Annotated in this window: 62 protein-coding genes and 5 pseudogenes (2 of these 67 cut by a window edge); 59 read left to right on the top strand and 8 right to left on the bottom strand. The window is 42.1% G+C overall.

Translation table 11 applies throughout. The features are described from left to right. The 4 genes from pstA to phoU all read left to right on the top strand — a co-directional run. Positions 1-635 carry the 3' portion of a phosphate ABC transporter permease PstA gene (pstA, locus tag HNR53_RS07495; RefSeq protein WP_184524412.1) on the top strand. It extends 244 nt beyond the left edge of the window, so only the last 635 of its 879 coding nucleotides appear in the window; its start codon lies beyond the left edge, outside the window; the stop codon is at positions 633-635. A 56-nt stretch (positions 636-691) separates the two neighbouring features. After that, positions 692-895 (top strand): hypothetical protein, encoded by a 204-nt coding sequence (locus HNR53_RS07490; protein WP_184524410.1) that lies wholly within the window; start codon positions 692-694, stop codon positions 893-895. Between the two features lie 13 nt (positions 896-908). Further along, on the top strand, positions 909-1,727 hold the full coding sequence (gene pstB, locus HNR53_RS07485) for a phosphate ABC transporter ATP-binding protein PstB (protein ID WP_184524408.1): 819 nt from the start codon (positions 909-911) through the stop codon (positions 1,725-1,727). 69 nt (positions 1,728-1,796) lie between these two features. Then, entirely contained in the window at positions 1,797-2,456 is a 660-nt protein-coding gene (phoU, locus tag HNR53_RS07480) for a phosphate signaling complex protein PhoU (protein ID WP_184524492.1), read from the top strand. 63 nt (positions 2,457-2,519) lie between these two features. Here phoU and HNR53_RS07475 read toward each other — a convergent pair whose 3' ends face one another. Beyond that, entirely contained in the window at positions 2,520-2,900 is a 381-nt protein-coding gene (locus tag HNR53_RS07475) for a hypothetical protein (RefSeq protein ID WP_184524406.1), read from the bottom strand. Between the two features lie 239 nt (positions 2,901-3,139). Here HNR53_RS07475 and HNR53_RS07470 point away from each other — a divergent pair, with 239 nt between their 5' ends. From HNR53_RS07470 to HNR53_RS07420, 11 genes are all read left to right on the top strand, one after another. Continuing rightward, complete coding sequence (locus HNR53_RS07470) at positions 3,140-3,703, top strand: DUF4912 domain-containing protein (protein WP_184524404.1); 564 nt, start codon at positions 3,140-3,142, stop codon at positions 3,701-3,703. Between the two features lie 120 nt (positions 3,704-3,823). Further along, complete coding sequence (gene rpmG / locus HNR53_RS07465) at positions 3,824-3,973, top strand: 50S ribosomal protein L33 (RefSeq protein WP_057771568.1); 150 nt, start codon at positions 3,824-3,826, stop codon at positions 3,971-3,973. Positions 3,974-4,083: 110 nt separating this feature from the next. Continuing rightward, the gene (locus HNR53_RS07460; RefSeq protein ID WP_184524401.1) at positions 4,084-4,647 is read left to right on the top strand and encodes a 5-formyltetrahydrofolate cyclo-ligase; all 564 of its coding nucleotides are present in this window, start codon (positions 4,084-4,086) and stop codon (positions 4,645-4,647) included. Next, positions 4,644-5,420, top strand: coding sequence for a DUF92 domain-containing protein (locus HNR53_RS07455; RefSeq protein WP_184524399.1), 777 nt, complete (start codon positions 4,644-4,646; stop codon positions 5,418-5,420). Before HNR53_RS07460 ends, HNR53_RS07455 begins: the two co-directional genes overlap by 4 nt. Positions 5,421-5,501: 81 nt before the next feature. Continuing rightward, a complete protein-coding gene (locus HNR53_RS07450; RefSeq protein ID WP_184524397.1) occupies positions 5,502-6,452 on the top strand; it encodes an L-lactate dehydrogenase in 951 nt (316 codons plus the stop codon). A gap of 95 nt (positions 6,453-6,547) precedes the next feature. Then, positions 6,548-6,745, top strand: a complete 198-nt coding sequence (locus HNR53_RS07445; protein ID WP_184524395.1) for a hypothetical protein — start codon at positions 6,548-6,550, stop codon at positions 6,743-6,745. A 190-nt stretch (positions 6,746-6,935) separates the two neighbouring features. Further along, a complete protein-coding gene (locus HNR53_RS07440; RefSeq protein WP_184524393.1) occupies positions 6,936-8,495 on the top strand; it encodes a rhomboid family protein in 1,560 nt (519 codons plus the stop codon). A 55-nt stretch (positions 8,496-8,550) separates the two neighbouring features. After that, entirely contained in the window at positions 8,551-8,757 is a 207-nt protein-coding gene (locus HNR53_RS07435) for a YqgQ family protein (protein WP_184524490.1), read from the top strand. Between the two features lie 13 nt (positions 8,758-8,770). Continuing rightward, entirely contained in the window at positions 8,771-9,739 is a 969-nt protein-coding gene (locus HNR53_RS07430) for an ROK family glucokinase (RefSeq protein ID WP_184524391.1), read from the top strand. Between the two features lie 90 nt (positions 9,740-9,829). Then, positions 9,830-11,017, top strand: a complete 1,188-nt coding sequence (locus HNR53_RS07425; RefSeq protein ID WP_184524389.1) for a M14 family metallopeptidase — start codon at positions 9,830-9,832, stop codon at positions 11,015-11,017. 298 nt (positions 11,018-11,315) lie between these two features. Then, positions 11,316-12,428: a YqgU-like beta propeller domain-containing protein gene (locus HNR53_RS07420; protein WP_184524387.1), complete on the top strand. Its 1,113-nt coding sequence runs from the start codon at positions 11,316-11,318 to the stop codon at positions 12,426-12,428. A gap of 65 nt (positions 12,429-12,493) precedes the next feature. On the opposite strand, the gene HNR53_RS07415 is transcribed toward HNR53_RS07420, so the two are convergent. Continuing rightward, positions 12,494-12,667, bottom strand: a complete 174-nt coding sequence (locus tag HNR53_RS07415; RefSeq protein ID WP_184524385.1) for a DUF2759 domain-containing protein — start codon at positions 12,665-12,667, stop codon at positions 12,494-12,496. A gap of 292 nt (positions 12,668-12,959) precedes the next feature. Between HNR53_RS07415 and HNR53_RS07410 the strand changes: the two genes are divergently transcribed. Continuing rightward, positions 12,960-13,592 (top strand): MBL fold metallo-hydrolase, encoded by a 633-nt coding sequence (locus tag HNR53_RS07410; RefSeq protein ID WP_184524382.1) that lies wholly within the window; start codon positions 12,960-12,962, stop codon positions 13,590-13,592. Positions 13,593-13,828: 236 nt separating this feature from the next. Continuing rightward, positions 13,829-14,887, top strand: a complete 1,059-nt coding sequence (locus HNR53_RS07405; RefSeq protein ID WP_184524380.1) for a class I SAM-dependent methyltransferase — start codon at positions 13,829-13,831, stop codon at positions 14,885-14,887. Between the two features lie 95 nt (positions 14,888-14,982). Here HNR53_RS07405 and HNR53_RS07400 read toward each other — a convergent pair whose 3' ends face one another. Continuing rightward, positions 14,983-15,228, bottom strand: coding sequence for a DUF2626 family protein (locus tag HNR53_RS07400; RefSeq protein WP_184524378.1), 246 nt, complete (start codon positions 15,226-15,228; stop codon positions 14,983-14,985). 191 nt (positions 15,229-15,419) lie between these two features. Further along, positions 15,420-16,121, bottom strand: coding sequence for a helix-turn-helix transcriptional regulator (locus HNR53_RS07395; RefSeq protein WP_184524376.1), 702 nt, complete (start codon positions 16,119-16,121; stop codon positions 15,420-15,422). 314 nt (positions 16,122-16,435) lie between these two features. Here HNR53_RS07395 and comGA point away from each other — a divergent pair, with 314 nt between their 5' ends. The 8 genes from comGA (at position 16,436) to HNR53_RS07355 (ending at position 20,700) form a co-directional block, all read left to right on the top strand. Next, the gene (comGA, locus tag HNR53_RS07390; protein ID WP_184524374.1) at positions 16,436-17,506 is read left to right on the top strand and encodes a competence type IV pilus ATPase ComGA; all 1,071 of its coding nucleotides are present in this window, start codon (positions 16,436-16,438) and stop codon (positions 17,504-17,506) included. Then, positions 17,493-18,524, top strand: coding sequence for a competence type IV pilus assembly protein ComGB (gene comGB / locus HNR53_RS07385; RefSeq protein ID WP_184524372.1), 1,032 nt, complete (start codon positions 17,493-17,495; stop codon positions 18,522-18,524). Before comGA ends, comGB begins: the two co-directional genes overlap by 14 nt. 16 nt (positions 18,525-18,540) lie before the next feature. After that, entirely contained in the window at positions 18,541-18,855 is a 315-nt protein-coding gene (comGC, locus tag HNR53_RS07380) for a competence type IV pilus major pilin ComGC (RefSeq protein WP_184524370.1), read from the top strand. 11 nt (positions 18,856-18,866) lie between these two features. Then, positions 18,867-19,304 (top strand): competence type IV pilus minor pilin ComGD, encoded by a 438-nt coding sequence (gene comGD / locus HNR53_RS07375; protein ID WP_184524368.1) that lies wholly within the window; start codon positions 18,867-18,869, stop codon positions 19,302-19,304. Further along, complete coding sequence (locus HNR53_RS07370; RefSeq protein ID WP_184524366.1) at positions 19,291-19,611, top strand: hypothetical protein; 321 nt, start codon at positions 19,291-19,293, stop codon at positions 19,609-19,611. Before comGD ends, HNR53_RS07370 begins: the two co-directional genes overlap by 14 nt. After that, on the top strand, positions 19,562-20,038 hold the full coding sequence (comGF, locus tag HNR53_RS07365) for a competence type IV pilus minor pilin ComGF (protein ID WP_184524364.1): 477 nt from the start codon (positions 19,562-19,564) through the stop codon (positions 20,036-20,038). The genes HNR53_RS07370 and comGF overlap by 50 nt, the downstream gene beginning before the upstream one ends. After that, on the top strand, positions 20,028-20,408 hold the full coding sequence (comGG, locus tag HNR53_RS07360; protein ID WP_184524362.1) for a competence type IV pilus minor pilin ComGG: 381 nt from the start codon (positions 20,028-20,030) through the stop codon (positions 20,406-20,408). Before comGF ends, comGG begins: the two co-directional genes overlap by 11 nt. A gap of 85 nt (positions 20,409-20,493) precedes the next feature. Next, positions 20,494-20,700, top strand: a complete 207-nt coding sequence (locus HNR53_RS07355; protein WP_184524360.1) for a YqzE family protein — start codon at positions 20,494-20,496, stop codon at positions 20,698-20,700. 68 nt (positions 20,701-20,768) lie between these two features. On the opposite strand, the gene HNR53_RS07350 is transcribed toward HNR53_RS07355, so the two are convergent. Next, on the bottom strand, positions 20,769-21,554 hold the full coding sequence (locus tag HNR53_RS07350; RefSeq protein ID WP_184524358.1) for a YqhG family protein: 786 nt from the start codon (positions 21,552-21,554) through the stop codon (positions 20,769-20,771). After that, positions 21,532-23,211 carry a DEAD/DEAH box helicase gene (locus HNR53_RS07345; RefSeq protein ID WP_184524356.1) on the bottom strand — a complete coding sequence of 560 codons (1,680 nt, stop codon included), beginning with the start codon at positions 23,209-23,211 and terminating at the stop codon, positions 21,532-21,534. Before HNR53_RS07345 ends, HNR53_RS07350 begins: the two co-directional genes overlap by 23 nt. Before the next feature lie 285 nt (positions 23,212-23,496). Between HNR53_RS07345 and gcvT the strand changes: the two genes are divergently transcribed. From gcvT to gcvPB, 3 genes are read left to right on the top strand one after another with little or no spacing between them, the layout of a single operon-like run. Next, on the top strand, positions 23,497-24,603 hold the full coding sequence (gene gcvT, locus HNR53_RS07340) for a glycine cleavage system aminomethyltransferase GcvT (protein WP_184524354.1): 1,107 nt from the start codon (positions 23,497-23,499) through the stop codon (positions 24,601-24,603). 18 nt (positions 24,604-24,621) lie between these two features. Then, on the top strand, positions 24,622-25,968 hold the full coding sequence (gcvPA, locus tag HNR53_RS07335) for an aminomethyl-transferring glycine dehydrogenase subunit GcvPA (RefSeq protein WP_184524352.1): 1,347 nt from the start codon (positions 24,622-24,624) through the stop codon (positions 25,966-25,968). Next, positions 25,961-27,418: an aminomethyl-transferring glycine dehydrogenase subunit GcvPB gene (gene gcvPB, locus HNR53_RS07330; RefSeq protein ID WP_184524350.1), complete on the top strand. Its 1,458-nt coding sequence runs from the start codon at positions 25,961-25,963 to the stop codon at positions 27,416-27,418. The genes gcvPA and gcvPB overlap by 8 nt, the downstream gene beginning before the upstream one ends. 112 nt (positions 27,419-27,530) lie before the next feature. On the opposite strand, the gene HNR53_RS07325 is transcribed toward gcvPB, so the two are convergent. After that, on the bottom strand, positions 27,531-27,914 hold the full coding sequence (locus HNR53_RS07325) for a rhodanese-like domain-containing protein (protein WP_184524348.1): 384 nt from the start codon (positions 27,912-27,914) through the stop codon (positions 27,531-27,533). A 241-nt stretch (positions 27,915-28,155) separates the two neighbouring features. Between HNR53_RS07325 and HNR53_RS07320 the strand changes: the two genes are divergently transcribed. From HNR53_RS07320 to HNR53_RS07295, 6 genes and pseudogenes are all read left to right on the top strand, one after another. Then, positions 28,156-28,992 carry a lipoate--protein ligase family protein gene (locus HNR53_RS07320; protein WP_184524488.1) on the top strand — a complete coding sequence of 279 codons (837 nt, stop codon included), beginning with the start codon at positions 28,156-28,158 and terminating at the stop codon, positions 28,990-28,992. 354 nt (positions 28,993-29,346) lie between these two features. After that, positions 29,347-30,162, top strand: a pseudogene (locus HNR53_RS07315) (ribonucleotide reductase N-terminal alpha domain-containing protein); the annotation flags it as partial. Between the two features lie 338 nt (positions 30,163-30,500). Next, positions 30,501-31,121, top strand: a pseudogene (locus HNR53_RS07310) (vitamin B12-dependent ribonucleotide reductase); the annotation flags it as partial. Between the two features lie 254 nt (positions 31,122-31,375). Continuing rightward, positions 31,376-31,885, top strand: a pseudogene (locus tag HNR53_RS07305) (vitamin B12-dependent ribonucleotide reductase); the annotation flags it as partial. A 348-nt stretch (positions 31,886-32,233) separates the two neighbouring features. Beyond that, positions 32,234-32,845 (top strand): annotated as a pseudogene (locus HNR53_RS07300) (vitamin B12-dependent ribonucleotide reductase); the annotation flags it as partial. Between the two features lie 237 nt (positions 32,846-33,082). Then, a complete protein-coding gene (locus HNR53_RS07295) occupies positions 33,083-33,967 on the top strand; it encodes a patatin-like phospholipase family protein (RefSeq protein WP_184524344.1) in 885 nt (294 codons plus the stop codon). Positions 33,968-33,999: 32 nt separating this feature from the next. On the opposite strand, the gene HNR53_RS07290 is transcribed toward HNR53_RS07295, so the two are convergent. Beyond that, a complete protein-coding gene (locus HNR53_RS07290; RefSeq protein WP_184524342.1) occupies positions 34,000-34,395 on the bottom strand; it encodes an SA1362 family protein in 396 nt (131 codons plus the stop codon). 360 nt (positions 34,396-34,755) lie between these two features. On the opposite strand from HNR53_RS07290, the gene HNR53_RS07285 reads away from it, so the two are divergent. The 25 genes and pseudogenes from HNR53_RS07285 to HNR53_RS07165 form a co-directional block, all read left to right on the top strand. Beyond that, complete coding sequence (locus HNR53_RS07285) at positions 34,756-35,301, top strand: YqhR family membrane protein (RefSeq protein WP_246439385.1); 546 nt, start codon at positions 34,756-34,758, stop codon at positions 35,299-35,301. Positions 35,302-35,500: 199 nt separating this feature from the next. Beyond that, positions 35,501-36,562, top strand: coding sequence for a M24 family metallopeptidase (locus HNR53_RS07280; RefSeq protein ID WP_184524340.1), 1,062 nt, complete (start codon positions 35,501-35,503; stop codon positions 36,560-36,562). Between the two features lie 21 nt (positions 36,563-36,583). Continuing rightward, entirely contained in the window at positions 36,584-37,141 is a 558-nt protein-coding gene (gene efp, locus HNR53_RS07275; RefSeq protein ID WP_184524337.1) for an elongation factor P, read from the top strand. A 193-nt stretch (positions 37,142-37,334) separates the two neighbouring features. After that, positions 37,335-38,258, top strand: coding sequence for a stage III sporulation protein AA (spoIIIAA, locus tag HNR53_RS07270; protein ID WP_343065292.1), 924 nt, complete (start codon positions 37,335-37,337; stop codon positions 38,256-38,258). Beyond that, positions 38,259-38,774: a stage III sporulation protein SpoIIIAB gene (gene spoIIIAB / locus HNR53_RS07265; protein WP_184524333.1), complete on the top strand. Its 516-nt coding sequence runs from the start codon at positions 38,259-38,261 to the stop codon at positions 38,772-38,774. Between the two features lie 14 nt (positions 38,775-38,788). Beyond that, a complete protein-coding gene (spoIIIAC, locus tag HNR53_RS07260; protein ID WP_075982268.1) occupies positions 38,789-38,995 on the top strand; it encodes a stage III sporulation protein AC in 207 nt (68 codons plus the stop codon). Positions 38,996-39,009: 14 nt separating this feature from the next. Then, positions 39,010-39,399 carry a stage III sporulation protein AD gene (spoIIIAD, locus tag HNR53_RS07255; RefSeq protein WP_343065296.1) on the top strand — a complete coding sequence of 130 codons (390 nt, stop codon included), beginning with the start codon at positions 39,010-39,012 and terminating at the stop codon, positions 39,397-39,399. 12 nt (positions 39,400-39,411) lie between these two features. After that, a complete protein-coding gene (spoIIIAE, locus tag HNR53_RS07250; protein ID WP_246439384.1) occupies positions 39,412-40,611 on the top strand; it encodes a stage III sporulation protein AE in 1,200 nt (399 codons plus the stop codon). A gap of 14 nt (positions 40,612-40,625) precedes the next feature. Next, positions 40,626-41,240, top strand: coding sequence for a stage III sporulation protein AF (gene spoIIIAF, locus HNR53_RS07245; protein ID WP_184524331.1), 615 nt, complete (start codon positions 40,626-40,628; stop codon positions 41,238-41,240). A 7-nt stretch (positions 41,241-41,247) separates the two neighbouring features. Then, positions 41,248-41,916, top strand: a complete 669-nt coding sequence (gene spoIIIAG / locus HNR53_RS07240) for a stage III sporulation protein AG (protein ID WP_184524328.1) — start codon at positions 41,248-41,250, stop codon at positions 41,914-41,916. Further along, positions 41,917-42,522, top strand: coding sequence for a SpoIIIAH-like family protein (locus HNR53_RS07235; protein ID WP_184524327.1), 606 nt, complete (start codon positions 41,917-41,919; stop codon positions 42,520-42,522). A 305-nt stretch (positions 42,523-42,827) separates the two neighbouring features. Further along, positions 42,828-43,346, top strand: coding sequence for an acetyl-CoA carboxylase biotin carboxyl carrier protein (accB, locus tag HNR53_RS07230; RefSeq protein WP_184524325.1), 519 nt, complete (start codon positions 42,828-42,830; stop codon positions 43,344-43,346). 14 nt (positions 43,347-43,360) lie between these two features. Further along, positions 43,361-44,716 (top strand): acetyl-CoA carboxylase biotin carboxylase subunit, encoded by a 1,356-nt coding sequence (accC, locus tag HNR53_RS07225; protein WP_184524323.1) that lies wholly within the window; start codon positions 43,361-43,363, stop codon positions 44,714-44,716. 18 nt (positions 44,717-44,734) lie between these two features. Continuing rightward, positions 44,735-45,142 carry an Asp23/Gls24 family envelope stress response protein gene (locus tag HNR53_RS07220; RefSeq protein ID WP_184524321.1) on the top strand — a complete coding sequence of 136 codons (408 nt, stop codon included), beginning with the start codon at positions 44,735-44,737 and terminating at the stop codon, positions 45,140-45,142. A 399-nt stretch (positions 45,143-45,541) separates the two neighbouring features. Beyond that, a complete protein-coding gene (nusB, locus tag HNR53_RS07215; protein WP_184524481.1) occupies positions 45,542-45,937 on the top strand; it encodes a transcription antitermination factor NusB in 396 nt (131 codons plus the stop codon). Between the two features lie 124 nt (positions 45,938-46,061). Beyond that, a complete protein-coding gene (xseA, locus tag HNR53_RS07210) occupies positions 46,062-47,405 on the top strand; it encodes an exodeoxyribonuclease VII large subunit (RefSeq protein WP_184524319.1) in 1,344 nt (447 codons plus the stop codon). 5 nt (positions 47,406-47,410) lie between these two features. Continuing rightward, positions 47,411-47,644, top strand: a complete 234-nt coding sequence (locus HNR53_RS07205; RefSeq protein WP_184524317.1) for an exodeoxyribonuclease VII small subunit — start codon at positions 47,411-47,413, stop codon at positions 47,642-47,644. Positions 47,645-47,647: 3 nt separating this feature from the next. After that, positions 47,648-48,544: a polyprenyl synthetase family protein gene (locus tag HNR53_RS07200; protein WP_343065291.1), complete on the top strand. Its 897-nt coding sequence runs from the start codon at positions 47,648-47,650 to the stop codon at positions 48,542-48,544. A gap of 229 nt (positions 48,545-48,773) precedes the next feature. Further along, positions 48,774-50,670, top strand: a pseudogene (gene dxs, locus HNR53_RS07195) (1-deoxy-D-xylulose-5-phosphate synthase). Beyond that, complete coding sequence (locus tag HNR53_RS07190) at positions 50,670-51,509, top strand: TlyA family RNA methyltransferase (RefSeq protein ID WP_184524313.1); 840 nt, start codon at positions 50,670-50,672, stop codon at positions 51,507-51,509. Before dxs ends, HNR53_RS07190 begins: the two are co-directional and overlap by 1 nt. A 269-nt stretch (positions 51,510-51,778) precedes the next feature. After that, a complete protein-coding gene (ahrC, locus tag HNR53_RS07185) occupies positions 51,779-52,228 on the top strand; it encodes a transcriptional regulator AhrC/ArgR (protein ID WP_184524310.1) in 450 nt (149 codons plus the stop codon). 19 nt (positions 52,229-52,247) lie between these two features. Beyond that, positions 52,248-53,936, top strand: coding sequence for a DNA repair protein RecN (gene recN, locus HNR53_RS07180; protein WP_184524308.1), 1,689 nt, complete (start codon positions 52,248-52,250; stop codon positions 53,934-53,936). Positions 53,937-54,193: 257 nt separating this feature from the next. After that, complete coding sequence (gene spoIVB, locus HNR53_RS07175) at positions 54,194-55,483, top strand: SpoIVB peptidase (RefSeq protein ID WP_184524306.1); 1,290 nt, start codon at positions 54,194-54,196, stop codon at positions 55,481-55,483. Between the two features lie 461 nt (positions 55,484-55,944). Further along, complete coding sequence (gene spo0A, locus HNR53_RS07170) at positions 55,945-56,733, top strand: sporulation transcription factor Spo0A (RefSeq protein WP_184524304.1); 789 nt, start codon at positions 55,945-55,947, stop codon at positions 56,731-56,733. Positions 56,734-56,758: 25 nt separating this feature from the next. Beyond that, on the top strand, positions 56,759-57,015 hold the 5' portion of the coding sequence (locus HNR53_RS07165; protein ID WP_184524302.1) for a glycerophosphodiester phosphodiesterase. It continues 475 nt past the right edge of the window; the window shows 257 of its 732 coding nt (coding positions 1-257); its start codon is at positions 56,759-56,761; its stop codon lies beyond the right edge, outside the window.

Here is a 57,015-nt window from a genome sequence, read left to right as displayed (position 1 = left end):
TGTTTGTTGTCGCGCCTATCTCGCTGTTTCTAGGGGTTGGAACGGCCATTTATTTGGAAGAATACGCGATGAAAAATCGCTTGACAGCTTTTATTCAAATCAATATCTCAAATCTTGCCGGTGTGCCTTCCATTGTATTTGGATTATTGGGTTTGACCGTCTTTGTTCGTGCCTTAGCACTTGGCACAAGTGTATTAGCAGCCGGTTTAACGATGAGTTTATTAATCCTTCCGGTTATTATTGTCGCATCCCAGGAAGCTATTCGTTCCGTACCAAAGGAATTACGGGAGGCTTCATTTGGCATGGGAGCCACAAAATGGCAAACAATCGTGAGAGTGGTGATGCCAGCAGCGATACCTGGGATTTTAACAGGTGTAATTTTAGCTCTTTCCCGTGCCATTGGTGAAACAGCTCCGCTTGTTGTTTTAGGTTTGCCGCTATTTTTGCCATTTTTGCCAAATTCCGTTTTGGATACTTTTACTGTTTTACCAATGCAGATATACAACTGGACGGGAAGACCACAGGCAGAATTTCAGGAGCTCGCCGCAGCAGGAATCATGGTGTTATTAATCCTATTAATTGGCATGAACTCTATAGCCGTACTCATTCGGAATAAATTTCAGAAAAAGTTTTAGTTATTAAAAGATTGGCTGTGTTAAAGGTCAATGTTGATTTTGGAGGACTTTGTTGATTGGAGTGGAAGGCACGAAGACTCCTGCGGGAACAGCGAGACAGACGAGACCCCGCAGGCACGAAGTGGCGAGGAGGCTCAGGCGTAGATGAGCGGAAAGCGAAGTGTTTGGAACGGAAATCAACAACCAAGTTTAACAGAGCCAAAAGATTAAAAAGTAAGAAATATTGGCTTGGACTTGGAGCAGTTTTAATAATAGGATGAAGGTGAATTTCAAATGAATATTGCGATCGAACAAAAACAAAATGCCGCTAATTTGGAAAAGAAAGCGGCTGAAAACAGACAAACCGTATATAAAACGAACCATCTAGATTTATGGTATGGAGATAACCACGCTTTAAAAGACATTAATTTAGATATTATTGAAAATGAAGTCACAGCGATTATTGGGCCGTCAGGATGCGGGAAATCTACCTATATTAAAACATTGAATCGGATGATTGAGTTAGTGCCGGGCGTTAGAACTTCCGGTGAGCTTAACTATCGCGGCAGAAATATTTTTGATAAATCCTATAAAGTGGAAGAATTACGTACCAGAGTAGGAATGGTCTTTCAAAAACCAAATCCATTTCCGAAATCGATTTATGAAAATGTAGCGTATGGTCCAAAAGTGCATGGAATCCGCAATAAGAAAATTCTAGATGAAATTGTGGAGAAAAGCTTAAGAGGAGCCGCCATTTGGGATGAAGTAAAAGATCGTTTGCAGGATAATGCCTTTGGTCTTTCCGGCGGTCAGCAGCAGCGTCTTTGTATCGCCCGCTGCCTCGCTATTGAGCCTGATGTCATTCTAATGGACGAACCAACATCGGCACTTGACCCAATTTCAACCTTAAAGGTAGAAGAACTGGTACAGGAAATAAAGAAAGACTTCAGTATTATCATTGTGACACATAATATGCAGCAGGCTGCGCGTATCTCTGATAAAACAGCTTTCTTCTTAAATGGAGAAGTCATTGAATTTGATCAAACGGATAAAATCTTTTCTACTCCAACAGAGAAACGGACAGAAGATTATATTACCGGACGTTTTGGATAATAGCTTAGGAAAATAGAGCAAGAAAATAAGAGGGAGGAGATAGCGATCGTGAAAGGAGAGACAACAACGATGTCAGTGCGTGAAACATTTGAGGAAGAATTGAAGCAATTACAGCAAAAGTTAGTGGATCTTGCGAATTTTGCCTACGATGCCCTAGGGCAGTCAATCAAGGCATTGGAAAACCATGATGTTGACCATGCTTTAAGAATCATGGACGGAGATTCGAGAGCAGATTTAATGTATGAGGAATTAAATGATTTTGCTACGCTGCTGATTGCGAAGCAGCAGCCTGTGGCTGTTGATTTAAGAAGAATTTTAATTGCGATTAGAATCTCTACTGACGTAGAAAGGATTGCTGATTTCGCTGTAAACATTGCCAAGTCAACGATTCGAATTGGACAGGAGTCGCATTTAGAGACGATTACCAAACTGAAAAAAATGTATGAAATATCAGGAGAAATGTTCCGTGATGCGTTAAAGGCATTTAATGAAGAGGATTTGTCGCTCGCGAAAAAGGTCGCCGATATGGACGACCAAGTAGATGCGTTGTATGGTGAAACGATTGCTGAGCTGTTTGAGATGAATAAGGAACATCCGGAAAATCTTCCCCAAGTGATGCAAATGCTGTTTATTTGCCGTTATTTAGAGCGAACCGCTGATCATATTACAAATATTTCTGAATACATCTTTTATCTGGTTAAGGGGCGGCATTACGACCTGAATCAATAGAATAAGCGACATCCAGTGGAAAAGGAGCAGCCTTAAACAAGACTGCTCCTTTCTGTGTGAATATTATTGAGATTTTTCATTGAACTCAGCGAGAATCGCTTCTGTCTCATGAACGGATAATGAAGCTTGTTCTGCTATTTGATTGAGCGGGATTCCCTGCTGGGCTAATGACCAGACCTGGTTTTTGATAATTTCGTGGACAGAAGACTTTTCTGCTGTGAGAGGCCGGACCTGTGAGAGCGGCAGGGTAAAATCAATATCATTGATGAGCAGTTCTTCCTCCAGTACTTTTAGCTTCTTTTTGATATGATAAATCTCTTCAAGCTGCTGCATAAAGAGCTGGTCCATGTCTTCCCGCAGCTGTTTATAGGGATCCTTGAGAAAAAAGGAGATTATCCATAATCCGATTGCGATAATAATCAAAATGATCAGTATTTTTTCCATTTTATCACCTCTCACTTGAGCTACATTTTTCATTTTATCATAAAGATGACAAAATTCGACATAGCGCAGGTGAGAATTAACTGGAGAACGCTCTTTAGGACAGATAAAATATTCATATTCCGACAAAATCAGCTTATTGTAGGGTTTACTTAACAGTGTTACCATTAGATTTGGAAAATGGAATAAAAGTATACTAAACTAAAATATTTGACACACACGGGTCTTGGGAGAGATGCAACATGATTGAAGAAATAAAGAAATTACGCCGAAAAGGGCTTACATTTAAAAAAATCGCTGAAGAGTTAGATACAACCGTTGGGAAGGTACAATATCAATGGAGAAAGTATAATCATACGCAAAAAGAAAAACCGTCAGAAGAACCTCAGCCGATAGTGAAGATACATCAGCCTGAGCTGCTTCGTATTTTGCAGGAGGCTAATTGGAACAGAAAAAGACTTGTACCTGCTTCATTCTTATCCAAATGGTTTACAGGGGGAGAGCAGCTATTTCCTTATTGGACACTTGTTGATGTAAGAAGAACACCGTTGTACATAACGAAACAGCTGAAACAAAATGCAAAAGTAGTAAGACTCTATGATGTAACGTATCTGCCGCATGGAGAAAGAAGTGCACACATTGTACAGGAGTCCGTGCTGGAAAGAGGGAAGGAAGCTTTGGCGTGGAGACTATTTCAGCCCAGCCGTTCCTACATGCTGGAGCTTGGCGTTAAACTCTCAAATAAAAAGTTTTTCCCATTGGTCCGTTCGAACGTAGTCCGCATTAAAGGAATAGAAGAACAATAAAAGAAAAATTGTATTTTCAGTACGTTTTGTGAAAACAGACTAGCATTTCTGTTTGAAAAATGGTACTATAGTAAAGTCGTATGAACGAACTACTGTTTACATGGTTTGGAGGGAAATAACATGCGTGTTAATATTACGTTAGCTTGCACAGAGTGCGGAGACCGTAACTATATTTCTAAAAAGAATAAAAGAAATAATCCTGATCGTCTTGAGCTTAAAAAATATTGCCCAAGAGAAAAACGCTCAACAACACATCGCGAAACAAAATAAGCAGCAGAGCTTCTCTGCTGTTTTTTTGTTGCATGTAAAAGTTTTTCTAGAGAAAAATAGAAGGGCAATGCAGAATTTGGGAAAATAACCCTTATTAAGGAGGAATTGAATTGGAAAAGCAAAAATTACGGAAAGAGATAAGAGCAAAACTTAAGCAAATTCCAAAGCCATTATATGAGCATTATTCCTATACAATCGCCCAGGAATTGTATAAGGACCCACTTTGGCAGGCTGCTTCTGTGATTGGGATAACAATCTCTATTGCACCTGAAGTTGATACATATCAAATTATTCGTACTGCTTGGGCAGAGGGAAAAAGAGTGGCTGTCCCTAAATGTCATGACAAGGAAAGGACAATGGATTTCCGCTATTTACAGCGTTTTAATCAATTGGAATCCGTTTATTTTGGTCTGCTTGAACCAATTGAAACGGAAACGGAGCTGGCAGCGAAAGCGGAGATTGACCTGCTGCTTGTCCCTGGAATTGCCTTTACACAACAAGGATACCGTATGGGAGTTGGCGGCGGCTATTATGATCGCTTCCTTGAGGATTTCAAGGGAGGTACGATATCACTGGCTTTTGCTCAACAGATTGTTCCTGAAATTCCAGTTGAAGAGCATGACCTGCCTGTAGGGAAAATCATCACCAATGATGGAAGATATTCACTTTCATGAATGGTGACATCCTTATTTACATCCTCATTGCGGTGATGGTGATATTAGGGTACTCTGCCAGATTATTGACAGTATCCGGCGCAATAGCCGCTTTTGGTGTCGGTTTTTTCACCGTTCTCGGTCTTGGGTTAAAAGGATTATTTATATTGGGCCTGTTTTTTGTCAGCTCAAGCTTCTGGTCGAAAATAAAAAGCGCCAATAAGAGCAAGGCAGAGGAAATACTTGTGAAGGGGTCGCGGCGGGATTGGCAGCAGGTGATGGCGAATGGCGGACTTGCCGCTTTATCCAGTGCGCTCTATTTTGCAACAGAAGATAAACTCTTTCTCTTAGGCTTTTGTATTTGCAATGCGGCTGCCAACTCAGATACATGGGCTTCTGAAATCGGTTCGATGAGCAAGGTAAAGCCATTCTTTATTAAGACCTTTAAAAGGGTGGAACGAGGCACCTCCGGGGCTGTCAGTCTCTTAGGCACTTCCGCCGCGCTACTTGGTTCCTTCGTGATTGCCTGCGCCTCCTATTATCTGTTTCACTTAACAGAAGGGGAATTTCTTTTTATTCTCATCCTCGGATTTACCGGTAATGTAGTGGACACCCTTCTTGGGGCGTTTATCCAGGCGGGCTATCAATGTTCCGTGTGCGGCATGAAAACGGAAAAGACAGTTCACTGCGGACGGAAAACGAACCTGATAAAAGGAATTCCCTTTTTAAATAATGACACCGTTAATTTTCTTTCAGGTTTATCAGCATTGTTACTGGGGACATTAATACAGTGATAATCATGAATTGAGTCTTCATTCACAGTAGCTGTGAATGAAACACAATAGAAGAAGGAACATTAATAGGAGGTTCTGAACATGAAAGAACGTGTGAACCGAGTAGCCCTTATAGGGACAGGTGCTGTTGGATCAAGCTACGCCTTTGCCCTTTTAAACCAAGGTTTGACCGAGGAAATCGTTTTAATTGACCTTAATCAGAAAAAAGCCGAGGGAGATGCCATGGACTTAAATCACGGGTTGCCATTCTCTCCGGCACGGACGAAAATTTGGTCTGGTCATTACTCGGATTGTAAGGATGCCGATATCGTAGTCATCTGTGCAGGAGCAGCGCAGAAGCCCGGAGAAACTCGTTTAGATCTGGTAGAAAAAAATACGAAAATCTTTAAGGGGATCGTAGCAGAAGTAATGGCCAGCGGTTTTGCGGGCATTTTCATTGTCGCGACGAATCCGGTTGATATATTAACCTATGCTGTTTGGAAGTTCTCCGGTCTGCCGAAGGAACGTGTCATTGGCTCTGGAACGATTCTTGATACAGCCCGCTTTCGGTTTTTACTAGGTGAATATTTTGATGTTGATACGCGGAATGTGCATGCTTATATTATCGGAGAGCATGGCGATACAGAACTTCCGGTGTGGAGCGGAGTGAACGTTGCGACTCGTCCAATCAGCGAGATTATCAAAAATAGCGAGGCGTATAACTGGGAGGATTTAAACAAGCTTTTCTTAAATGTCCGCGATGCCGCCTATCATATTATTGAGCGGAAAGGGGCCACCTTTTATGGAATTGCCATGGGGCTTGTCCGCTTAACGAAGGCTATACTGCAAAATGAAAACTCGGTTCTTACAATTTCAGCTTTACTAGACGGTGAATATGGGCAAAATGACGTTTATATCGGGGTGCCGGCAATCGTCAATCGAAGCGGGGTTCGTGAAGTCATTCAAGTCAGCCTTTCAGATGAGGAAACAGATAAGTTTAGCCATTCTGTTTCTATCTTAAAGAAAACAATGGGGACGGTTTTTGAAAAATAAGCGAATGGGATAGAAGATAACTTTGTCACTAAACCTTCAATCCTTGGATAATCTGTATCATTTTATCTCAAACTATGGTTAGGAGGGATATACAGATGCGAAAAGTTTTATCACTTGTTTTATTAGGTTTTGGTGGATATTATCTTTTTCAAAAACGCTACCGTGTTCTCAATTTATTATTAGGAAATGCGCTCTCTAGACAGCTGTTTGTTTCAGCACTCATGAATATTCCCGGAGTAAAGAGCAGGATGATGAATCTTGTCTTTCCGAAAAATCCTTCTCCAGCATCATAACCTTTGTCAGAAAGACCCACATCCAAGGGTCTTTTTCATTTGTTTAGTTTGCCCAACGGCAGCCGGTACGAACGTGAGCCGGGCTTGACCGGTGAAACACTACTGCTTTTCAAATTCCTTTACGAATGGTTCGAAATTGCCTATAGTAAAACTATTAGGACAGCTTAGGATGTAGAAAGGAAGGGGAAACTTGAGTTTTCAGGATGAATTTGTTTTTTGGAGGCTTGCGCATTATTTTATCAGCCGGAAGGAATACCGCATTATTCAGCTATCCGAGACGCAAAAGGAGCTTTGGCTGGAGAGATTAGAGGATAAAGAAACACAAGTAATTCGCATTCTCCTCCATCATTTGGACTGGAGCAATTGGATGCAGCGGGATATTGAAATGACTGCGGCTAACGGTGAAAGCATCCGGAAACAAGTAAAAAAGAGAGAAATCCATGTATTAAATATATATGTTACACCCTATCCTCCAGTGGATGATTACCAATTTCGCATTGAAAAGCCCTTCCTCTTTCCCAATGGGGAAAAAACGAAGGTGACATCGCTGCTTTGTGAACAGCAGCATGGGAGAGAAAGCATCGAACAGTATGTGGGAGAGCTGATTTTCAGCGATTGGAAAGAGGAATACACAGAAACCGAGATTGAAGGCGAAAAGCTGGCAGCGTTAACGGCGGCGAAACAAAGAATAAAGTCGGAAAGGGCTCTTTTTGATAACGGAAAGCCGTTCTTTACATATATATTTTTAGCCATTCAGGTCATCGTTTTTCTGTTGATGGAGGCGGCAGGGGGCAGCACAGCGACTTCCGTTCTGATTCGTTTTGGAGCCAAGGTGAATTCACTGATTCTTGAGGGAGAATGGTGGCGCCTGTTTACGCCGATCTTTGTTCATATCGGTCTCTTGCATTTAGTGATGAATTCAATTGCTCTATATTTCCTTGGTGTATTCGTGGAACGAATATTCGGGAATATCCGTTTTATTTTTCTCTATTTATTTGCTGGAGTATCCGGAACGATAGCCAGTCTTTTGTTTAGTCCTGATATTTCCGCCGGAGCAAGCGGAGCGATTATGGGGCTGTTTGGCGCTTTGCTTTATTTTGGAACGGTATATCCTAAGCTGTTTTTCCGAACAATGGGATTAAATATTATCATTGTGCTAGGGATTAACTTAGCCTTTGGTTTTACGGTTTCCGGAATAGATAATGCCGGTCATATCGGCGGCTTAATCGGCGGTTTTATAGCGACGGCAATGGTTCATTTTCCAAAGAAAAAACGACCTTTGGCTCAAGTTTCTGCCGCCGTTTTAGGAGCTGCTCTTATTTTTGCTGCAGTTCAATACAGCTTGAATCAGCCGAAACCGCTGATGAGCGAGCAGACTGCATTTGCCTTAGCGAAAAAGTATGTTGAAAATGATGAATATGATAAGGCCTATACGGTGCTGGACAGTATTGCCAATGATGGGCATGATTCGGCAGAACTTCTGTTCTTGCTTTCGGCAACAGAAATAAAATTGGGAAATGCAGCAGATGCGAAAGCCCATCTGCTGCAAGTCATTGAAAAAAAACCTGATTTTCATGAAGCTTATTATAACTTAGCGATTATTTATTATTCGGAAAAAAATTATCCTCAGGCAAAGAAATACGCAGAGGAAGCGGTTGCAATTCAGCCGTCTGATGCGGATTACCAAAGCTTTTTAAAAGAACTTACTGATATTGAATCATTTGGAGGAGCATCATCTCTTCATTACTAAGCTCACAAATGATTTTTTTAATGAGAAATTCTACAATAATAAGAGGTTTACGATGATGAAAACAATTTATGATATACAGCAGTATTTAAAACAATTTGGTGCGATTATTTACACCGGCGATCGAATTGCCGATCTCCAGTTAATGGAGATGGAGATTCAGGAGCTGTATAAGTCGCAATTAATGGAAACACGGGATTTTCAGTCTGCTTTGTTATTACTGCGCCATGAAATCCGCATACTGAAGGAAGAAAAAGAACACTAGTGGAGGCATGGAAATGACTGAAAAAATGCTGATCGGCATCGATATTGGCGGGACAACAACAAAAATCGCTTTATTAACAAATGATGGAGCGATGATTGAAAAATGTGCCATTCGAACGCCCAATAAGGATAGCGGTTTCTTTCTTTCAGTCACCGTACCAGAGGCTGTGAAAAATCTATGCGGGCATCATCAAATGACGAAGGAGCATGTTGCCGGCATAGGTGTTGGGGCACCAGGACCAGTTCATCAGGAAACAGGAATGTTTTATGAAATCACGAATTTAGACTGGCCGGACCATTATCCGGTGAAGGAAATTCTTGAGAAGTCCATTGGGCTTCCTGTCAGGATTAACAATGACGCAAATTGCGCGGCTCTAGGTGAAATGTGGAAGGGTGCAGGAATGGGGGCGCGGGATTTGCTCTGTATCACTATTGGAACCGGAATCGGCGGGGGTGTGATTGTGCATGGCAGCATTGTCCATGGAATCCGCGGTGCCGCCGGAGAAATCGGGCATATCACTTCTGTCCTCACAAATGGTGCGCCCTGTAACTGCGGGAAAAAGGGCTGTCTGGAAACGGTGTCCTCAGCCACGGGGATTGTCCGATTGGCGGAAGAACGGATTCATCAAGACCGCGATCCAGGGAAAAGACTGACCTCTTTGCTTGCTGAAAATGGCAGCCTTACGGCGAAGGATGTTTTTTCTCTCGCAGGCATAGGTGACGAGACAGCGCTCGATGTTGTCAATGAAGCAGCACGCTATCTTGGCATTGCCCTTGCGAATATCGCCAATACGTTAAATCCGGAAATCATTATAGTTGGCGGCGGTGTTTCAAAGGCGGGCGATGTCCTGCTTCATCCTGTTAAAAGTACATTTGCAAAATATATCTTTCCTGCTTCTGCCGGCGCAACAGAAATTAAATTGGCTGCGCTGGGGAATGATGCCGGTGTCATTGGTGCGGCTTGGATGGTCCGCACAAAGTAGGATGAAAATGAAGCACTGCCCGCAATAGAATATAGGCATGTTTCTTTTTCCTTCCTCATATGATGGATGTGATGGAAGGGAGGAAAAGGAATGAGGGTCAGAGTACGCAGCGGCGATACACTATGGTACTATAGCCGTTTGTTTTTGCTTCCTTTTAATTTAATCCTGCAGTCCAATCCCGGCATAAACGCCAATGCCTTGAAGATAGGTCAAGAAATTCAGATTCCTGGATTTGCTCCTGTCTCATACAACATAAGGAAAGGTGATTCATTATGGAAGTTGGCGGCAGCACGGAATCTATCCGTTGATGCCCTGCTTCTTGTGAATCAGAATATCAATCCCAACCGGCTAATGATTGGTCAGATGATCCAGCTGCCGCGCCGAATTACCGCACAGGATATTAATCCGAGGGTCAACTATGATTATGCCCGCCTCACACGGGACATCCAGGTACTTAGGGAGCATTTCCCTTTTATCCGCGTTCGTTCAATCGGTGAAAGTGTCCAAGGTAAGCAGCTGTATGAAATCCGCGTTGGCACGGGAAACAAGAAAGTGCACCTTGATGCTTCCTTTCATGCCAATGAATGGATCACGACTCCGGTGTTGATGTCGTTTTTGAATACGTATTTATTGGGTTTAACGAACAGCAGACAGGTTCGGGGCATAGCGATGATGCCATTGTATCAATCGGTTGATTTATCCATTGTTCCGATGGTGAATCCGGATGGGGTGGATTTGGTGCAGCACGGACCGCCTCCTGCTTTAAGTGAGCAGATACTGCGGATGAATAAGGGGAGCAGTGATTTTAGCGGCTGGAAGGCCAATATTAGAGGGGTTGATTTAAATAATCAATTTCCGGCTAATTGGGAAATTGAAAAAGAAAGGAAAGAACCGAAGGCCCCGGCTCCAAGAGATTATCCGGGGGATGCCCCTCTGACCGAGCCGGAAGCGATCGCTATGGCAGATTTAGCCCGCAATGAACGCTTTAACCGTATGCTTGCTTTCCACACACAGGGGAAAGAGTTTTATTGGGGCTATGAAGGCCTAGAACCGCCGGAATCTGGGGTGCTGGCGCGGGAATTTGCGCGGGTGAGCGGTTATAAGGCCGTCCGTTATATTGACAGTCATGCAGGATATAAAGATTGGTTCATTCAGGAATTCCGCCGCCCTGGTTTTACGATTGAATTAGGTGAGGGCGTAAATCCGCTTCCTATTTCACAATTCGATGAAATTTATCATGATGCCCTGGGGATTTTCCTTGCGAGTTTATATATGTAAACCCGCAGGGGAGGTCTTTTTTAATATTCGTTTTTATGGAAGAATTAAAGCTGATAAATATGTAAAAGGATACTTGTGATCCGCTTTCAAGATGAGTAAAATTAAAGATTGATTGAAAGAATAGTTAGGGTGATTTTTGCGATCTTTTCAAAAAATGAAACTTGTCGTAGTGGTTTCCCGTATAATGAAGTAAGGGTACATAAAAATGAATGGATTTACGGGCTTTTTTTGAGGATAAGCATCAGGAAAATCGCCGCAATAACAAGGCCATTGTATTAAAAGGCGGTGTAGAGGAGTAATGAAAGGTAAGGCTTTTTTTTTGTGGCTGTTGTTATTGTTGATTGCATTTGCTTCTGTAGGTTGTACTAAGGACCAATCGGCAGGCTCTTTAGGTCCGAAGGAAAATGGACAGAATGCAGGGGATATCGCAAATGTAATAGACAACATCCCCATTTCGCTCGAGGAAGGGGTGTTTAATAAGGTATACGGCTGGCTCGACTCACATACGATTATTTATTCTACTAATGTCGTTCAAGGCTCCAATGTGTATGCTTACAATCTGGATAAAGGGACAAACCGTCTGATTACAATGAGCAAATCGATGATTGTGTCGATTGATATTAGTGACTCCGGTGAATACATGTTTATCCGCTCATCCTCCGGACCATCTACTAGTCTTATTACCATTACGAAAAAGGATGGTTCTGTCGTATTTACTCATACCATGAACGCATTTGATCTGACAATGGATTGGAATCCCTATAACGAGCAGCAAATCTTTATTTCCACCTTTTCAGAAGATTGGCAGGCACGGACATTCTTCTTATCCATTGCTGATAAAAAAATAACCGAAGCGGACTTTTCCGATCCATTTTCAAAATGGTATGCGATGGATCAGCTTGTTTTTCTTGACTGGATCGGTGAGAATACGGCCTTAACGGCGGACTTAATCCAATTGGATAAAAACAGCGGCAAAGAGAAAACGCTGTTGACGGATATTTATCACTTGGACACCTTTAAAAACGTGCTCATGACCATGGCCGGGGACCCACAGAACAATGATATGGCCATTTATCATTTCTATCAAAAAAATATGAAGGAAATAGGCTCTTTTGCCGCGCCGCAGGTATCCGGTTTCTCTGATCGGCTGATTCCTTATTATGATTACGAAAGCGGGTTGAATACGTTTATTTATCTAGCGCCTGCAGTAAATAAGGAAAAGGCTGCACGGGAAGAGGAATTTCAGTTAATAAAATATGATCTAAAAAGCAATAAGCAGGTTAAAATTTTGGAAGGATTGAAAAATGAACCTTTGAGCTGTTCAAGGGATGGAAACTTTTGCTTGTATGGCTACAATTTCGAAAAATTAATCGACTTAAATAAAAAGAAAATCATAAAGCTGACTTCTTAGGAGAATACGGTAAAAAAAGCTGTCCCACGGTGGTAGAACACCGAATGGGACAGCTTTTTTCATCATTAGTGAGCAGCTGGAAAGCCGCTGTTGATAAGTGTCATTACTGAGAAAAAGCCAAAGACACAGAAGCTTAGAATACCGAAAATAGAACCAAGGATATTTTTGTTTTTTAATGCACTAAGCGATGCAAATGCTGCAAGAATGGCAACTAATGCAAAAATGATAACTGTACCCATTAGACACGACCCCCTTTGTCTTATCATTTTGACAGGTTCGAAAGCACACAATGAATAAAGCGCTCTCATACCGTGTCGGACTATGTAAAACAGATAGAACATACCTCTACCATTTTATAATTTTTCTGATTGTTTGTCGAGGTAAAAAAGGGACTCTCCTCTTTTTCTGTTATAAAATTTATGAATTTGCTGTCATAAAGATAGTATACTGCAATCATAATGTTTCAATTTCCTGTATGGATAGTGTAATATTAATTTGGAAATATGATTGAAATGGAGGATTTGGACGATTATGGATTTTATACAAATACCTGTAGGGGCGATTCAGGAAAACACTTATATCCTCGCCAAAGAAGATTTAACCTGCGTGGTGGTGGACCCAGGGAACGAAGGGGACAAACTAATTAATATCATAAAGGAAAAGCAATTAAAGCCTGCCGCTATCCTTTTAACTCATACCCATTATGATCACATTGGCGCGGTTGATGTGATTCGCGATGAATATAACATTCCAGTTTATGTACATAAGAATGAGCAGGAATGGCTTTCCAATCCGGAATACAATGCATCGATTAAGTTCAACGGACAGCATGTTGTCATCCGTGACGCGGATCATCTGTTGGATGGTGATCAGGAGTTGAATATTGGCGGTTTTCAAATTCAATTGTTTGAAACACCTGGACACTCTCCAGGCAGTGTCTCCTATTATTTCGCGGATTCTGGTTTAGTATGTGTTGGGGATGCATTGTTCCATGGAAGTATCGGACGAACTGACCTTTATATGGGAAGCCATGAACAGCTGCTCAATAGCATTCATACAAAATTATTGACGCTGCCAGAGGAAACAGAAGTGCTTCCTGGACATGGTCCGACAACAACCATTAGTGGGGAAATGGAATCCAATCCGTTTCTTAATGGATTTTAATCGTATAAAGTAAAATAAAAGAGCCTTTGGAGTCAGCGGAGATCAGACGCGATAAACCAAAGGCTGTTTTTTAAAAAAAGGGGGTAAAATAGAAAAACCCCTCTCTTTCGAGAAGGGTCTTCCTTGGGAATGTTCGAATTCTAGTAATGGGAGGGGATTTATTAAAGTTGCTAAATATAAGATATAACAATTTTAACACTGTGTCAATAGTAAAAACATATTTAAATGGAGTGAATATGAAAAATTATCTTATTAATTATATCAAGCAGCAGCCCGGGCAAATGATTTCTTATGCGGAGTATATGGAATTAGTCTTATATCATCCTCAATATGGCTATTATATGCGGCAGGAAGAAAAAATAGGACGTCAGGGAGATTTTATTACCACAAGTAATATTTCCGATATCTTTGGCAGGACTGTGGCAAGATGGTTTGCTTCTCTCGTTGCGGAAAAAAAACTGCTGCCTCATTTTTGTGAGTTGGGTGCGGGGAATGGCCGATTTGCCAAAGCATTTCTTGAGGAATGGAAGGAGCATGCTAATCCTCCACTTACTTATTTCATCGTGGAGAAGAGCCCCTACCATATTAAGCGGCAAAAAGAGCTGCTCATGGGTGCGGGACCTGTTACATACATAGCGTCGCTTGCCGAGTTAGCCCCGTTTTGCGGCATGATTTTTTCCAATGAACTGTTTGATGCCTTGCCGGTTCACGTGATAAAAAAACAGAATGGGGAACAGTTTGAAGTGATGGTGGCATGTGAGGGAGAAGAGCTTATCGAACGGGAAACGGAATTGAGGCATGAAGCGATTGCCGCTTATGTCGAGAAATATCACGTGGAGTTGTTTGAAGGGCAGCGGATCGAAATTGCGCTTGCGATGGAGAACATGGCAGAAGAAATGGCATTAGTGTTAGAGGAAGGGATGATTGTTACCGTTGATTATGGCTATACTCGTGAAGAATGGAAGCATCCGGCGCGGCGTGATGGCAGTCTAAGAGGATATTATCAGCATCAGCTCATAGAGAATATCTTCCTCCATCCCGGAGAAATGGATGTAACAAGCCATATCGATTGGGACACGCTGCAACAGATTGGCGAAGAGTGCGGCTTAGTTACAGCAGGGAAATGGCGCCAGGATGAATTTTTGCTCCATATCGGCATTCTAAAGCAATTGGAGGACCATGCTGACACTAATCCATTTTCTGAGGCAGGCAAACGAAATCGTGCGATTAAAAGCCTGATTATGCCAGGCAGTATGAGCACATCTTTTCAGGTGCTGCTGCAGGAAAAGCAGTGAACATCTGCTGATGGCTTGTTCACAAAAAAATCATAAATGTAAGAGTTTACAAAATAAAAAAGCGATGATGATACATCGCTTTTTTGTTGAGCGTATTAATGGCCACCTGCACCTGGGATCATCATAAAGGTTGTCCAGTATGTAAAACCGATGAAAAATACTGTTAAGTACCCGCCAAAAATATAGATGTACATACGCTCAGATAGCTTTAAATAGCTGAGAAGCAGAAAGAACCCTGTTTGAACGAAGAAAAGTAAGGATGTTGTATACATATCACCTAAATATAACATAACTGCAAAAATCCCTGTCCAAAATCCTAAAACTCGAAACATTCGGTCCACCTGTATCCCTCCCTTTGCCTATGAGATTCATCACTTATTATAATGAAGTATTCTGAAAAAGTAAACTACCGTTTGCACTTTGTTTTTACATTTGCAAAATATCTGCTAGTAAAATGAAAGCAACCAGAATGCTGATTGCTTTACTTTGCGCTATTTATCAAGATGACGGTCATTTTAATAGCAAGAACCCGTTAGTTTGAAAGAGTTGCTTGGTAAGAACATGCTTCACAGCCAGCGATGATATTGTCCCCTTCAACTAGATCAACATCTGTGAACAGCGCTTCAAACATGCCTTTTAAGAATGATGCATGCATTTGGCAGACACTTTCCATATGTTCGGATGCTATTTCTTTAAATGGGCAGTTAAACACCTGGAAGTAAACTTTTGATTGCTCTTCATTTACAACAAATTCCGGTGAAAGACCAGCAAGGGTTGCTGCACTTTTAATGATGTTCAGCTTATTCTCGAATGTCATCGTTTCCCCAATTTGCGGATTTTTGGATACTTCCTGTTCAATTAATTCCAGGCCAAACCGTTTACCTGTTGCATGAAGTGCTTTTTGTCCTGCTTCACCAAGAGAAGCCATGGTTTGCATCGCAATTTTTGACAATAGTTGATAATCTCTGTACGGAAAATGCAATTGAATGACATCATCAGACAAGCGGTATAGTCTACTTGGACGGCCGCCTTTTCCGGTTTTTTTCGTTTCAGAAACCAGCATGTTGACATCTTCAAGTTTCGAAAGATGCAGGCGGGCTACATTGGGATGAATATTAAAATTGTCTGCGATCTCTTGAACTGTTACTTCTTTATGACTTTTTGTAATGTAGGTGTAAATATAATAACGGGTCGGATCTGATAAAACATTGGTTATCTTTAAAGTTTGTTCCATTTGAAGTTCACCTCGTGCAGCTATTTTAATTCAATTATAATACTATTATGAAAGGGAAAACAGTATTTAAAGTGAAATTTAGAAAAAACTTCACACCTATTCGACAAATTTTGCAAATAAGCTGTGGGTACTTTGTAATATGAATATTATTATAATATTAAAAACAGTTATTGAACAGAAGCAGAAGCACGATTCAAAAAAATATATGAATAATTTGTGAACATTGATACAAACCTATGCATTTCCTTTATTATAAGATCAGGCAGGAGAGCACTAGACTTTGTAGTTCAAAAAGAAAGGCGGTGCTATAGCACTTGAGCTTAATTGAAAGGCTGGCTGACAGAATGATGACTGAAGCTGTTAGAAGTCATGCCACCGATATTCACATTATCCCCCGAAGAAATGATACCCTTATCCAATTACGCATTTCCAACAAACTTATTCCCAAAACGTATTTACCCAAAGAAGAATGTGACCGTTTAATCTCTCATTTTAAATTTATAGCATCGATGGATATTGGAGAAAAAAGGCGGCCACAAAGCGGTGCCTGTACCTATCAGCTTGGCGATGCATTCATTGGTTTGCGGCTGTCGACGCTGCCATCAAGCCAAAATGAAAGCCTTGTGATCCGGCTTCTTCCCCCTGAAGGGATGGTTCCAAACTATCATCTCGCTCTATTTCCTTCCGTTTCACAGCAATTACTGGGGTTGATGAGGCACGCTCACGGATTGATTGTTCTTACAGGACCGACAGGAAGCGGGAAAACCACTACGTTATATTCGCTCATACATGAATCTTCCCACGTTCTGAACCGCAATGTTATTACTTTAGAAGATCCGATTGAAAGAGAAAATGATTACGTGCTCCAGGTACAGGTGAATGAAAAAGCGGGAATCACCTATCATACGGGACTGAAGGCCATTCTTCGGCATGATCCGGATATTATTATGGTAGGAGAGATTCGTGATGCGGAAACAGCCAGAATTGCTGTACGTGCTGCGCTGACAGGCCATCTTGTGTTAACAACGATGCATACGAGAAATGCCAAAGGAGCCATATACCGCCTTCGTGAATTTGGGGTAAACAATCAGGAGATCGAGCAAACCTTGATTGCGGTAACGGCACAGCGTTTGGTGGAGCTGACCTGCCCATTATGTGAGGGAGAATGTCCGCCGGCCTGTTATTCATTAAGCAGAGTAAAGCGGGCGAGTGTGTTTGAAATTCTTTCCGGGCAACCACTCCTCTCCGCTTTAAGAGAAGCCAGGGGGGAGCATTCCCAGTACCGTTTTCGGACATTGCACGATGAAATTCGGAAAGGAATTGCCTTAGGCTATATAAAGGAAGAGGAATATGATGCATGGATATTATCTTATGAAACAACGTAAATGGACACTGGATGAACAGGTAAAGTTTTTATCCATGACGGGGGAGCTATTGACAAGAGGGTATTCATTAGCCGAAGCACTGAATTCCATCCTGTATCACTTGCCAAATAGGCATGAAACTATATTAATAGAAGGAATTCAAGCCTTAAAAAGGGGAGAGAGTTTTTATCAGGTCTTACAAAAATTAGGGTTTCATCATGATTTAATCGGATATGTGTTTTTCGCTGAACAGCACGGCGATCTATCCACGGCTTTTCTTGCCGGCAGCAGGATGATGGAAAAAAGAGTGCGGGATACGGCGAAACTGCAAAAGTTGCTGCTTTACCCTCTGTTTCTCATCCTGACCACGCTTTTTCTCTTTATTTTTATGGAGAAATTACTTCTGCCCCGCTTTTCTTCCTTGTTTGTCTCGATGAATGTCGAGAAAAATTTTTTCACTCGAGTTGTGACCGCTTTCGCTGACTCTCTGCCATTTTTCTTTTCCCTGTTTTTCCTACTGCTCATCCTTCTCGTATCCTATTATTATTTCCGCTTCCGTAAAATACACCCGTTAGAACAGAAAAGAAGGCTGATGAAAATTCCGTTTGCAGCTTCCTTTTTCCGCCTCTATTACACGCATTATTTTTCTATCCAATTGAGTTATCTGCTGTGCGGCGGATTATCGGTAAATGAGTCGCTTTCTTTATTTGAAAAAAATGTCCAACAGCCTTTTTACAGCAGTTTGGCAACTGAGATGAAGCAGGGGCTCATTATGGGCGGGAAATTGGACGAGATTGTGAAGCAGTATTCATTTTTTGAAAAGGAATTATCCATGATCATTCACCATGGGCAGAAAAACGGAAGGTTAGATCAGGAATTGGTGTTTTTTTCTCAATCCTGTTTGCAAAGGCTTGAAGACAAAATTGATAAAACAATGAAAACAATCCAACCGGCTCTCTTTGCTATGATTGGTCTGATGATTGTCTCCATGTATTTAGCGGTACTGCTGCCGATGTTTCATATGTTGGATAGTTTCTAATGAAAGGAGAAGGAATATGGTAAAAAATCAACAAGGTTTCACGCTGATAGAAATGATGATCGTTTTGCTCGTGATTTCGGTTTTATTAATCATTACGATACCGAATGTGACAAAAAATAATTCAACGATTAACAGCAAGGGCTGTGAAGCATTTGTCCGCATGGTCGAGGGTCAGGTGCAGGCGTATCGTATGGACAATAATGGCGCGGTACCGTCATTTGCTGAGCTTCAGGGGGCTGGTTATTTAAAGGAGGGAGAAGCAAGCTGTCCAAATGGCAAAGCCATTTCGATTGATGCCGTGAATGGTACCGTGACTGTTGCGGGGAGTTGAGGGAACATAAGATGAAAACTCAATTTGGCTTTACGCTCATTGAAATGCTGTTTGTTTTGAGTGTATTTCTTGTTATGGCATCGGTCTCGGCGGTGTGGCTTCGGCCGCAGTATCTTATGTTTGAAAAAGAGAAATTCTACACACAGCTGAAGGGTGACCTTCTCTATGCACAGCAGTATGCCATTTCCAGGCAGCAGCTGGTTGTTGTGTATATGAGACCTCAGGAAAACAAGTATTTAATTATGGAGAGTTCTGGCGGGAAGCCGATTGTCGAACGTGAGATTTCTCAGGCGATTAAACTGGGACAAGGGACATTAAAACCCATTTTTCAATTTAACAAGGATGGAAGGATTGCCCAATTTGGCACGATTAAATTTTCTGCTGGGGAACAAAATTATGTGGTCACCATTCAAATTGGAGTAGGGAGAATCAAAATTGTTAAAGAATGACGGTTTTTATATGGCTGAACTGATGTTAAGTCTTGCGGGATGGCTGCTGATTGCAGGGTTTATCGTGCCGTATATCCTGCAGGTGAAAAAACAGACGATTCAAGTTTATGAGCAGGAAGAGGCATTTCATCTTTTATATGAGTCGATTCAAACCGTTCTCATTGAACATCCTGAGAGGATAAACAACACCGTGGTAAAGGGTGGCATCCTCTATGAGGTCATGTGGCAGGAAGGGGGAAAGGAGGTGTGTGTAACCTATGAGGACGTACTGCAAAAAAAGAATCAATTATGCCGGGAAGTGCCATAACAGCGGTTTTACCTTTGTCGAGATGCTTCTTTCCTTTTCGTTGTTTTTAGTACTTGTCTCCTTTTTCCCTTTAGGGGTGAACTTGCTTTTAAGTCAGGGCGTTTTTGCTGAAGATTTGCAGGAGATGGAATGGGAGGTTTTTGTCAGCCAGGCGAAAAAAGAAATCCGCATGAGCGATGAGCTGATGATCACAGGGGACTGTCTCATGATTAGGATGAATACACATCTCATTGAATATAAAATGTGGGGCTCAAATCTGCGTCGAAGAGTGGATGGGCAAGGACATGAGTTGATTTTGCAACAGGTTAAAACAGCTGCCTTTGAACCCGTGCTGCAGGGAGTCAGGATCGATGTGTCCGATACATTTGGGCAAGGCTATTCGGTGCTGATTCGCACGCCTGTTGAGGGGAATAGCGATGGTACGTAACGAACAGGGTTTTATGTATCCATTGACGCTCTGTTTTCTTCTCCTGTTTTCCACCATCCTTCTATTAAGTATGGAGCATTTTCTGACAGTCAAAAAAATGACTAAGGAAACAGAAAATATTTTAATGATGGACACCTATATTATACGGACCGTTCAGGTATTGGAAGAAAAGCTTGCTGCTGAAGAACCTTCAGCAGCGGGCGGGACCTTTTCAATTTCAGAGGTGCAAGTGGAGTATTCTATAAAAGAAATAACAGATAGTGTATGGGATATATCTATTTTTATAAAAAAAGAGCAAGTGTCCGTGTTTCAAGCGCATGCCTATTATGACCGTGATCTGGGAAAGATTTTTAAATGGATTGAAATGTGACGGCCGCAAACAAAAAATACCAGGTTTAAAAAAGTAACTTGCGGACATACTAATCATGTTCATTGTGATATAAGGTGGTTTGAACATGAAAACAAATGATTACGTAAAATATATTACGCAGACAGTTGTTCAATATATTGACCAGCCGCGGGATGAAAGGAAAAAACTGCGGCAGGAAAAAAAAGAACAAAGAGCGGGCTTTATGTACCGCTGGTTCGGGATTGTCCCGTTTGTCTTTATGCTGCAAATGCGGGAAAGAAAGAAGCTAAAGTTTAAAAATGAAACGGAATAAAACAGGGGGCTGACTTCCGCAGGAATCCGAAGGTTTATGATCCAGCGCAAGGCAGCCCCCTTTTTCTGTTAAGATTGAAGGTAAAATAAGCCTCCGTTAATAATGGAAATGGTGATTTTCGGCTCGTATTGCTCCTGCAATGCTTTTTTCTCAATTGAATAGCTCTCTCCTTTTTCTTCGCTGTCCTGATAAAAATGTTCGAGGAGGGCTAAATCCTGTTGCCACCGTATCCTTGCCTCTTCTGCCCAAGTAGTATCTTCCTGTTCCAGTTCCCGGCGTAAATAATTTTCAATTCTTAGAACGCCGCTTTTTGGCATGATTAGAGGAGAAAGGGTAAAGGAATAGTCTGGTATTTTCGGTGTGAGTTTGCATTGCGTCAGACGGGCAAAAAAGTTTTCGACCATTTGTCCGTTAATTAATTGCAAGCCGATCGAGCGCAAGATGTCCTTTTTGCGGTCGCACTGGTACGAGATTTTTACATTCAGACCAAGCCATGGTTTTAAAGGGAGCTGCTGCTGCTCCGGGTTGGGTGTATCCTCGTATAAACGAATATATCGTGCCAGGTTTTTCGCCGATTGAAAGATTTGATGCAGCCGGGGGGAACCGAAATGAACTGTCTCCCCTTTTATATTTTCAGGAGCTTTCTCTCTATCATGAATCAAGGTGAGGGTCATTGGATTTGGCACCCCGCCTGTTTTTTCAAGATAATGCCAGTAAAAGGGACGGTTCATCAACTCTTTATCAAGGTCGACGGTTAATTGTACTGTCATATATCCCGGCTGATTTTCTTTCATTTCACAGCCGTTGGCGAGAAAATAACGCTCTAAATAATTAAGAATGTCCTGTTGCTGCATAGTCTGCGTCCCCCTTCATCTCTTGAGCAAATTGAATCATGGATGTCAGATTATCCATTTTGATTTTCATTTCTCCTTCTGAGGAGGAGTGGTTAAAAATATCAATTAAATGATCTTCAATATTGCCAAATTCCAGTTTCGTTAAAATATCATCCAGTTCCCCGATCACTTTTTCAAATAAATGGATTTTTTCGTATAAGAGCTTTAATACATGTTCTTCGACTGTGCCCCTGATCGCAAAATTGTAGATCTTGACATCCTGTTCCTGACCGAGCCGGTGGATCCGGCCAATCCGCTGTTCGAGTCTCATCGGATTCCAGGGAAGGTCGAAATTAATGATATGATGGCAGAATTGGAGATTGATTCCCTCACCCCCGGCTTCTGTCGCGATTAGGACCTGGGCGTTATTTTTAAAAAGCTCGCGCATCCAATCTTTTTTTCCGCGTTTGAAGCCGCCGCGGAAAGGGACAGAGGTGATGCCATTCTGTTTTAAAAACCATTGTAAATATAATTGTGTGGCGCGGTATTCCGTAAAGATAATCACTTTATCGTTTATCTGCTTGATCAGTTCAAGCGCCTTTTCCGCTTTGGCATTAGAGGTTACTTTTTCGACCAGATGGATTAACTGCTGCACCTGCCCGGTGAAAGCAGGTGATGGCTCTTCATATTTACTGAGCATATTTTTTAAGGTGTAGAATACCGCTTCTCTGCTGCTGCAGGCTTCCCGCTCGAGCGTCATCACAGAAAACATTCTGCTGTTGTCTGCGCCGCGCAGCGAGCTGACCGCGTCATACAGCTCTTTCTCTTCGGCAGAAAAATCAATCGCAATCGTATCAACAATCCGTTTTGTCCATTCAATTCCAGTGTCAGTGCGGCGGTTGCGGATCATCACTTTATTGACGAGTTCCTTCAAGTGCTCATCATCGTCAACCGAGCGGGAATCCTTGTTGTATTGATTATAAAAGTCGCTTTCGCTGCCAAGATGCCCTGGTTTTAATAAGGAAACTAGATTAAAGATTTCGCTGATCCGATTTTGTATTGGTGTAGCTGTCAGAAGCAGGCAAAATTTCTTTTTTAGGTTTTGCACAAATTCATAGTTTTTCGTTTTATTATTTTTTAATTTATGAGCCTCGTCAATGATCACTAAATCATAGTCCAGGCTGTAGATGATGTCGCGGTGCGGACTCCGTTTCGCCGTGTCGATCGAAGAAATGACGACATCGCACTGCTCCCAAACATAGCTCTTTCTCTGTGCCACAGCGGGAATGTAGAATTTGCTGTTTAATTCGGAAGCCCACTGCGTGACAAGGGAGGCTGGGACCAGGATTAATACTTTTTTCACAAGGCCGCGAATCATGTATTCTTTTAAAATTAAACCCGCTTCAATCGTTTTTCCAAGCCCTACTTCATCCGCTAAAATAGCCTTGCCATTCATATTTTCCACGACTTGCTTCGCTACCTCCAGCTGATGCGGCAGCGGGGTAAGCTGGGATAAATATTTAGGTGCCAAGAGCCCTTCAAATTCCGGAATGACGACATGGTGCTCCACTTCCATGGCCAGCTTGAATAATTCCCAATTTCCCCATGGACCGTCCGCCTCGATCCGAGAGGCGAAATCCTCCTGCCATGAAGGATCAAATTCAATCTGCATCGTCATACGAATCCCTCCAATAATGGTATTACTCGATATGGAATAAAATGGTAGGATAGCCTTCGAAAACGTTTAGAAAATGAACACAAAATAAATAATTTTTCATAAGAGTAGTATAACCATAATAAAAAATTATATGAATGTGAATGACAGCAAGGGGAGAGAATACATTTGTAGCTCCGAATGGGGCGAGTATGCTGATTTTGTGGTCTTTAAATCCGTTATAAAAAACAAATGTATGATAAAGGAATGCCCGGTATTGAAGCCCTATGATGAAGGAGGAATTTTTGTATGTCAGAGCTTAAGCACACCCCGCTTTTTGAAGTTTATAAGGATTATGGTGCAAAAACGGTCGATTTTGGAGGCTGGGAGCTTCCTGTACAATTTTCCGGTATTAAAGAAGAACATGAAGCGGTCCGTACGAAGGCAGGACTATTCGATGTCTCCCATATGGGAGAAGTAACGGTTAAAGGACCAGGGAGTCTTCAATTTTTGCAAAAAATGTGTACCAACGATATTAGTAAAATCAAAGACGGCGGCGCCCAATATAATGCGATGTGCTATGAAAACGGCGGAACAGTGGATGATTTGCTCGTCTACAAAATAAAAGATGATGATTATTTACTTGTTGTCAATGCTTCAAACACGGAAAAAGATTACGAGTGGCTGAAGAAGAATCAAGAGGGTGATGTGGAGCTGGAAAATATTTCAGAGAACGTGTCTCAGCTTGCACTACAGGGACCGCTGGCGGAATCCATTCTTGCCAAACTGATATCATCAGGCACTTCCTTGGGTGAAATCGGTCCATTTAAGTTTCAGCAAGAGGTGGTCATTAATGGGAAAAAAGTGCTTCTCTCCCGTACGGGCTATACTGGGGAGGATGGCTTTGAGATTTATTGTGACGCAAAAGACGCTGTAGCGCTTTGGCGTGAAATCCTCGAAGCTGGACGCGATGAAGGCGTTCTGCCGATTGGTTTAGGGGCACGGGACACGCTTCGTTTTGAGGCAGTGCTGGCATTGTACGGTCAAGAGCTGTCGGCGGATATTTCGCCATTGGAAGCGGGAATCGGCTTTGCTGTTAAGCTGAAGAAAGAGGCTGATTTTATCGGAAAAAAAGCACTCCAGGAGCAAAAGGAAAAGGGTGTGCCGCGTAAGCTTGTCGGTATTGAGATGATTGATCGGGGCATTCCGCGCCATGGCTATCCTGTATATGCCGGCGAGGAACGGATTGGTGAAGTCACGACGGGAACACAGTCGCCGACATTGAATAAGAATATTGGCCTTGCCCTAATCAAGACCGAGCATGGTAATCCGGGAAATGAACTATTCGTTGAAATCCGTGGAAAACGATTAAAAGCAAAAGTAATCGAAACACCTTTTTATAAAAGGGCGAAATAGGACGAGGGGGAGAAAAGAATGAATCACCGCTACTTACCGATGACAGAAGAGGATAAAAAGGCTATGCTTTCGGCTATTGGCGTTTCATCTGTCGCTGAATTGTTCAGCGATATTCCAGAGCAGGTTCAATTTAAAGGCGAATACAACATCAAAAAGGTAAAATCTGAACCGGCTTTGCTAAAGGAATTATCACAAATGGCTGCGAAAAACGCTGATTTGCGCAGCAATACTTGTTTCTTGGGAGCGGGTGTATATGACCACTATATCCCGGTTATTGTCGATCACGTGATTTCACGGCAAGAATTTTACACTGCCTATACACCATATCAGCCGGAAATTTCCCAAGGGGAACTGCAGGCGATTTTCGAATATCAAACAATGATCTGTGAATTAACGGGGATGGATGTCGCGAACTCCTCGATGTATGACGGAGGCACGGCACTGGCGGAGGCAGCCATGCTGTCTTGCGGGCAGACCAAGCGCAAAAAAGTACTGGTTTCAAGCAGCGTTCATCCGGAATCAAAGGAAGTGCTGCGCACTTATGCAAAGGGTCAGCGAATCGAAGTCGTGGAAATTCCGCATAAAAACGGGCTCACGGATGTGGAAGCATTAAAGGGGCTGCTTGACGAGAATATAGCGGCCGTACTCGTGCAGTATCCGAACTTTTTTGGTGCAGTTGAGCCTTTAAAAGAGTTGGAGGAGGTGATTCACGGCGCGAAGGCTCTGATGGTTGTCTCAAGTAATCCGCTTGCTTTAGGAATTCTAACACCTCCCGGTAAATTTGGTGCGGATATTGTGGTCGGCGATGCGCAGCCTTTTGGTATTCCGACTGCATTTGGCGGTCCGCACTGCGGTTATTTCGCTGTTACATCTAAGCTTATGCGGAAAGTTCCGGGACGTCTTGTTGGACAGACTTCTGATGAAAAAGGACAAAGAGGCTTTGTTTTAACGCTGCAGGCACGTGAGCAGCATATCCGCCGTGAAAAAGCGACTTCTAATATCTGTTCGAACCAGGCATTAAATGCCTTGGCGGCATCAGTCTCGATGACAGCACTTGGGAAAAAAGGCGTCAGGGAAATGGCAGCGGCTAATATCAAAAAGACCGAGTATGCGAAACAGGCATTAAAGCAAAAGGGAATTCAGGTGGTTTTCGAAGGGCCGACATTCAATGAATTTGTCGTGAAATTAAATAAATCAATAAAAGAAATTAATCAGGATCTATTAAAGAAGCAGATCATTGGCGGCTATGATTTAGGCCGTAATTATCCGGAACTGGCGAACCATATGCTGATCGCTGTAACAGAATTACGAACAAAAGAAGAAATAGATAATTTTGTGACAGAATTGGGGGATAACCATGCATAAAGAAAATCAACCATTAATTTTTGAAGTGAGTACGCCGGGACGCGTCGGTTACAGTCTGCCGGAATTTGATGTGCCTGAAGTGGATATAGCTGGATTGCTGCCGCAAGGTTATATCCGTGAAGAGGAAGCTGAGCTGCCGGAAGTGTCAGAGCTGGATATTATGCGTCATTATACCGCTTTGTCGCGCAGAAACCATGGGCTTGATTCCGGTTTCTATCCGTTAGGTTCATGTACGATGAAATATAATCCGAAAATTAATGAGGCGGTGGCCCGCTTCAATGGCTTTGCCCATCTTCATCCCCTGCAGGATGAATCATCTGTCCAAGGTGCACTTGAATTAATATATGATCTGCAGGAACATTTAACGGAAATTACCGGCATGGATGCCGTTACCTTACAGCCTGCTGCCGGTGCTCATGGGGAATGGACGGGGCTGATGCTGATTCGCGCCTATCATGAGGCAAATGGCGATAGCGGCCGGACAAAGGTCATAGTCCCGGATTCGGCACATGGTACGAATCCTGCGTCATCTGTTGTAGCTGGTTTTGAAGCGGTGACCGTTAAATCAAACGAGAAAGGGTTAGTGGATCTGGAGGATTTACGGAAAGTCGTGGGTCCTGATACAGCAGCACTGATGCTGACAAATCCAAATACCCTTGGTCTGTTTGAAGAGAGTATTCTTGAAATAACAGAGATCATTCATGATGCAGGCGGTAAGGTGTACTATGACGGTGCTAATTTAAATGCTGTTCTGTCAAAAGCACGTCCTGGAGATATGGGATTTGATGTTGTTCATTTAAATCTCCATAAAACGTTCACCGGTCCGCATGGAGGCGGGGGTCCCGGTTCAGGTCCAGTCGGGGTGAAGGCTGATCTCATTCCATTTTTGCCTAAACCGGTTGTGGCGAAGTCAGGTGACCAATATGTGCTGGATTATGATCGTCCGCAGTCGATTGGCCGTGTGAAGCCTTATTACGGAAACTTTGGTATTAATGTGCGTGCCTATACGTATATTCGCTCCTTGGGTCCTGACGGCTTAAAAGCGGTAACGGAATATGCCGTACTAAATGCCAATTATATGATGAGAAGATTGGAACCGTACTTTGATCTTCCATTTACTAAGCACTGCAAGCATGAATTTGTTTTAAGCGGAAAGCGCCAGAAAAAGCTGGGGGTTCGTACGCTTGATATGGCGAAACGCCTGCTTGATTTCGGTTATCATCCGCCGACGATCTATTTCCCGCTTAATGTGGAGGAGTGTATCATGATTGAGCCGACGGAAACAGAGTCAAAGGAAACGCTTGACGGCTTCATAGAGACCATGATTCAAATTGCGAAGGAAGCGGAGCAAAATCCGGAAATCGTTCAAGAAGCTCCGCATTCAACCGTGATCGGTCGTCTCGATGAAACAAAGGCTGCCCGGACACCGGTACTGCGCTATCAAAAATAAACTTTATTAGTTAAACATAAACAGGCTGTCCTATTGCAAAGATGCCAGACTCCGCCGCTTAAAGTGTAAATGCGAGGGCGTCTGACACCTATGGGGGCAGCCTATTATACTGCTAATTTTTCGTTTTAATTTTACCAGTCCAGCCTTTAAAGCCGCCTTTTAAGTGAGAAAGGTCTTTATAGCCTTTTCGGTGCAGTAATTGAGCTGCACGTCCGCTTCTCATCCCGCTTTGGCAGTATAAATAAACGGGCTTGTCCGGGCGAATTTCCTGAAGACGCGCTTTCATTTGTGATAATGGTATATTTCTTGCTCCTAAAATATGTCCATTTTCAAATTCATTCGGTTCGCGAACGTCAATCAGCTGTGCTTTGCGGTAACCGGAAATGAATTCTCCTTCCGTTAAGGTTTTCACAATTCTCTTCTGATACAGCCATGTGATGAGTGAATAGATGAGGAATGCTGCACTCAAAATGAGAAGGAAATAAAGAGTCTGCAAAATAATTTCTCCTTTCGCGCTTAGATAAGCCAAATAATATTATATAAGTTATATCTCCTTGTAGTAAAGGGAATAAGAAAAAAACTTTAGGAAGAAACTTACTTTGTTTTTTAATCCATTTTTGTTAGACTAGAGTTTGTGTGAAAACAGATAAAGGCAAAGCTCTACCCGAGTGGTGAATGGGTATTTTGCCGCAATTCAAAGAGGATTTTCAATAATAACTACAAGAACGAGGGCGATGATGTTGAAAGAGACATGGCGATTCATTGACTCAGGAAATAGTTCTGCTGCGTTTAATATGGCATTGGATGAGGCATTGCTGAACTGGCAGAGCGAGGGAAAAATTCCGCCCGTTATTCGATTTTATGGCTGGAACCCGGCCACACTGTCGATTGGTTATTTCCAAAAGGTGGAAAAGGAAATCGATTTGGAAGCTGTAAAGAAACAGGGACTGGGGTTTGTCCGCCGTCCAACCGGGGGCAGGGGTGTTCTCCATGAACATGAGCTTACCTACAGCGTCATTGTATCAGAGTCCCATCCGAAGATGCCGAAAACCGTGACAGAAGCTTACCGAGTCATTTCTGAGGGGATCTTAAAAGGATTTCATCAACTGGGTTTAGAGGCATATTTTGCCGTACCTAAATCGGCAGAGGAACGACAAGCTTTAAAAAGCCCGCATTCAGCTGTCTGCTTCGATGCTCCAAGCTGGTATGAGCTGGTGGTCGAAGGACGAAAAGTTGCCGGAAGTGCCCAGACGAGACAAAAGGGTGTCATTCTGCAGCACGGTTCTATTTTACTTGATTTGGATGAAGACAAGCTTTTCAGTCTGTTTAAATATCCAAATGAGAGGGTAAAAGAACGGATGCAGAAAGCTTTTAAAAATAAAGCCGTGGCCATTAATGATATCAGTCCGAAACAGATTACGCTTGAAGAGGCAAAAACGGCTTTTCACAAAGGCTTTGAAGAAGGTCTGGATATTCAGTTAGAGCCATACGAATTAACAGCAGGAGAATTGGAGTATGTCCATACTATCGCGAAAGAACGTTATGAAAGTGATGAATGGAATTTTATGAAATAAGCGGACTTTGCATTATTTGCATAGTCCTTTTATATGAAATTTATGGCTTTATCTGCACTCCTTTCTAGCAAAAAGTGCAAGTCGTAAATAAAGGCGAATTTTAGCAATTATGGGTGATAATCCGTTTTTATCTCTATTATTCTCTCTTTTTTAGTTTATTTTAAGTTTGACAAATAGAGAAATACTTGACCCGATTTCAATATATTGTGTCATTATAAATATTTATAGCACTATATATTGATTTTATTAGGTGGGTGTGATAACTTTAAATTACTGAAATTGAAATAGCCAAAAAAGTTATCTATTAAATCGAACATAGAGCTTACATGGAGACTATTTGAAGGAGTTGTATATATGTCGGTTGTGTTAGGACAAAAATTAAATATGGATTTACAGCGATTAAATAAGGATATAGAACTTTTCCCGCAGGTTTTCCCTGTTACTTCAGATATGAAAATCACTCACAAAGGGGTCTCCCGCCTTGTTATGCTGGACCGTTATACCTTTAAGGATACGGAAAAAACAACGCTGGCAAGCGGAGACTTCGTTGTATTGACGATTAAAGAGGATCCAAAATTTCCAGCCCGCGGTCTCGGGTTCATCTTAGAGATTAACTGGGAAAAGAAATTTGCTAAAGTATTGGTGGAAGAAGAATTCCGCGCGTCATTAGACGATCCGGAGGAAAGAAAGACAGGCGTGATTAAACGTCCGCTGGATGTGATTGAAAAACCGCTGGAAATCTACTATGAGCAAATTGCGAAACGGAATGCATGGGGGCTTGCTTCGGTAGAAGAAACGGAAGAAAAACGCCAGGAATGGTTCGAGAAGTTCTATCAGGAGCTTGTGAATTTGAACTTTATTCCGGCGGGACGCGTGCTTTACGGAGCAGGTGCTGATACAGATGTGACCTATTTTAATTGCTATGTCATGCCATATGTACAGGATTCCCGAGAAGGAATTTCCGAACACCGCAAGCAGGTGATGGAAATCATGAGCCGCGGCGGCGGTGTCGGAACAAACGGTTCAACACTTCGTCCGCGCAACACGCTGGCAAAAGGAGTAAACGGCAAATCATCCGGTTCTGTATCATGGCTCGATGATATTGCGAAATTGACTCACTTAGTTGAGCAGGGCGGCTCGCGCAGGGGCGCTCAGATGATTATGTTAGCGGATTGAGAAAGTGAAGATATAGATGCACTAGTCCGCGTCGTTCAGAGAATGAACGACTAGAAAATTGGGTGAATTGCAGGGAAATCCTTAGAGACTTACAAGCTACAACGTGACTGGAAACGGTGAGCGTGAATGCTGAAAATTGTAAGTATTGGACAATCTGCAGCCAAGCGTCATTGGGCAAAGGTAATGGCGAAGGTTCAACGACTAGAGAGTGAGTCCCAACAATAAACTCTCACAAGCGCCCGGCCCCTAACAGATAATGCTGAGGGTGATGATATAGTCTAGGCCGTCTGCTGAAAAGCAGAACAAATATCCTGAAAGGGACGGTATGTACGTGGCATCCAGATATTATTGAATTTATCATTGCCAAAATGCAAAATCCGCGTATTTTACGCTTCTTGATTGATAATACAGAGGATGAAAAAATTAAAAAGCTGGCAAAAGACAAGCTGAAATTTACTCCATTAACGGAGCAGGAAAAAGCGATGTATCAAGGAATTGTGAATTACAAAAATATTCCTGGGTACGGCGGCTTCAGTGAAGATATTATCGCACATGCTGAAGAAACATTGGAAACAGGAGGAACATTCTCTGTTCATAACTCTGAATTTTTAACAGGAGCCAACATTTCTGTCTGCTTAACGAAGGAATTCATGGAAGCTGTTGAAAATGATGCGGTTTATGAGCTTCGTTTCCCAGATGTTGAAGGTTACAGTGGCGAAGAAATGAAACTTTATAATGAAGAATGGCATAAAGTAGGGGACGTACGCGAGTGGGAACAACTTGGACATAAAGTCCGCACTTATAAAAAGATCCGTGCCAAAGAGCTTTGGAACTTAATTAATATCTGCGCGACGTACTCTGCAGAGCCGGGAATCTTCTTCATAGACAATGCCAACGACATGACAAATGCGAAAGCTTACGGTCAAAAAGTTGTAGCAACGAATCCGTGTGGTAGAGCAGCTTGATTTGCCTCACGTTAAAAACTGCGGAATAAAGCGGGAAGGCTGAAAACTGCTAATCCGAACCGAAGGCTGGAGGTAATACTTCAGTCAGGGGCAACGCATAGATCGTGAACCTGTTAATAACAGAATATAATCGATCCACGAGGCCGCAGCACTAAAGTCTATTAGTGAAAAGATATGCTGACCTTACACGAATAACAAGTGTAAGAATCAAGGAATAAAAAGTCCTTGAGATAACAAAAGTGGAACAACCTCTCGCACCATTTAGTGTGTGTAACCTAGCAGCCGTTAACTTAGCTGAAATGGCTGATAAAGAAACCAAAACAGTTAACTTTGAAAAACTAAAAAGAACAGTCGAAGTTGGCGTTCGCATGCAGGATAATGTTATTAACGCAACTCCATACTTCCTTGAAGAGAATAAAAAGCAGGCTCTTGGTGAGCGACGTGTAGGTCTTGGGGTAATGGGATTACATGACCTGCTAATCTATTGCGAAACAGAATACGGTTCTGAAGAAGGAAATAAACTCGTTGATAAAGTATTTGAAATCATGGCAACAACCGCTTACCGTACATCTGTAGAACTGGCAAAAGAAAAAGGAAGCTTCCCATTCTTAACCGCTGAAAAGGATGAGGACACAAATCGTCTTCGCCAAGCCTTTATTGATACAGGCTACATGAAGAAAATGCCGGAAGATATCAGGGAATCGATTCTTGAACATGGTATTCGTAATTCCCACTTATTAACTGTTGCACCTAAATAATTTGGGCTTTTATGTGGCGACACATAATCGAAACCTCTTTAATTGCTGGGACACCCTAAAGCCGTTTCAACCACAACGTAATTGGTAACAATAAGCGTGAGGGTATAAAAATGAAACGGATGTAACAATGGGCAATCAGCAGGCAAGTTACCTTATCTCTTACAAAAAATGATAAGGTAAAAGCTTCAACGACTAGAGCGGCAGCTCGTACCTCGTAAGTGATGGACGAGGGAAATAGGAGGGCACTCTTCCTTGAGTGTTTGATATAGTCTATCCTTGTGTAAAAGCACAAGCAGCTCATATGGGCGGTATAAAGAGTAGCGTCTTTATGCGAATAAAGAGACGGGATCAACCGGGACAATGGTTGGAGTATCAACTGGACTTGAACCATACTTCTCCTTCTCTTACTTCAGAAGCGGAAGATTAGGTAAATTTATTGAAGTAAAAGCAGATATTGTCCAAGAATATTTAGATGGACATCCAGAAGCAGATTCGGAAAATCTTCCTCACTGGTTTATTACAGCGATGGAACTCGAACCGGAAGCACATGCGGATACACAATGTGTGATCCAGCGCTGGATTGATAGTTCAATCAGCAAGACGGTGAATGCACCGAAAGGCTACAGCGTTGAACAGGTTGAAAAGGTATATCAACGCTTATACCATGGCGGCGCAAAAGGCGGAACAGTTTATGTTGACGGTTCACGCGATTCACAAGTGTTGACGCTGAAAGCAGAAGAAAACAGCGTTGATGATAAGCCGCTGAAAAAACGCAAGAAACCTGAATCACATGTGGTTTTAATCGACACAATCAATGATCTTCGCTCCACATCTGTAACGATTGGATCTGAGGTCGGCGACACATGCCCTGTTTGCCGCAAAGGAACAGTCGAAGAAATCGGCGGCTGTAACACTTGTACAAACTGTAATGCACAATTAAAATGCGGGTTGTAATCTATATTTAAGAATATGAACGGTCTAAGGGAATCGGCGGGAATGCTGATTCCCTTTTTAGGTCTAGAATAGAGAAAAATGTCTTTCATAAAGGGTACCGCGTCAATCATCCAGAACCGAGCGACTAAACAATCAAAATATCCCCAGTCCCCCATCTTTTTTCATTGTCCAATGTACTATTTTATGCCCCGCCCGATTAAATATGTAGTATAGAACACTTCATTAGGGGTGGCTGCTATGTATATTGACGGTGTTTTTTCTGGAGGGGGCATCAAAGGGATTGCCCTCGTTGGGGCCTATGAGGAGATCGAAAAAAGGGGCTTTCAATTTGTCCGTGTCGCAGGAGCAAGTGCAGGAGCAATTATTGCCGGTTTAATTGCTGCGGGATATACAAGTGATGAAATCGATCGACTGTTAAGTGATCTTAAATTAGAGATGCTGTTAGATGAAAGAAGATCAATACTGCCGCTGGCTGTTACAAAATGGCTTTATTTATACTGGAGGCTTGGTCTCTATAAAGGAAACGAACTAGAGAAATGGCTCACAAACGTGTTGGCGCAAAAAGGGTTGGTTACTTTTGCCGATCTACCGCCGCAGTCATTAAGGGTAATTGCTTCCGACCTAACAAATGGCCGGCTTTTGGTGCTGCCGGATGACCTAAATTCTTATGGAATTGAGCCGAACACATTCCCCATCGCCAAAGCGATTCGAATGAGCTGCAGTCTCCCATTTTTTTTCGAGCCTGTCCGGCTGAAATCTCAGCACGAAACGAGTATTATTGTAGATGGCGGGGTATTGAGCAATTTTCCGATGTGGCTGTTTGATCGGGAGAACGTGAATAAGGTTAGACCTGTTTTAGGAATTAAGCTAAGTAGTCAGCAGCAGGATCATCCCAAAAATGAGATCAGTAATGCGCTCCAATTATTTGGGGCGTTGTTTGAAACGATGAAGGATGCACATGACTCGCGTTATATATCCCGAAAACATGAAAAGGATATTATTTTTATTCCGCTGCAGGAAGGATTAACAACCGAGTTTTCGATATCTGAGGAGAAGAAATTGAAGCTGAAAAATTATGGGAGAGAATGTGCCCGGAAATTTTTATCGTCTTGGGCGTATTAAATCACCAAAATAGACAGAAAAAAAGCCGGGTCTCAAAATGAGGCACGGTTTTTCTTTTTCCCTTTTCTTCCTTCAATAACGGTTAAGTTTGGATTCGAATCGGTTTTTTTGCGGATTTTCATTTTTTTGAAGGAAGTAATAGAACTTTGCTTTTGCGTAGGCTTTAATTTCATTTTCGTTGCAGGTCGACTGACTTTGCCTTTTTTTGTTGTTCTCTTTGCGGCTTTTACGAATGCTCGTTGCTCACGTCTTTCTGGACTTGGTTTGTAAAAAAGTTTCACGAGCAGCAAAATGACAGCAACGGTCACTATCATAAACCCGAGTCCTTTTAAAACGGCAAGGGGATTCGTTATTAAATTTGAAAATGCACCAACGACCGCAAAGATAATTAATCCTGCAACAACGTAAGTATAGATCCTATTTTTCATGAAAGCCACCTCCCTATGAGCATGATGAGCATTTTCTGTCGCTTTTAAACTTGTTTTATCTGAAATATTTATTTATATAACTAATTTTAACATGTTTTTTCCTTTAATATGAGTATTTTTAAAAAAATCAGAATAGAAAGATGATTGAAAAGGTTTGGTGAAATTTTTAATGGAATATTTTATCAGAATTATCTTTATTAATCTACCTATATTATATATATTCTAGCTGAAATAAAAAAAACCTTTAATTTCTTATTTGTTTTTCAATTATATTTGCTTATATGATATGAAAATGAACCATCATTTGTTCATTGTGCTGTTATTCTATGCAAGGAATAAACCAAGGAGGACATACTAGTAATGGAGGTGTTAGAAATGGCAGAAGAAAAAAAAGACACAAGAGAAAAAAGTGAATTAAAAGAAAAACCCATGTCCTTTATGACGTTGGTCATATTAACCGGTTTGGTCGGAGGGATTCTATTCAGTGGACTTGCTTATTTGGCGTATGTCATTAATTTAACCAATATTCCCCCTAGAGTGATTTTAGAACCGTGGGCATTGGGGGGATGGAAAAAAGGATGGCTGGGAACGGTTATTTCCATTATATTCTTTGGTGGAGTCTCCATTCTGGCATCGCTCATTTATTACGCCCTGCTGAGAAGATTCAAAAGCATGTGGGTCGGCATTGCCTATGGTCTTGGTTTATTTTTACTTGTCTTTCTTGTGCTGCACCCGCTTTTTCCAGGAATCAAGCCATTTAACCAGATTGATTTCAATACAATTATAACTTCCGCTTGCTTCTATGCTTTATATGGTCTATTTGTTGGCTATACAATCAGCTATGAGCAATATTCAGGACAGCGGGAGGAGGAACGCGGCGGCCGTGAGGAAGTACCCTCCACTTAAATTAACTGTAGCGGCATGAGTTGTGTTAAAATATTCCATAGTAATAAGCATTGAAATGGAAAAAATCCGCAAATGCTGGTTGCCGCTCTTTTTTAAGAAAAGCGATAGATGATTCCGGCTGGAAGTAGTCTTAACCCGCCGAAATTCCGACCGGCAATGATTAACATGCATCAGCGGATTGATTAAAGGAGAGGGTCATTTGGAAAAAATCGAAAAACTCCGCGCGGCGATAGAAGTACAGGGGCTGGACGCATTGTTAATCACCAGTCCTTATAACAGACGTTATGTTTCTAACTTCACCGGTACAGCCGGTGTTGTTTTGATCACGAGGAGCAAGGCTTATTTTATTACTGATTTCCGCTATGTGGAGCAAGCGTCTAAGCAATGTACCGGGTATGAAATCATTCAGCAGCAAAGGACCATTCCTGATGAAATAGCGGGGCTTGCGCAGGAACAAGGAATAAAAAGACTTGGATTTGAGCCGGACCATATGACATATTCCACTTATCAAGAATATACGAGTGCTGTTTCAGTAGAATTCGTACCAGTATCCGGGGTGATTGAAAAGTTACGCTTGATTAAGACCGCTGCAGAGATTAAGATATTAAAGGAAGCAGCGGAAATTGCTGATGCTGCATTTACCCATATTTTACAATTCATTCAATCAGGAATAAGCGAACTTGAAGTTTCGAATGAATTAGAGTTCTTTATGCGAAAGGCTGGAGCAACAGCATCATCTTTTGATACGATTGTCGCTTCGGGCGTTCGTTCTGCCCTCCCGCATGGTGTCGCAACGGCTAAATTGATTGAAAAAGGCGATATCGTAACGATGGATTTTGGCGCCCTATATCAAGGTTATGTGTCCGATATCACCCGAACCATTGCTGTAGGGGAGCCGGATGAAAAGTTAAAGGAAATATACTATATTGTCCTTGAGGCTCAGCTTCGCGGTGCGACAGGCTACAAACCGGGGCTTAGCGGGAAAGAAGCAGATGCTTTAACAAGGGATTATATTACGGAAAAAGGGTATGGTGACTATTATGGTCATTCTGCAGGCCATGGAATTGGTCTTGAAGTCCATGAAGGTCCAGCCGTTTCTTTCCGATCGGATACGATTCTTGAACCGGGTATGGTCGTAACTTGCGAACCTGGTATCTATATACCAGGACTTGGCGGTGTCCGGATCGAAGACGATGTTTTAATCACAAGTGATGGCAATGAACTGTTGACCCATTCTGCCAAAGAACTCATTATATTGTGATAAGTTTAGGAGGATTTTTTTATGATTTCTGTTAATGATTTTCGTACAGGCTTAACGATTGAGGTGGACAATGGAATCTGGCGCGTAATGGATTTCCAGCATGTTAAACCAGGTAAAGGTGCCGCCTTTGTACGTTCGAAACTTCGTAATTTACGGACTGGCGGTGTACAGGAAAAAACTTTCCGTGCCGGTGAAAAAGTAGCGAAAGCACAAATTGACAACCGCAGAATGCAATACTTATATGCAAGCGGCGACCAGCACGTATTCATGGACAATGAATCCTATGAACAAATTGAACTTCCAGCAAGCTCCATTGAGTATGAATTAAAGTTCTTGAAGGAAAACATGGAAGTACAAATCGTTTTGTACCACGGTGAAACACTTGGCGTTGAACTGCCAAATACAGTTGAATTAGAAGTAACAGAAACAGAACCAGGAATTAAAGGTGACACAGCTACTGGCGGATCTAAACCGGCCACAGTTGAAACCGGTCTGGTAGTTCAAGTTCCTTTCTTTGTAAACCAAGGTGATCGCCTAATTATTAACACAACTGACGGAAGTTATGTTTCCCGCGCATAATCAATCATTATGAAAGCAATGGCTCAGGCTGTTGCTTTTTTTATTTCTTCAAATCTTCCTCACATATACTGCCTTCCTTTTTTTGCACTGCCCGCCATCATTTATAACTGTATACAGGTAGATTAAGGTCATAATGTGGTCAAGCAGGCCATACATTTAAATGAGCGCTACAAGAATAAAGGGAGGAATAATAGTGCAGACCGTTTTATCTTTTTTGCCTAAAAACATCAGTAATCAAATTAGTCAAATCCCTCCTGTCGAAATAAACGAAATAGAAGAAATACGTGTTCGGATTTCACGGCCGCTTGAAATTTCCGTCAAAGGGACCGTGAAGTATTTTCCGTATATCGTCGGGTCAGAAGATGCGGTTCATTTGCTAAATAAAATCGGTCATTTTTCGATTTATGCCCTGGAAGAAGAATTGAAGCGGGGTTACATTACGATTGAAGGGGGACACCGTGTCGGGCTTGCGGGGAAGGTCATTCTTGAAGACGGCAAGGTAAAGGCGATAAGGGATGTGTCCTCCTTTAATATTCGCATTGCAAGAGAGAAGATCGGCATCGCCGATTCGATTATCACGGACCTCTATGACAAACGATGGTTCCATACGATGATCATCGGACCGCCGCAAACTGGAAAAACCACGCTGCTGCGGGATATTGCCCGTATCATTTCCAGTGGCGACAAGAAGGGGCGATTTCCTGCGGCAAAGGTAGGGATTATCGACGAACGGTCTGAAATCGCCGGCTGTGTTTCAGGCATTCCGCAAATGTCCTTTGGTCCGAGGATTGACGTCATGGATGCCTGCCCCAAAGCAGAAGGTATGATGATGATGATTCGTTCGATGAGTCCAGAGGTGCTCATTGTCGATGAAATCGGAAGAAAAGAAGACAGTGAAGCGATTTTAGAGGCCGTTAATGCGGGCATTAAACTGATGATGACGACACACGGGGAATCATTGAAGGAAGTCCGAAACCGGCCTTCGTTAAGAAGGATCCTCGATGAACGCATCTTTCAGCGTTTTATCATCCTAAGCAGGCAGGATGGACCCGGGACGGTAACCAGAATCGAAGATGGTCACGGCAGGGAATTGAAAACTAGAGCGAGTGTGAAATAAATGGTGAAAATCATAGGTGCGGTGTTGATCATGATGGCGACAACGTGGGCAGGTTTTGAAACGGCACGCCAGCTTAGTGAAAGACCTCGCCAGCTGCGTGCATTACGATCAGCACTCCAATCTTTAGAAGTCGAAATCATGTACGGACATACGCCGCTCCATGAGGCATCACGCAGAATCGCGGCACAGATTACGAACCCATTGGCTTTATTTTTCGAAAGATTCGCACAGAAACTAGTAGAAACGGAGACAACGGTCAAGGAGGCATGGGAGGAAGTTCTCGATGAAGTGTGGGGCTTGACTGCATTAAAAAATAGTGAACTTGAAATCATGAAACAATTCGGGGAAACCCTTGGACGGCATGACCGCCTGTCCCAGCAAAAGCAAATCCATCTAGCCTCTACCCATCTGGAGAGAGAAGAAAACGAAGCACGGGATATTCAAGCAAGATACGAGAAAATGGTGAAAAGTGTGGGGTTTTTAGCGGGGATGCTGTTGATCATTTTATTGCTGTAGAGGAGGATTAGAAGATGGGGCTAGAAGTTGATATTATTTTTAAAATTGCCGGCGTAGGGATTGTGGTGGCGTTTTTACATACGATTCTCGACCAGGTCGGTAAAAAGGAATATGCCCAATGGGTGACCCTGTTTGGATTTATTTATATCTTATTTATGGTTGCAACGATTGTAGATGATCTATTTCAAAAAATTAAATCTGTCTTTTTATTTCAAGGATAGCGGGGTGATTTGCGATTGAGATCTTTCAAATTATTGGAATCGCCTTAATTGCCACTTTCCTTGCTTTAATTTTAAAAGAACAAAAACCGAATTTTGCTTTTTTATTAATCGTATTCACTGGTTGTGCTATCTTTCTGTTTTTAGTCGATCAAATTTACGCGATTATCTCGATGATTGAAAAAATGGCGATTAATGCAAAAGTTAATTTAATTTATGTGGAGACCATCTTAAAGATTATTGGGATTGCCTATATCGCTGAATTTGCCGCACAAATTTCAAAGGATGCTGGCCAAGGGTCGATTGCTTCCAAAATTGAAATGGGCGGAAAAATATTAATCCTGGCGATGGCTATCCCGATTTTAACGGTATTAATTGAAACAATCATCAGGCTAATCCCGAGTTGAGGTGAAAGGAAATTGAAGCAGCGGCTGTCGTTCTTAGTTTTATTCATAATTACAGGATTCCTGCTCTTTGTACCGGGGGCTGCCGCAGAAACAGACAACGTGAAAACGACAGATACATCGGTGCTCCAAGAAATGGTGGACACACAGATGCAAAGCCTGAATCTCGATGAGCTAAAAGGCTTCTGGGAGAACATTATTGATGAATATGGAGGATTACTGCCGGAAAGTCAAAAAGGCAGTCTCTATGACTTTATCAGCGGGGAAAAAGAGCTCTCGATTAAGGAATGGCTGATGGGAATTGTCAAATTTGCCTTCCAAGAACTGATTGCGAATGGCAAGCTTTTAGGCTCTCTTATCATGTTAACCGTTCTCAGCATGTTTTTGCAATCGCTGCAAAATGCTTTTGAAAGCGGCACGATCAGTAAATCGGCCTATGCTGTTGTCTTCATGGTACTCATTATCATTGCCTTAAACAGCTTTCATGTGGCGATTTCCTATGCGATGGATGCAATCAGCACGATGACAAGCTTTATCATGGCCTTAATTCCGCTCTTGCTCGCATTGATTGCGGCATCCGGCGGTCTGATATCGGCGGCCTTTTTCCATCCGGTTATCTTATTTTTGATCAATATCAGCGGTCATTTCATTCAATATATCGTGCTTCCGCTTCTTTTTCTCTCGGCGATTTTAAGCATTGTCAGCGTTCTTAGTGAGCAGTATAAAGTGACCCAACTGGCCAATTTACTCCGAAATGGCAGCATTGCCCTGCTTGGTATGTTTTTTACAATTTTTCTCGGAGTGATTTCCGTACAAGGGGCGTCGGCAGCTGTGTCAGACGGGATTGCCATTAAGACGGCGAAATTTATTACCGGGAACTTTATTCCCGTTATTGGGCGGATGTTTACCGATGCAACCGATACGGTGTTGAGTGCATCACTTCTGCTGAAAAATTCAGTCGGCATTATCGGAGTCGCCATTCTGCTCTTGATCGTCGCCTTTCCAGCTGTGAAGCTGCTGATTATTTCTCTCATCTATCAATTTACAGCAGCGATTCTGCAGCCGCTAGGGGGCGGACCGATTATTAAATGCCTTGATATTATCGGGAAAAGCATTCTCTACGTTTTTTCGGCACTGGCGATTGTTTCGCTCATGTTTTTCCTTAGTATTACGGTCATCATTGCTGCAGGGAACTTAACCATAATGGTGCGTTAGGGGGGACAAGTCCTATGGAACTGATTAAAGAATGGGTGACAAATATCATTCTTTTTGTCCTCTTTGCTACGGTGCTCGATATGATCCTCCCAAACTCTAAGTTCCAAAAATACACGAAAATGGTAGTCGGTTTGCTGCTTATCTCGATTATTCTGACTCCTGTATTCAAACTGTTTACGTATGATCTGGATGAAGCTTTATTATCCGTTCCGGCCATCGGAGAGGGACAAGAGAATGCGATAAAAAATTTAATGGATTTACAGAAAAATGAAATACAAGCCTCTCAGGACGCATATATTTTTAAACAAATGACTGTCCAATTAAAAGAGAAGGCAGAAAAGGAGTTGATGAGCCGATACGGTTTCGTGATTACGGATCTGAAATTCTTAATGGATGAGAATGATGAGCGTCCCTTTCCAGGAAATTTACAAAAGGTGGTTATCCAATTAACTGAACAGACGGAAGAGAGAAAAGCAGTAGAAGCAGTAAAAACGATAGAAATTAACGCGAATGAGCCCCTTTTAAAAGAAAAGGAAACATCACAAAAAGAGAAAATCGTTTCTTTGCTGTCAAAGCAATGGAATATGGATGAAAATACGATTGAAGTTCATATAGATGGGGGGGACTAGGGGGCGAATGAAAGAGGATAAAGGACCATTTTCATGGCTGAAAAAACAAGACGCGAAAGTTGAGCGCGTAGAGAAGAAAAAAGGGAAGTATCCTTATTTAATTTTATTATTATTGTTTGGTGCCGGTATTATGCTGTTAAGTAATGTAGTAAGACCTAACGGATCAGCAAAAGAGGATGTACCTGTTTTTAACCAACAGGACGAGAGGGAAGAAAGAGCGTCTGAAGTTTTTGCCAACAAAAAATCATCAGGGAATAGCGAAATTGAATCCTATGAACAAGCATACGAAAATCAATTAAAAGAGGCGCTGGACACGATTGTTGGAGTCAGTGATGTCACCGTAGTGGTCAACGTTGATGCAACGGAAAAGCGGATTCTCGAAAAAAATGCAAAATCGCAGAATCAAGTGACCGAAGAGACCGACCGTGAAGGCGGGAAAAGAAACGTTGAGGATCATTCCACCGATGATCAGCTCGTGATCATCCAGGATGGGGAAAAAGAAGTACCGATCGTAATTGAAACGAAGAAACCAGCTATACGCGGCGTGCTTGTTGTCGCAAACGGTGCGGATAACATTCAGGTGAAGAAATGGATTATCGAGGCTGTGACGAGGGTGCTGGATGTTCCTAGTCACCGGGTATCTGTCTTACCGAAAAAAACGAAGGGGGATTCATAGATGCTGTTAAAAAAACAAACTGTTTGGTTATTAACGATGTTGAGTTTAGTTGTAGTCCTGTCTGTTTATTATATTACTTCTCCGGAGCAGCAGCCAACTGATATGGCGGCTGTTGGCGAACAAAAGGAAGAGAAAACGGAAAAAAATGCTGATGAAAAAGGCACGAATAAAGAAATAGATGAAGACATCAGCCAAGATAGTCAAGCACCAGCAGCTGCGAATGAAAAAGATATGGCTATTATTTCGAATGCAGCAGGTGACGAAGTTTTCGAAACATTAAGGATGCAGCTGATGGATGAAAGAAGTAAAATGAAAGAAGAATTAACAAAAACCATTGCTTCTACTGAGCTTTCCGCTGAAGAAAGAAGTAAGGCAAAGGAAAAGATGGATGAGTTAAATGATATCGCACAAAAAGAGTATTTATTGGAAACGTTAATTAAAGCGATGGATTATGAGGACGTACTGGTCCGTGCTGAAGGAAATCAAGTCAGCATCACGGTCAAAGCAGAAAAGCAATCCCGTTCTGAAGCTAATAAAATCATTCAAACCGTGAGAAGCGAGCTGGGACCGCTTCATGCCGTTGTAGAATTTCAAAACACGAAGTGATAGGTAACGATAGCTGGATTTGTGTCGAAAATAGGAAAAGTTTAGTAAAATATATGGATAATTATAAATAAAAGTTTGAAATAAAGGAAAAGTTACATACTTTTCCTTTATTTTTTTGTCGAAAAATAGCGATAAAATATTACATTAGCAATTTACAAAACATTTTAAAATGTTAAAATGTAAGGGTAAACATTTTGGGGTGCACCAAAAAATGAATATAAACCGTTATTGAACTTGTCAAATGTCTTATCGTATGATAATACTAACAAGTTGTTATAATGAAAAACCAGGGGGGTTCTTTTAACATGTTTAAGGTGCAAGAAATCAGAGAATTAATCAAATTAATCGGGCAGTCAAATATTGACGAGTTCGTGTATGAAGCCGATGGGGCTAAACTCAAAATGAAAAAAAATAGCGCTGGAGAAGTTGTCGCTGTACCTGCCGCTTTGCAGGCTGTACAGCAGCCAGTTCAAACTGCAGCGGTTGAAGCGGTTCAAACACCAGTGCAGGCGGTTCAGGCAGAAGCGAAAGCTGTAGCTGTCGAAACGGTAAGTGAGCCAGAGTCAGCAGTAGATACGGCAAATCTACAAAAAATTACTTCGCCAATGGTAGGTACGTTCTATCAATCTCCAGGTCCTGATCAAGATCCATATGTACGCGTTGGAGCAAAAGTATCTGAAGCTTCAATTGTCTGCATCGTTGAAGCGATGAAGCTGTTTAATGAAATTGAAGCTGAAGTAGACGGAGAAATCGTTGAAATCCTCGTAAAAGATGGACAGCTTGTTGAATATGGACAGCCTTTATTCTTAGTGAAACCTGAGTAAGGAGTGCAATATACATGATCAAAAAACTATTAATAGCAAACAGAGGGGAAATCGCCGTCAGGATTATCCGTGCCTGCCGCGAACTTGGAGTTGAAACCGTGGCGGTATATTCTGAGGCCGATCAGGAAGCCCTTCATGTGCAACTTGCCGATGAGGCATATTGTATCGGACCTACGGCCTCCAAGGACAGTTATTTAAATACAACGAATATTATAAGTGTGGCGAAGCTTACAGGATGTGATGCACTTCACCCGGGCTATGGATTTTTGGCTGAAAATGCAGGGTTTGCTGAGCTTTGCCGTGATTGTAATATCACTTTTGTCGGACCAACACCTGAAGCAATTACAAAAATGGGAATTAAAGACATTGCTCGTGAAACGATGAGAGAAGCTGGTGTTCCAATTGTGCCGGGCTCTCAAGGTATCATCAACAGCATTGATGAAGCGATCGAATTAGCCCAAAAAATAGAATATCCGGTTATTATAAAAGCAACAGCAGGCGGCGGCGGTAAAGGAATCCGCGTGGCACGTACTGAAGAAGAATTAATTAAGGGCATCAACATTACGCAGCAGGAAGCGGCAACCGCTTTTGGCAATCCGGGTGTGTATATTGAAAAATATATCGAGGATTTCCGCCATGTTGAAATTCAAATTATGGCTGACAACTTTGGCAACGTTATACATCTCGGTGAACGGGACTGTTCCATCCAGAGACGTCTGCAAAAATTATTAGAAGAATCACCATCGCCGGTGATTGACAGTGAACTTCGCGCTGAAATGGGAAATGCTGCAGTAAAAGCAGCTAAAGCAGTTGATTATACAGGTGCAGGTACGATAGAATTCATTTATGACTACCGCAGCCGTAAGTTTTATTTTATGGAGATGAATACCCGTATCCAGGTAGAACACCCGGTGACAGAGTTGGTGACAGGGACTGATCTTATCAAAGAGCAAATCCTTGTGGCCTCCGGTGAAAAGCTTACTCTGACTCAGGAAGATGTTACTCTTAATGGATGGGCGATTGAATGCCGGATTAATGCAGAAAATCCTGAAAAGAAATTCATGCCTTCCCCGGGGAAAATCAAAATGTATTTAGTACCGGGTGGATTAGGGGTTCGTATTGATTCAGCGGCATATCCAGGATATACGATCTCTCCATATTATGATTCGATGATTGCTAAAGTCATTACATATGGAAAAACTCGTGATGAAGCGATTGCACGAATGAAACGGGCCTTGGGTGAATTTGTTATTGAAGGAATTCACACGACAATTCCGTTCCATTTGAAATTGCTGAACAACGAACAATTTGTTTCAGGTGAGTTTAATACAAAATTCCTGGAATTAAATGATGTGATGAAATCCGAATAATAAGAGGAGGTCCTTTTGATGAGTGTCAATAACATTTTGGAAATGAATCCAGGTGGAAACAGTCTTGGAAAAGTGGAAATTGCCCCTGAAGTGATTGAAATTATTGCAGGTATTGCTGCATCTGAGGTTGAGGGTGTTGCGTCGATGAGGGGGAATTTTGCCTCTGGTGTCGTGGAACGCTTCGGGAAGAAAATTCACGGCAAAGGCGTAAAGGTGGAACTTCTTGAGGAAGGAATTCGCGTCGATGTCTATTGTGTCATGAAGTTTGGGGTTTCCATCCCAACTGTTGCCCAAGGCATTCAGGACAACATCCGTCAGGCACTTATCAATATGACTGCTCTGGAAACTGAAGAAATCAATATTCATGTTGTTGGGATTCAATTTGAGAATCATAATCCGGAACCTGAATATCAGGAAGAACTTTAGACAAAATTCAAATTGGCTTTTACGCTCCTTTTAATGGGAGGAAAGTTACGGAGGCCAAAGCTGAATATGGAAAATAAGGCTGCCATTCCAGGTCAGCCTTATTTTTGCACTTTTAGTAAGTATAAAATTGCGGGAAGAAGGATCTCGAAGCAGTCGCAATTGTTAGGAAAAAAGTATAAGGGCAACCACACCTCTGTCTTCACCCTTTGGACTCGCCAATCGGCGGGTTTTCTTTATGATCTGCAGCTGCTTTAGAATATTTGATATGGAAGTGCGAAATTAATGCAGATATGCTATTATCGTGTTATGTGAAAACGGACAATGAAGTAGATTTTACTTATATATGAATCGTATTCAAAGTTTTTTTGCTATATTATGATTAAAGGGGTTAACGATATGATGAAAAGAAGAACAGCGAGAGAAAAGGCTCTGCAGGCAATTTTTCAAATAGATGTGAGCGAAGCGGAGGCGAATGCTGCTCTGGAACATGTACTGGAGGGACAGAAATCTGATTCGTATTTAGAACGCCTTGTTACGGGTACAGCCCAGCATATGGAAGATATTGATGCCAACATCAAAAAACATTTGGAAAACTGGACGATTGAGCGGCTGGCTAATGTCGATCGGAATTTACTTAGACTTTCCGTTTATGAATTGATTTACTGTCAGGATGAAGTACCAGCAAATGTTGTAATCGATGAAGCGATCGAGATCGCCAAAATATATGGCGACGATCAATCAAGCAAATTCATAAACGGCGTTCTGTCAAAGGTAAAGGATTCGCTTACCAAGTAAGGTTTTGTGAGCCTAAAAATTCTGCACGCGAAATTTATCGGATCATGGGCTTCGGGCCGTTTATCCCGCTTGAAAGAAGAACGGCAGTTTGATGGAGCACAGATCCTATTTAAGGAGTTTGCCTATGAAGGAGCAGCGTTTTTTAACCGTCAGTGCTTTAACAAAATATATTAAACGGAAATTTGACGCGGATCCGCATTTGCAGGATGTGTTTGTCAAAGGAGAAATCTCCAATTTCAAACAGCATTCGAGCGGTCATATGTATTTTACCTTAAAGGATGAGAAAGCCAGAATTCTGGCCGTGATGTTTTCCAGCTATAACCGCTCAATGAAATTTTCCCCGGAAAATGGGATGAAGGTCCTGCTGCGCGGCGAAATTACCGTGTATGAGTCGAGCGGTCAATATCAAATGTATGTAAAGGAAATGCAGCCGGACGGAATCGGTGATTTGTATCTCGCCTTTGAACAGTTAAAAGAAAAACTGAACAAGCTAGGATACTTTGCCCAAGAGCATAAAAAAAGCCTGCCGAAGTTTCCGAAGACGGTAGGGGTGATTACATCTCCGACCGGAGCAGCGATTCGCGATATTATTACCACCATAAAACGAAGATTTCCGATTGCCAATATCTTAATCTTTCCAGCATTAGTGCAGGGAGAGCAAGCCGCACCATCGGTTGCCGCAGCAATCCAAGAGGCGAACAAGACTGTTCACGGGATCGATGTTCTTATTGTTGGACGCGGCGGCGGCTCAATAGAAGAATTATGGGCGTTTAATGAGGAAATCGTCGCAAGGTCCATTTATGAATCGAATGTCCCAATTATTTCGGCTGTCGGACACGAAACAGATTTCACGATCGCTGATTTTGTCGCCGATTTAAGAGCGCCGACACCAACGGCCGCTGCAGAATTGGCCGTACCGCATATCAATGAACTCTTAGAACGGGTATTAACGAGACAAATGATGATGACTCGGGGAATGAAGGAGAAAATCAGTCAGCAGCGAACTAAACTGACACGGATGGACAAATCCTACGCATTTCGCTACCCGCACAGGCTGTATGAACAAAAATTGGAGCAGCTTGATAAAATACAAGAGCAGCTCGTACGAAATTCACAAAAGCTGTTTTCGCTGAAACGGGCGCAGTTGGAGCATACGGATAGACGTCTAAACAGAAATCATCCGCATGCCCAGTTGGCTGGGGCGAAGGAACAGCAGGAAAAGACAGCAAAAGCACTACTAAGAGCGATGTCTGTCATATTAGCTAAAAAGCATGCCGATTTTGCTGCTATGCTTTCAACCTTAGAAGCATTAAGTCCGCTTAAAATTATGGAACGTGGTTACAGTCTCACCTATGCAGAGGATGGCAGGCTTGTCAAAAGCGTTGCCGATGTTCACGTAGAGGAGAAAGTGGCAGTAAGGCTAGCAGACGGCACATTAATTTGTGAAGTGGTGGATAAAAGGGAGTGAAGACAGTGGCAGAAGAAAAGACCCTATCATTTGAAGAAGCAATGGAGCAGTTAGAAATCATTGTAGATCGACTTGAAGAAGGAGATGTTCCTTTAGAAGAAGCCATCTCCATCTACAAAAATGGAATGGAACTTTCCAAGCTTTGTCATGAAAAGCTAAAAAGCGTAGAGGAGCAATTGACGCAGATTTTGACATCTGATGGCGAAAAGGAAACCTTTACTATCCCTGAGGAGGAGTAAATTTTGTCAGACAGCAGCACCTTTGAAGTTTTTTTCAGAAAATATAAAGAGATACTCGAGAGACAGATGGAGGAGAGTGTCAATCTACTCCAAACACCGGCCGTGCTAAAAGATGCCATGCTCTATTCCCTGACAGCAGGCGGAAAACGGATCAGACCGTTATTATTATTCGCAACATTGGATGCACTGGGGAAAGATCCGGAACAGGGATTATTTCCTGCTTGTGCCATCGAAATGCTCCATACTTATTCACTAATTCATGATGACCTGCCAAGCATGGATGATGATGACCTGCGCCGCGGCAAACCGACTAATCATAAGGTTTTCGGGGAGGCAAATGCTATTTTGGCAGGGGATGCCTTGTTAACCGTTAGCTTTCAAATGATTGCCGAGGCTCCAGAACAGTCAATACCGCTTGAAGCAAAGCTTGAATTAATCCGCGAACTGGCGTTAGCTGCAGGTGCTGAGGGAATGGTCGGCGGACAGACCGCAGATATTGAAGGCGAAGATAAAAGCTTAAATATAGAGGAACTGGAATACATTCATAGTCATAAAACAGGTAAACTGTTAACTTACAGCGTCATGGCAGGGGCTGTGATTGCTGGTGCCAATATGGAGACGAAAAGATACCTGCATGATTTTTCTATGCATTTAGGTCTTGCGTTTCAAATTCGTGATGATTTACTTGATTTGGACGGAAATGAAGAGATATTAGGAAAGCCTGTTGGCAGTGATGAGGACAAACATAAATCCACTTATCCAGCCCTTTTAGGTGTAGAAGGAGCAAAAGCGGCCCTCGAGCAGCAAATTGCAGGAGCTTTGACAGCTTTAGAAAAAACAGGTGCCAAAACTGCACTTCTTCAGGAAATTACCGATCTTGTGGCAAAAAGAGATCATTAATTAGAAGATTAATTGGAATAGCTCCAGTAATTTATCGTATGATTATAGATAAACACCGTTATCACCATCTAGGTGCTAGCGGTCTTTTTACCGTTATGAAAGGGCTGCAAACATTTTAAAAATCGGTTACAATGATGTACTTTATAGATAGATGTTTTTGCTCTTAAAACAAAAAATGACGAAATATCGGTCGTTGAACAATAAGAAATGAAAGTGAGTGATCCACTGAATGGATCTATTTAATATTAAAGACCCTTCGTTTTTGAAAGGGATGACGATAAGGGAATTAGAGAAGCTCAGTGAAGAGATCCGCGATTTTTTGATTCATCAACTCTCTAAAACAGGAGGTCATATTGGTCCAAATTTAGGAGTTGTTGAATTGACCATTGCTCTTCATCGCAGTTTTGACAGTCCGAATGATAAAATTATTTGGGATGTCGGACATCAATCCTATGTTCATAAAATTCTAACAGGCAGAGCTTCCGAGTTTGATTCATTGCGTCAATATAAAGGATTAAGCGGTTTTCCTAAAATGATGGAAAGTGAGCATGATGTATGGGAAACTGGACACAGCTCGACTTCTTTATCGGCGGCGATGGGGATGGCGATTGCCCGAGACCTAAGGAAGGAACAAAGTTATGTCGTTCCTGTCATCGGCGACGGTGCGCTCACCGGAGGGATGGCATTAGAGGCACTCAATCATATCGGTCATGAAAGAAAAAATATGATTGTCATATTGAATGACAACGAAATGTCGATCGCTCCGAATGTAGGGGCCCTGCACAATGTTTTAGGCCGGCTGCGCACCGCCGGAAAGTACCAATGGGCGAAGGATGAACTGGAAGCACTGATGAAAAGAATTCCAGCTGTTGGCGGGAAAATTGCGGCAACGGCAGAAAAAATAAAAGACAGCTTAAAATACTTATTGGTTTCCGGGGTCTTTTTTGAGGAATTAGGCTTTACCTATCTTGGTCCTGTAGATGGACATAACTACGAGGCATTGTTTGAAAACATTGCTTATGCCAAAAAGATGGAAGGACCCATTTTACTCCATGTGATTACGAAAAAAGGGAAAGGGTATCAACCGGCTGAAAATGACCGTACCGGGAACTGGCACGGTACAGGACCCTATAAAATTGAAACGGGTGACTTTTTAAAGCCGGTTAACTCGCCTCCTGCTTGGAGTAAGCTTGTGAGTGAAACCGTAAGACGGATGGCACGGGAAGATGAGCGGATCGTGGCGATTACACCTGCGATGCCGGTCGGTTCTAAGCTTGAGGGATTTGCCAGCGAGTTTCCTGATCGGATGTTCGATGTGGGCATTGCTGAACAGCATGCGGCGACCGTTGCGGCGGGACTGGCGACGCAGAAGATGAAACCGTTCCTTGCCATTTATTCCACCTTCTTACAGCGCGCTTATGATCAGGTCGTTCATGATATTTGCCGTCAGAATTTAAATGTTTTTATTGGGATTGATCGTGCCGGATTAGTTGGAGCAGATGGCGAAACGCATCAAGGTGTCTTTGATATTGCCTTCTTGCGCAATCTTCCCAATATGGTCATTATGATGCCGAAGGATGAAAATGAAGGCCAGCATATGGTGTATACCGGATTAACGTATGATGACGGACCGATTGCACTCCGTTTTCCACGGGGCAACGGGCTTGGTGTCCCGCTTGATGAGACGCTTCATGCGATACCAATTGGCAGTTGGGAAGTATTAAAAGAAGGAAAGGATGCAGCCATTTTAACCTTTGGTACGACGATTCCAATGGCGATAAAGGCTGCAGCGATTTTAGAAAAGCAAGGCTGTTCGGTGAAAGTGGTCAATGCCCGTTTCATCAAACCGTTGGATGAGAAGTTGTTAACTTCCCTCTTGCAGCTGAATATTCCGCTTGTAACGATTGAGGAGGCGGTTCTTCAGGGCGGCTTTGGCAGCGCTGTATTGGAATTTTCCCACGATCACGGGTTTCACCATAGTGAAATACACCGTATGGGAATTCCTGACCGCTTTATTGAACATGGCGGTGTGAAGGAATTATTGGAGGAAATCGGTCTAACAGTAGAAGAAATTGTGAAGAAGATAAATTCGATTGCCAGAAAAAAACAAAAAAGGGCTTGAGTGATGAAAAGTAAGAAGGAACGCGTTGATGTATTATTGGTAGAACAAGGGTTATTTGAAACGAGGGAAAAGGCGAAACGGGCGATTATGGCAGGGATTGTATACAGCCATGAAACCCGTCTCGATAAACCCGGAGAAAAAATTCCTGCTGATACTCCGCTTACGGTGAAAGGGAAAACGCTGCCCTATGTCAGCAGGGGAGGTCTGAAGCTGGAAAAAGCATTAAAAGTATTTGATGTGAGTGTTTCGGATAAGGTTCTCTTGGATATTGGGGCCTCAACAGGGGGATTTACGGATTGTGCTCTGCAAAATGGGGCGAAGCTGTCCTATGCACTGGATGTCGGTTACAACCAGCTGGCGTGGAAGCTGCGCCAGGATGAACGGGTTGTGGTCATGGAACGAACAAACTTCCGTTATGTCACACCAAGTGATTTAGCAGGGGAAATGCCAAATTTTGCATCTATAGATGTATCGTTTATTTCATTGAAGCTAATTCTCCCGGTTCTCAAAAACTTATTGGTGCCGGGAAGCGATATCGTGGCTCTTGTAAAGCCGCAGTTTGAAGCCGGACGGGAACAGGTTGGCAAAAAGGGAATTGTCCGTGATCCGAAGGTTCATCAGCAAGTGATTCAATCGATGATCGATTTCTCACTAGAAACAGGATATGTGGTAAAAGATCTTTCTTTTTCCCCTATTACCGGCGGAGAAGGGAATATTGAATTTCTGCTGCATTTATACTGGGGCGGAGATTTGACAGAGGGAGAAAATCAACTTAAGGAAACACCGGAGGCAATCGTGAAACGCGCTCATGAAGAACTGAAGGCGAAACCTGACGTGGAATAATCACATATTTAATATTTTTATGTAAAAGAATGGCCGCTTGTTAAAGAATATGATTAACAAGAGTGCGGTTCTTTTTTTTATTAAACGAACAATCGTTTGTTTTTCTCACAAGGAATGTTGTATAATATTCCAAAAGGCGTTGATATTAGGATGGATGTCTTCTGAGTTATTAACTCACTTTTTTGCATAAATATTCATGTACAAAATGAAAAAAATCGGCTAACATATAAGTGAATATCCCAAATGGAGACATTTCATGAGGTGAAACAATGAATAAAGGACAACGTCATATAAAAATTCGCGAAATTATTGCAAATAATGATATAGAAACCCAGGATGAACTGGTAGATGAATTAAAAAGTCAGGGATACAATGTGACACAGGCCACGGTTTCCCGCGATATTAAAGAACTCCATTTAGTGAAGGTTCCGCTATTAGACGGGCGTTATAAGTATAGCCTGCCCGCAGATCAAAGGTTTAACCCGCTTCACAAGTTGAAACGGCATTTAATTGATGCCTTTGTCAGGATTGATTCTGCCGGTCACTTGCTTGTTATGAAAACACTGCCCGGAAATGCGATGGCCATCGCCGCACTGATTGATCATTTGGACTGGGAGGACATTGTTGGCACTGTCAGCGGAGATGATACGATTTTAGTGATTTGCCGAAATGAAAAAGACACAGAAATCGTTTCGCAGCGATTTCTTGATTTACTTTAATTCAAAGAGGTGAGCGGACATGCTGAGTGAACTGTCGATAAAAAACTTTGCCATTATTGAAACCCTGTCTATTTCTTTGGAAAAGGGCTTGACTGTTTTGACTGGTGAAACAGGTGCAGGGAAATCTATTATCATTGATGCGATCCATTTACTTGTTGGCGGGAGAGGCTCTTCAGATTTTGTCCGTTACGGAGAAGACCGTGCCGAGATTGAAGGCCTTTTTCTGCTGCAAAAAATGAGTCATCCTATTTTTAAGAAGGCACTGGAATTGGGCATTGAAATAGAGGACGACATGATAGTCCTGCGGCGGGACATTTATAAAAGTGGGAAGAGTGTATGCCGCATCAATGGAAAACTCGTCACCATTTCCGTTTTACGTGAAATAGGCAGTACTTTAGTCGATATTCATGGTCAGCATGAACATCAGGAGCTAATGGATGAAACGAAGCACTTGTCCCTTCTAGACCAGTTTGGTAAAGATAAAGTTACCGCAGCTTTGGAAGAATACGGACAGGTATACCGAAATTACGAAAAGACGCTGAGAAAGTTGAATAGTCTCAATGAAAATGAACAGCAGATGGCACATCGGCTTGACTTGATTCAATTCCAGCTTTCGGAAATTCAAGCGGCTAATTTGAAATTAAATGAGGATGAGAAACTGCTTGAGGAAAGAAAGCGGCTATCTAATTTTGAACGCATCCATGAAGCCGTTCAATTAAGCTATAATGGGCTGCGCGGCGAGCAAAAAGGATTGGACTGGCTTGGTCTAGTGATGAATAATTTAGAGGATGCTGCTGTGCTGAACCCTGATTATAAAGAATTAGCGGAGTCGGTGTCAAACAGCTACTATGTTTTGGAAGATGCAGCGCGAACGCTGCGAAGTGAATTGGATAATCTTGAATTTGACCCGCAAAGACTGAATGAAATAGAGGATCGCATAACGGAAATTAATCAATTAAAGCGCAAATACGGTCCCTCGATCGCGGCGATTTTAGAATACGGCGCGAAAATTGACGAGGAAATTGAAACGCTGCAAAATAAAGAAACCCACATCGAACAGCTGCAAAAAGAGCTTGTCTCGCTGAAGAAGGATCTGATGGTGGAAGGAAAAGAATTAACCAGCGTCCGCAGTCATTTTGCCAAGGAATTAACTAGAGCGATCCATCATGAATTAAAAGAACTTTACATGCAAAAAACAGTATTTGAAGTAAGAATGGCAAAACTGGAAAACCAGTTTTCAGCAAATGGCATGGATCAAGTAGAATTTTATTTAACCGCTAATCCTGGCGAACCTTTAAAACCGTTATCCAAAATTGCTTCGGGAGGGGAATTGTCACGGATTATGCTGGCACTAAAAAGCATTTTTTCGAAGCATCAGGAAGTCACTTCCATTATCTTTGACGAAGTAGATACCGGGGTCAGCGGACGGGTAGCACAGGCAATTGCCGAAAAAATTCATAAAGTATCAATTGATTCCCAAGTCCTCTGTATTTCCCACCTGCCTCAGGTGGCGGCAATGGCAGATACTCATTTATATATTGCAAAAGCCACCAAAGACGGCAGAACGAAAACAACGGTTAAGGCGCTGACTGAAGAAGAGAAAATTAGGGAGATCGGGCGCATGATCTCGGGAGCGGAAATCACTGATTTAACAAAAGAGCATGCGAAAGAATTACTTCAGCTTGCTCATAATACAAAGGTGTATTAAGGATTGTTACATATGGGGTCTGACACCCAATTGATACATCGGCTAAACTAAAGCCGCCGTATGGAAGGGGCAGGTTCTACTTGCACAAGCCTTCTTTTTGCCGGACATATTCATTCACTTAAAGAAGATTGCGAAATATTTCCTCATTCTACAGGTTTTTTATTACCGTCACAGTTATAAATGCACATCATGCAGGCAAAATTATAGATGTAGCCATTAAGACGGTTTTTGGACTAGAAGCGAGGAGAGTGAATGGATTGAATAAAGATTTTTTAAGAAAAATAATTGGTGGAATTCTCCTTGTTTCATTAATTGCTATAGGTTTTTCAAAACCTGTTCAACAATATAAACACTTTCCAAATAGTATTACCCTTTTTGAAGGGCAGCAGTTCCAGTTTCCAAAAGCAGTTCAAGTTTCGGCAACCGTACCTTCTGAACAGGCCATCGTGGCTTTAAGCCAGAATCATGAGTCTGTATCGCTTGAAGCAAAAGAGCAAGGAAAAAATGAAATGTTTTTGGAATTGGCAGGATTTCCGGTTAAAAAGGTCGATGTCAATGTATTAAAGAATTTTAAAGTCATTCCCGGTGGTCAATCGATTGGAGTAAAGCTGAATACCGTTGGGGTGTTAGTTGTCGGACACCATCAGGTAGCAACCGATAGTGGTAAAGTATCTCCAGGGGAACAGGCAGGGATACAAGTTGGCGATATTATCACGCAAATAAATGGGAAAGAGATTGAAAAAATGACCGATGTCGCTCCTTTTGTGCAAGAAGCAGGAGCAAATCATGAACCATTAAAAATGATGGTAACGAGGGAAAACGGTAAATTTATGACTGAGCTCATGCCGCAAAGGGAAAAAGGGGAAGAGAATTTTAAACTGGGTCTATATATTCGCGATTCTGCGGCTGGAATTGGAACGATGACCTTTTATCATCCCGAAACGAAAAAATATGGTGCGTTAGGACATGTAATATCCGATATGGATACGAAAAAGCCGATTGTTGTCGGTGACGGACAAATTGTCAAATCGACCGTCACATCAATCGAAAAAGGAAGCAATGGCAATCCTGGCGAGAAATTAGCCCGCTTTTCTCCAGATAAGACCGTAATTGGAAATATTAAACGAAACAGTCCTTATGGGATTTTCGGTGAATTAAACAGAGAAATGAAAAACGGAATTATGGATGAGCCGCTTCCAATAGCCTTATCGCATCAGGTAAAAGAAGGACCGGCACAAATTCTAACGGTTGTGGAAAATGACGAGGTAAAGCTGTTTAATATTGAAATTGTCAGCACCATCCCGCAAAAATTCCCGGCAACAAAGGGAATGGTGATTAAGATTACTGATCCTGAACTATTAAACAAAACGGGGGGAATCGTTCAAGGAATGAGCGGCAGCCCGATTATTCAGGATGGGAAGGTTGTCGGCGCTGTTACCCATGTTTTTGTCAATGATCCAACAAGTGGGTATGGCGTTCACATTGAATGGATGTTAAATGAGGCAGGAATTGATATTTATGAAAAGGCTGAAGAGAAGGCTTCTTAAAAAGACGGGGATCATTTCCCGTCTTTTCTTTGTACCACCATTTACCACTTGGGGGAATGGAATTTTTTTGTTATGTTAAGGAAGATATTCAACATTTTCTGTATGCACACTTTATGAAAACGTCAAAAAGTATTGATTTTCGGATGCAAAACCATATTTACCATTAAAAGCAAATAAGACGCATTTTTTGGTGAAAAAACTTTTCGACAAAAATGATTTTTAAACCTAGTTTACAGGGGTGAAATCTGTCGAAACAAGCAGAAATCACAGAAAAATACTTAGAAGTGATGGATATATTAAGAAAAATTAAAATAATGAAAAGGAATTTTAGTTGCATTGTCGAAATTGTCATTTAGAATATAAATAAGAGAGAGAAAAACATTCCCGTCGTCTTGTTTAGACATGATTTAGGATAAAGATAATTGGGTGTAATGAAAAGAACATTGGGGAGGAAATAACGAGTGAGGAAAATTAAAGTTAGTGTAGTTGATGATAATCGCGAAATTGTCCATTTGTTGGAGGAATTTATTAATTCTCAAGAAGATATGGAAGTCGTAGGAGTAGCTCATAACGGTCAAGAGTGCTTGGAAATGCTTGAAAATATTGATCCAGATGTTTTAGTCCTGGATATCATTATGCCTCATTTAGACGGTCTTGCCGTACTGGAAAAACTGCGTGATTTAAATAAAAGTCATGTGCCAAATGTCATTATGCTGACAGCCTTTGACCAAGAGGATGTAACAAAGAAAGCGGTTGAATTAGGCGCTTCCTATTTTATTTTAAAACCGTTTGATATGGAAAATCTCGTCAATCAAATTCGGCAATTAAGCGGTAAACCAGCACCAGTCATTCGCAAGTCGACAGGAGGCTACCGCCCTCATGCCGAATCAAAACCAAAAAATCTTGATGCCAGCATTACCAGCATTATTCACGAAATTGGTGTTCCGGCACATATTAAAGGATACATGTATCTGCGTGAGGCAATTTCAATGGTCTATAATGATATTGAGTTGCTTGGTTCTATTACAAAAGTACTGTATCCGGATATTGCGAAAAAGTATAATACCACGGCAAGTCGTGTAGAACGGGCTATTCGTCATGCGATTGAAGTAGCATGGAGCAGAGGGAATATTGAATCGATTTCTTCTTTATTCGGTTATACTGTATCGATGTCAAAAGCAAAGCCAACCAATTCTGAATTTATCGCCATGGTTGCCGACAAGCTTCGTCTCGAGCACAGAGCTTCTTAAATTATTTGGAGAAAGTGAATTAGCTATGACCTTAGTATTCGCTCATAGAGGATTCTCAGCACTGTATCCGGAAAATACGATGATAGCGTTTAAGAAAGCAGGAGATGCAGGTGCTGATGGAATTGAACTGGATGTTCAACTGACAAAAGAGGGTGAAGTCGTCGTCATTCATGATGAAAAAGTGAACCGTACGACCGATGGCTCAGGGTATGTTAAAGATTTAACCTATTCGGAGATCAAGAGCTTGAATGCAGGGATGAATAGAAAGTCAGAGGTGCCGTC

This window comes from Bacillus benzoevorans, from assembly GCF_014207535.1.
Lineage (GTDB): Bacteria > Bacillota > Bacilli > Bacillales > Cytobacillaceae > Bacillus_BD > Bacillus_BD benzoevorans.
The sequence above is the reverse complement of the archived record's forward strand: the minus strand, read 5'-3'. Positions and strand labels throughout refer to the sequence as shown.

Excerpts from the sequence above, each read along its gene's own strand:
- HNR53_RS07320 (WP_184524488.1), top strand. The coding sequence starts at position 28,156 with ATGTTGAAAGAGACATGGCGATTCATTGACTCAGGAAATAGTTCTGCT.
- spoIIIAF (WP_184524331.1), top strand. The coding sequence starts at position 40,626 with ATGGAACTGATTAAAGAATGGGTGACAAATATCATTCTTTTTGTCCTC.
- HNR53_RS07445 (WP_184524395.1), top strand. The coding sequence starts at position 6,548 with ATGCGAAAAGTTTTATCACTTGTTTTATTAGGTTTTGGTGGATATTAT.
- xseA (WP_184524319.1), top strand. The coding sequence starts at position 46,062 with ATGAAGGAGCAGCGTTTTTTAACCGTCAGTGCTTTAACAAAATATATT.
- HNR53_RS07410 (WP_184524382.1), top strand. The coding sequence starts at position 12,960 with ATGGATTTTATACAAATACCTGTAGGGGCGATTCAGGAAAACACTTAT.
- HNR53_RS07450 (WP_184524397.1), top strand. The coding sequence starts at position 5,502 with ATGAAAGAACGTGTGAACCGAGTAGCCCTTATAGGGACAGGTGCTGTT.
- HNR53_RS07345 (WP_184524356.1), bottom strand. The coding sequence starts at position 23,211 with ATGACGATGCAGATTGAATTTGATCCTTCATGGCAGGAGGATTTCGCC.
- HNR53_RS07355 (WP_184524360.1), top strand. The coding sequence starts at position 20,494 with ATGAAAACAAATGATTACGTAAAATATATTACGCAGACAGTTGTTCAA.
- nusB (WP_184524481.1), top strand. The coding sequence starts at position 45,542 with ATGAAAAGAAGAACAGCGAGAGAAAAGGCTCTGCAGGCAATTTTTCAA.
- spoIIIAB (WP_184524333.1), top strand. The coding sequence starts at position 38,259 with ATGGTGAAAATCATAGGTGCGGTGTTGATCATGATGGCGACAACGTGG.
- HNR53_RS07475 (WP_184524406.1), bottom strand. The coding sequence starts at position 2,900 with ATGGAAAAAATACTGATCATTTTGATTATTATCGCAATCGGATTATGG.
- accB (WP_184524325.1), top strand. The coding sequence starts at position 42,828 with ATGTTTAAGGTGCAAGAAATCAGAGAATTAATCAAATTAATCGGGCAG.
- recN (WP_184524308.1), top strand. The coding sequence starts at position 52,248 with ATGCTGAGTGAACTGTCGATAAAAAACTTTGCCATTATTGAAACCCTG.
- phoU (WP_184524492.1), top strand. The coding sequence starts at position 1,797 with ATGTCAGTGCGTGAAACATTTGAGGAAGAATTGAAGCAATTACAGCAA.
- accC (WP_184524323.1), top strand. The coding sequence starts at position 43,361 with ATGATCAAAAAACTATTAATAGCAAACAGAGGGGAAATCGCCGTCAGG.
- rpmG (WP_057771568.1), top strand. The coding sequence starts at position 3,824 with ATGCGTGTTAATATTACGTTAGCTTGCACAGAGTGCGGAGACCGTAAC.
- HNR53_RS07470 (WP_184524404.1), top strand. The coding sequence starts at position 3,140 with ATGATTGAAGAAATAAAGAAATTACGCCGAAAAGGGCTTACATTTAAA.
- HNR53_RS07235 (WP_184524327.1), top strand. The coding sequence starts at position 41,917 with ATGCTGTTAAAAAAACAAACTGTTTGGTTATTAACGATGTTGAGTTTA.
- comGF (WP_184524364.1), top strand. The coding sequence starts at position 19,562 with ATGAGGACGTACTGCAAAAAAAGAATCAATTATGCCGGGAAGTGCCAT.
- HNR53_RS07295 (WP_184524344.1), top strand. The coding sequence starts at position 33,083 with ATGTATATTGACGGTGTTTTTTCTGGAGGGGGCATCAAAGGGATTGCC.
- HNR53_RS07405 (WP_184524380.1), top strand. The coding sequence starts at position 13,829 with ATGAAAAATTATCTTATTAATTATATCAAGCAGCAGCCCGGGCAAATG.
- HNR53_RS07395 (WP_184524376.1), bottom strand. The coding sequence starts at position 16,121 with ATGGAACAAACTTTAAAGATAACCAATGTTTTATCAGATCCGACCCGT.
- HNR53_RS07425 (WP_184524389.1), top strand. The coding sequence starts at position 9,830 with ATGAGGGTCAGAGTACGCAGCGGCGATACACTATGGTACTATAGCCGT.
- gcvPB (WP_184524350.1), top strand. The coding sequence starts at position 25,961 with ATGCATAAAGAAAATCAACCATTAATTTTTGAAGTGAGTACGCCGGGA.
- efp (WP_184524337.1), top strand. The coding sequence starts at position 36,584 with ATGATTTCTGTTAATGATTTTCGTACAGGCTTAACGATTGAGGTGGAC.
- HNR53_RS07420 (WP_184524387.1), top strand. The coding sequence starts at position 11,316 with ATGAAAGGTAAGGCTTTTTTTTTGTGGCTGTTGTTATTGTTGATTGCA.
- gcvT (WP_184524354.1), top strand. The coding sequence starts at position 23,497 with ATGTCAGAGCTTAAGCACACCCCGCTTTTTGAAGTTTATAAGGATTAT.
- comGG (WP_184524362.1), top strand. The coding sequence starts at position 20,028 with ATGGTACGTAACGAACAGGGTTTTATGTATCCATTGACGCTCTGTTTT.
- gcvPA (WP_184524352.1), top strand. The coding sequence starts at position 24,622 with ATGAATCACCGCTACTTACCGATGACAGAAGAGGATAAAAAGGCTATG.
- pstB (WP_184524408.1), top strand. The coding sequence starts at position 909 with ATGAATATTGCGATCGAACAAAAACAAAATGCCGCTAATTTGGAAAAG.
- HNR53_RS07430 (WP_184524391.1), top strand. The coding sequence starts at position 8,771 with ATGACTGAAAAAATGCTGATCGGCATCGATATTGGCGGGACAACAACA.
- spoIIIAG (WP_184524328.1), top strand. The coding sequence starts at position 41,248 with ATGAAAGAGGATAAAGGACCATTTTCATGGCTGAAAAAACAAGACGCG.
- HNR53_RS07290 (WP_184524342.1), bottom strand. The coding sequence starts at position 34,395 with ATGAAAAATAGGATCTATACTTACGTTGTTGCAGGATTAATTATCTTT.
- HNR53_RS07190 (WP_184524313.1), top strand. The coding sequence starts at position 50,670 with ATGAAAAGTAAGAAGGAACGCGTTGATGTATTATTGGTAGAACAAGGG.
- HNR53_RS07350 (WP_184524358.1), bottom strand. The coding sequence starts at position 21,554 with ATGCAGCAACAGGACATTCTTAATTATTTAGAGCGTTATTTTCTCGCC.
- comGD (WP_184524368.1), top strand. The coding sequence starts at position 18,867 with ATGAAAACTCAATTTGGCTTTACGCTCATTGAAATGCTGTTTGTTTTG.
- ahrC (WP_184524310.1), top strand. The coding sequence starts at position 51,779 with ATGAATAAAGGACAACGTCATATAAAAATTCGCGAAATTATTGCAAAT.
- HNR53_RS07220 (WP_184524321.1), top strand. The coding sequence starts at position 44,735 with ATGAGTGTCAATAACATTTTGGAAATGAATCCAGGTGGAAACAGTCTT.
- spoIIIAC (WP_075982268.1), top strand. The coding sequence starts at position 38,789 with ATGGGGCTAGAAGTTGATATTATTTTTAAAATTGCCGGCGTAGGGATT.
- HNR53_RS07415 (WP_184524385.1), bottom strand. The coding sequence starts at position 12,667 with ATGGGTACAGTTATCATTTTTGCATTAGTTGCCATTCTTGCAGCATTT.
- HNR53_RS07435 (WP_184524490.1), top strand. The coding sequence starts at position 8,551 with ATGAAAACAATTTATGATATACAGCAGTATTTAAAACAATTTGGTGCG.
- comGB (WP_184524372.1), top strand. The coding sequence starts at position 17,493 with ATGAAACAACGTAAATGGACACTGGATGAACAGGTAAAGTTTTTATCC.
- comGC (WP_184524370.1), top strand. The coding sequence starts at position 18,541 with ATGGTAAAAAATCAACAAGGTTTCACGCTGATAGAAATGATGATCGTT.
- HNR53_RS07455 (WP_184524399.1), top strand. The coding sequence starts at position 4,644 with ATGAATGGTGACATCCTTATTTACATCCTCATTGCGGTGATGGTGATA.
- HNR53_RS07285 (WP_246439385.1), top strand. The coding sequence starts at position 34,756 with ATGGAGGTGTTAGAAATGGCAGAAGAAAAAAAAGACACAAGAGAAAAA.